We start from the raw sequence: 57,353 nt of genomic DNA, 5'->3' as shown, positions 1-57,353 counted from the left end.
TCGTCCACGACATCGCGGGCCGAGAGCATCCGGCCTACCTTGCCTAGTTCCAGTAGTGCCGCGCCGCGCTTCATGATCTGAAGGTCGGCGGCGACCCGGCGGCGAATCCCCGGGCGTTGTATTTTGACCACCACATCCTCGCCGGAATGCAGTGTCGCGTAATGCACCTGGGCGATCGACGCGGATGCGAACGGCTCAGCGTCAAAGGTGGCGAAGAGCTTCTCGGGTTCAGAGCCGAGTTCGGAGATGATGAGCTCACGGACCTGTGAGGAATCAGCGGGTGGGACGCGGTCGAGCAGCCCACGGAATTCACGAGACAGCGACTCGCCGAATGCACCCGGACTGGACGCGATGATCTGACCGAGCTTGACGTATGTGGGACCCAGATCGGAGAAGGTCTGAGGAAGCTCGGCGATGACCTTCTGCTCGAAGCTGCCCTTCTTGGTGATCTTGCCCAGCACTCGTCCAGCGGTGCGCGCGACCTGCCAGCCTGTGGTGCCCAGCCGCGCGGCCTCGGAGAGCAACGCCACGCGTCCGAGCGGTGCAACCTGACGTCCACGGCCTTCACCTACGCTCCGGCCGGAACGTTCTTGGGCAGTCATGAAATGCAAGTGTGCCGCATCATGCCCGCGCGGCCCTAGTCAGTCCTGCACGCGTTCGGCCGCGAGCGGGAGATGCGCCCTGTCAAAAGTTGTCAACAACTCCGTGGTCACGGGCTCCCACACGGGCTCGGGCAGATCGTGGCCCATGCCTTCGATGAGCGCGAACCGTGAGTTCCGGATGTTCTTGGCCACGACCCGCCCGTTCTGGTACGGCACCAGCGGGTCATTGCGGCCGTGGATCACGACCGCTGGCGCGGTGATGGCGCGGGTGAAGCGCAGCAGGCTCCCGGTGCCCAGAATGGCGTCGAATTGGCGCACGGTGCCCACCTTGTAGTCGCTGCGGGCTCTGTGTTCGAGAATGCGCTGTCGCAGTACCTCGCGGGAGGGCAGGTTGTCGGGCCCGTTGTAGACGATGCCGTTATTCACCTCGAACTCGAGCCACTCCTCGGGGGTCGCGTTCTTACCGGGAGCTTTCATGGCGGTCTTGATCAGTTCCCAGGATGGCAACCGCGAGAACGGGCGGCCGGTCGCCGAGTAGATGATGCCGACGGAGCTGACGCGCTCGGGGTAGGTGCCCGCGAAGACCTGCACGATCATGCCGCCCATCGAGGCACCCGCGATATGCACGGTGTCCAGCTCTAGGTGGTCGATGAGCGTGCGGACGTCCTCGGCCATATCGATCAGGGTGTACGGGACCTCACTGCCCACGCCGAACGCATAGCGGACCACGCGACGCTGTACCGATCCCGGCGCCTTGTGCCCGTCCAGTTTCGTCGACAGCCCGCAATCGCGGTTGTCGAAGCGGATCACGCGATAGCCGCGATCGAGCAGCCGCCGGCAGAACCCGTCCGGCCACATCGGGAGCTGTGCTGCCACTCCCATGACAAGGATGACGGCGGGATCGCGGGGGTTGCCGAGGTCTTCGTAGAAGAGCTCGATATCGCCATTACGTGCAATGCCTGATCGGATCGGGACTTCGGAGGACAGCGGCACCATTCCTGGATACCACGCCGTTTTGGATGATCGCCCTCATCTGCGGTAATCTCACAGAGCTCCACCGAAGACCGTCGGTCACCTCTCGCGAGGTTGAAGGTTCAGGACATGTCCTGACGGCCCACGCAGGAGGACGAGGTTTAGACCTGCGGATCAAAAGTCCGTGGATTTTCACGCCCCGACCTGTCTGCGTCGGGGCGTTCGTCATTTCAGACGCCTTCTCGCCCTCAGACCGTCTTGTCCCAGGTGTAGCGACCGAAACGAGATGAGGAGGCAATACATGGCCAAGACTGAAAAGGTCACTGCCGTTGCCGAGATCACTGAGCAGTTCAAGGATTCAACTGCGACTGTGATCACCGAGTACCGCGGCCTGTCGGTGTCCGCTCTGGCCACCCTGCGTCGCTCCCTCGGAGCTTCCGCCACCTACTCCGTTGCCAAGAACACGCTGGTCAAGCGTGCGGCTTCGGAGGCCGGTGTGGAGGGCCTGGACGAATTGTTCACCGGCCCAACGGCAATCGCGTTCATCAAGGGTGAGCCCGTGGACGCAGCGAAGGCCATCAAGACCTTCGCGAAGGACAACAAGGCACTGATCATCAAGGGCGGCTACATGGATGGCCGCGCCCTGTCAGTTGCCGAGGTTGAGCGCATCGCCGATCTGGAATCGCGCGAGGTGCTGCTGGCCAAGCTGGCTGGCGCTATGAAGGGCAACCTGGCCAAGGCCGCCGGGCTGTTCAACGCCCCGGCGTCCCAGGTTGCACGCCTGGCCGCCGCCCTGCAGGAAAAGAAGGCCAGCGAAGAAGCGGCCTAGGGGCTGCGTAGCGGCCTCCGGAAAACCCCAAACCTGTTGTAAATCAAGGAAGGAACCAACATTATGGCAAAGCTGAGCACCGAGGAACTGATCGATGCTTTCAAGGAGCTGACGCTGCTTGAGCTGTCCGAGTTCGTCAAGACCTTCGAAGAGGTCTTCGAGGTCACCGCTGCCGCTCCGGTCGCCGTCGCGGCCGCCGGTGCCGCTCCGGCCGCTGCCGAGGCTGCCGAGGAGCAGAGCGAGTTCGACGTCATCCTGGAGAGCGCCGGCGACAAGAAGATCGGCGTCATCAAGGTTGTGCGCGAGATCGTCTCCGGCCTGGGCCTGAAGGAAGCCAAGGACCTGGTCGACGCGGCCCCCAAGCCGCTGCTGGAGAAGGTCGCCAAGGAGGCCGCTGACGACGCCAAGGCCAAGCTCGAGGCCGCTGGCGCGACGATCACCGTCAAGTAGTTCGCAGTACTTTCGAACCCCGGCCCCTGGGAGTCTTCGGACTTCCAGGGGCCGGTTTCGTTTTCAGCCCGCACACTCGATTCCGTGATCGTCTATCTGCTCATCGCCGCGGGCTGTTTCCTGCTGATTCTCGTGGTGCTTCGCGCCCGGCGTCGTCGTAGTCCCGGGACGGCCATGCCCACGCCGCGAACGAAAACGCCCACCGACGACGAATTGCGCAAGCAACTGCTGACGCGTCTTGCGCGAGATATGCGAGCTCCCACTGCCACGGCCGTCCGTGCCATGGCGGCCCTGCGGGATGCGACGGTGTCGGCGCCAGCACGGACCGCTGTGCCGGTTCGCCACGAAGATGCCGGCGAATTGTCCTGGGCGCCTCTCTAGGTCGGCCTTGCTCCGCTAGGCCAGCGCGGCGATTCGGGCGGCAGCAGTCGTGGCCGAGCTGCTTACCCGCTCAGGGGTGTCGCCCAGCGCGATAAGCAGGTCCGTGGTCATGGAGGCCAATACCGGACCAACCGCAGTGCCGTTTTCGCCCCAGAAGCCGGCAAGTTCCAGCATGACAAACCCGTGCATGATGGTCCAGAACTTGGCGGCGGTGGCAGCGACCTTGGCGGCATCGTCGGGGGAGCCGTCGATCCGGCCCGCGGCCATGGCGCGTTGCACACTGCGATAGAGCTCCGTGGCGCTGGCGTGCTGGGGTGTCAGGTGCATGGTGTTGAACATGTTGCGGCTGGGGGCGTTGATGCCGTGCGCGCTCGTGACTCCGAACATCAGTCGGTACATGTGCGGATAGTTGATCGCGAACTGCCGGTAGACCATGCCCGTCACCATGAAATCGGCGATGGGGTCGTCGGTGTGGGACACGTCGGCCTGTGCGCCGGCGAACTGGCGCAACCCCTCCTCGGCTACCTCGGCGATGAGCTCGCGCATGCCGCCGAAATAGGTATAGACCGCCATGGTGGAGGTGCCGGCGGCAGCCGCGATCTTGCGCGTCTGCAGGGCATCGGGGCCCTGCTCATTCAGAAGCTGCACGGCCGCGAGGACAAGATCGCCCCGGGGGTTACGGGCGACGGTCCGATCGTTTCGCTGACTGTTTTTCGGCACGGGTGAGCTCATGGTCTTGCCATGTTCGCACAACGGGAGTACGTTCGGCATAACGCCGTAATAACAGCGTTATGCCAGTCAGTCAGCCAGCCCCGGAGGACACGATGACCGCCACGATTCAGCCCACCGCCACGGAGAGTCCGTATCTGACCGGAGTCTGGGAGCCGGTTCAGCAGGAAGTGACAAGTACCGATCTGAAGGTCACCGGCACCATTCCGGACTACCTGGACGGGCGCTACCTGCGCAACGGTCCCAACCCTGCCGCCGAGGTGGACCCCGCGACCTACCACCTGTTCAGTGGGGACGCGATGGTGCACGGCCTGTCACTACGTGATGGGAAGGCGCAGTGGTACCGCAATCGCTGGGTGCGTACCGAGGCAGTGCGCAAGGCGCTCAGTGAGCCGGCGGTCGCCATCGGTACCTCGGCCGGTACATCGCTGATCGGACCTAACACCAATGCGCTCAGTCATGCCGGTCGCACCTTGGCGTTGGTGGAGGGCGGTATCGCCAACTATGAGCTCACCGAGGAGCTGGATACCGTCGGCGCCTGCGATTTCCAGGGGACTCTGCCGGGTGGATACACCGCACACCCGAAGATTGATCCCGATACCGGTGAAATGCACGCCGTCTCATACTCTTTCGCGCGGGGTAATACCGTCCAGTATTCGGTTATCGACACCTCCGGCAGGGCCCGCCGTACGGTCGACATCAAGGTCCACGGTTCTCCGATGATGCACGACTTCACCCTCACCGAGAAGTACGTCGTCTTCTACGATCTGCCCGTCACCCTGGACACCTCGATGATCACCAAATCGGTACCGATGCCTGCCATTTTGCGTAAGCCCGCCCAGCTGGTCATGCAATCCCTGATCGGCAAGATCAAGATCCCTGGTCCGATTGCTGCCAGAGCGAGCCAACTCTCGGGGAAGTCTCCCTCGATTCCCTACTCGTGGAATCCCAAGTACCCGGCCAGAATTGGTGTGATGCCGCGCGAGGGCGATGATGCCTCCCGGAAAGCCCAGGTGCGCTGGTTCGAGATCGAGCCGTGCTACGTCTTCCACCCGCTCAACGGGTACTCCGAGATGCGTGACGGCCAGGAAGTCGTGGTGATCGATTTGGTCCGCTATGACTCGATGTTCTCCGCCGATGTACTCGGCCCCAGCGATGCGCGCGGCCTGCTCGACCGTTGGGTCATCAACCTGGCCAAGGGCACCGTCGCCATGGAACGCCGCGATGATCGCCATCTCGAGTTCCCCCGTATCAACGAGGCGCTCACTGGTAAGAAGCACCGGTACGGATACCTGCCCTGCATCGCCGGGGCTTTCGAGTCCGACGGCAAGGTAGACGGCAGCCTTGTCAAGTTCGATTACCAGACCGGTACCGACAGCCGGACTGCGCTTGATTCACTTGCGGTGGGTGAGATGTCGTTTGTGCCGAACCCTTCGGGAACTGCCGAAGACGACGGTGTGCTCGTCGGGTTCGGTCTCAGCGCCGGGACGTCTGAGGGCAAGTTCGTGGTGCTGGACGCACAAACTCTGGAGCTCGCCGCCACGGTCGATCTCCCGCAGCGAGTTCCGGCAGGTTTTCACGGCAATTGGGCCCCTCGCTAAGACCATGGACGCCCCTCTGCCGGAGTCGTTGCGCTACACGGACGGACGGTACGTCTTCGAGCGGCGGCCGGGGCTGGACACGACGGCGGCGCCGCTGGCGGAGCGCCGTCGGTTCGCCGGAGCACTGCACGCGATACATCGGCCATGGTTCGCCATCCGGGTGCCTCGCGGTGTCGGCGTACTGACCACCATCGGAAGAAGATCCGGGAGTCCGCGCGTCACGTACGTCAAGGCTGTGCGCGACGGGGACAGGGCATATCTGGCGGCGATCACCGGTCGGCACACCCTGTGGGTCAAGAACATTCAGGCCAACCCACAGGTGAGCCTTCGGCTCACCGACGGAACGTACTCGGGGGCCGCCCGGCCGATCGCGCCCGGCGACTCGGTGTACGACGCGGCCCGCGAGCGGTTCTGCGGCGTTGTATATCCCTTCGACTACGTCGAAAACATGTTCCACCGCAAGGGGTTGCCATCTCGACGCAAGATTGTCGAACTGCATCGCGCCTGGTTCGAGGGCGGAACACCACTTGTCGTCGAGCTGGACACACGCGCGTGACGCCGTCGCGAAATCGCCGCTGAAATCGTGTGACCGCGTCACACTCGTGACATGGAGATCACCTCGGCCATCAGCGCTGTCCTCGGGGCATTCGGCCTCTCGGGTGCCGCCGGACTGAATGCCTGGCTGCCGCTGCTCGCGGTGGGCGCCGCCGACCGATTCGGGTGGATCGAGCTCGGCCCGTCGTACGGCTGGCTGTCCTCTGCTCCGGCCCTGATCGTCCTTGCGGTCATCTTCGTGCTCGACCTCATCGGCGACAAGATTCCGGCCCTGGACTCGGTACTGCATGCGGTCGGCACATTTATCGCACCGGCGTCGGGAGCGATTCTGTTCACGGCTGAAACGAGCCTTTCATCGAATCTGCCGCCGGCAGTCGCCGCGATCCTGGGGGCCATCACTGCCGGCAGTGTGCACGCCAGCCGGACGGTCGCACGCCCCTTTGTGACGGGCACCACTGCCGGCCTGGGGAATCCGGTGGTCTCGACCGCCGAGGACGGCACCTCGCTGGTCCTGACAATTCTGGCCTTGGCGGTGCCGCTTCTTGCGTTTGTCGTGGTGCTGGTGCTCATGGCCGCACTGGGGTGGGTGACCTTTCGGGCCGTCCGATGGGCGCGCGGCAGGCGCAAAACCGACTCGGCCAGTCCCTAGGTAGCTCCTGCGATAACGGCTATCGCAGGACGAATGTGGATGGGGCTCATAGAGTGATCAAGACGAGAGAATGAAGGTGACATGAATCTGGCCGTACGGCACGTCTTTATCGCTTGCGCCGCGCTACTGGTGGCGAGGGTGACCATGCTGGACCACGGTCTGGCGGCGGTGTGGGGAGTGGACCGGGGTGATGACGCACTCGGCACGGTCGAGTGGGCGACCGTCGCGGGCGACGTGGTGGCAGTGGTGACATTGCTTGTGTTCGCCCGGTTGGGAAATCACATTCGGCCGACGTCCTTCCTGGCGGCCGGCCTGGTGATCCTGGGCCTGTCGACGGCCGGGTCGTTGATACCGGGATCGGCGACGTTACTTGCCTGGGTGATGCTGGTTTCGGCACTGGGCGCCGGGCTGACCATGGTGGCCTCGATGCTGATCGTCCTGCATTCGACGCCACGGCAAGGCCGCGGTCTGTCCTTGGGATTCTGGGTGGCAATGTACCCGGTGGCGATGTTGGCGGGTCAGGTTCTGGACATCAATTCGCCGCAGAACTGGCGCCCCATCACCTACGGGATCCTTGCGGCAACCGTAGTGGTGCTGGTGGTGGTTCTCACCCAGCCGCACCGCGAGTTCGTCGGCACGTTCGACACCTTCGACCTCGTTGGCGCCCTGCTGTGGCTGGTTGGGGTGTCGGCGCTGGCCTGGCTCCTGATCGACGAATCTTCGCCGGTACGCGCGGTGATCCTCGGGATCGTCGCCCTGGTGTCCTTCGGTGCGCTCTTCGCGCAGACGCGGCGCCGGGGTTCTGCGGCATTGATCGCCGCGGACGTTCTGACCCGTCCGGTCGTGCTGGCGGCACTGCTGGCGATTACCGTGCTCACGTTCCTGGTGCGGTTCGCCGACTTCGACCATGCGGCGATGTGGTGGTCGATCGATCGTGAGCAGGCACCGTCCGACACCCCCGCGTTTGCCCTCTTTGTCTCCGGACTGGTCTTGGCCCCGGTCGCCGGGTATCTCATCGACGCGGGCAAGCGCACGCTCGTCGCGGTGTTGGGCACGGTGTTGCTGATCGCCGGAGTGGTGGCAACGGTCATCGAACTGCGGGCGGCGACGACGGAGGGCGGATTGATACTGGGTTTGCTGCTGTCCGGAGCCGGTATCGCGACGCTGGCCGTCTACCTTTTTTACGCGGTGTTCCACGGAGTCTCGCCGGTACAGCTGACGGTGGTGGGGGGCCTGGCGGTGACCGCTTCTGCGCTGGGTGTGGTCCTCGGTGAGTTCGTTCGGCAGCGCGCAGAGGTGGATCTGCTGACCGGATATGGCCTCACGCATCCGAGTGTCTTCGCCGATGTTGTCGGGTTGATCGTCGTACTCATCGCGCTGCTGGCCGGGGCACTGCTCATCGTGGAGCGCCGACGGCACGGTGCTGCTGACACGGAGCCCTCCGACACGCAGTCGTCGACGCGTTGAAGGGCGAACTCGCGCGAGACCGGCGACGGCGTGTACTAAACGCGTAGTGGCTGGTTATCACAGTTAGCCAGTTGACGGACGGGTCTGCACACAAACGCGATGCAGCTCCTGGGCATGCGCTAAAGTGATCCGAACCACAGCCTGGCCGGGTTGGTGGTGAAGTGTGCGTGTCGCGGAAGGATCGCCTGGTGGGTGCAGAAGTCTCCGTTGAGGGTTTGACCAAGTCCTTTGGTTCACAACGAATCTGGGAGAATGTCACCCTGTCTCTGCCGCCGGGCGAAGTCAGCGTGCTGCTGGGGCCGTCCGGTACCGGTAAGTCCGTCTTCCTGAAGTCGCTGATCGGACTGTTGCGTCCGGAGCAGGGTGCCATCTACGTCGACGGCACCAACATCATGGAGTGCTCCTCCAAGGAGCTGTATGAGATCCGCAAGCTGTTCGGCGTGATGTTCCAGGACGGTGCGCTGTTCGGCTCGATGAACCTGTACGACAACACCGCCTTCCCCTTGCGTGAGCACACCAAGAAGAAGGAATCCGAGATCCGCGACATCGTCATGCAGAAGCTTGACGTCGTGGGTCTTACCGGCCACGAAACCAAGTTTCCCGGCGAGATCTCCGGCGGTATGCGCAAGCGTGCCGGTCTGGCCCGCTCGCTGGTGCTGGACCCGCAGATCATTCTCTGTGACGAGCCGGACTCCGGTCTGGACCCAGTGCGTACCGCCTACCTGAGCCAGCTGCTCATCGACATCAACGCCCAGATCGACGCCACGATCCTGATCGTGACGCACAACATCAACATCGCCCGTACCGTCCCGGACAACATGGGCATGCTGTACCGCCGCCAGCTCGTCATGTTCGGCCCCCGTGAGGTGCTGCTGACCAGTGACGAGCCGGTGATCAGGCAGTTCCTCAACGGTCGCCGTATCGGGCCGATCGGGATGTCCGAGGAAAAGGACGAGGCCACCATGGCCGAGGAGCAGGCGCTCGTCGATGCCGGCCACCACGACGGTGGCGTCGAGGAGATCGAGGGTGTGCCGCCGCAGATCCAGGCCACCCCGGGCATGCCGGAGCGGGCGGCCGTTGGTCGCCGTCAGGCACGGGTGCGTGAGCTCATGCACTCGCTTCCGCCCAACGCGCAGGCCGCTATCCAGGACAGCCTCGCCGGCACTCACCAGTTCCCCGTGCACACCTTCGCGGACGAGCCCGGTACCGCGGCGACCACCACGTTGGCGCCGCCGCAGACCGAGCAGCCCACGCAGACCATCAACACGGTCGACGACGACGCTCCCACGGGCCAGATCCCGCCCGTGCGGGGGTAGTAGCGGGCCTCGGTGAATCCGGGGTTGATATTTGCAAACACGCGTTATCAAATAGGGGTCAGCCCTGTGTGACGTGTGAAAGCGGTGCCGACTATGACAGTCGAAACGAAGGCGACATTCTGTCGTATCTGTGAGCCGCTGTGCGGCATGGTCGCCACGGTCGAGGACGGCAAGCTGCTCTCGCTGCGTCCCGATAAGGAAAACCCGGCATCGTCGGGGTTCGCGTGCCAGAAAGGCATCGCGTTCGCTGATGTGCACAACGATCCCGACCGACTGATCACGCCCATGCGGCGCACGCCTTCCGGGGAGTTCGAACCAGTCGACTGGGACACCGCGATGGCCGATATTGCCGAGCGGGTTCGCGAGATCCATCGGGCACACGGCTCCGGCGCCTTGGGCTGGTATTTCGGCAACCCCGGGGCGTTCAGCTATTCGCATGTGCTGTGGTTGTTGATGCTGTCCGCGGGATTCGGCCCCCGGCTGCATCTGTTCACGGCGGGCTCGCAGGACATCAACAGTCGTTTCGTCGCCAGTCAGCTGCTGTACGGGAACTCCGTGACGATGCCGATACCGGACATTCCACGCACCGACTTCTTGGTGGTGATCGGGGCCAACCCGGTCGTATCCCACGGCTCCGGGGTCACTATCCCGCGGATACGTGAGCACATGAAGGCCGTGGTCAAGCGCGGGGGACGGGTGCTGGTGATCGATCCCCGCCGGACCGAAACCGCGGCGGATTTCGAGTGGCTCGGCATCGCGCCCGACGGTGATGCGTTCCTGCTGTTGTCGCTGCTTCGGGTGATGTTCGATGAGAACCTGGTCGACCGGGCGCTGCTCACCAGACAGGTCAGCGGCATCGGCTGGCTCGAACAGCTGGTCGAGCCGTTCACCCCGGAGTCGACGCAGGAGCACACGGGAATCGATCCGAGCACGGTCTGCCAGTTGGCGCGCGATCTCGTCGCTGCCGACCGTGCCGTGGTGTATGGCAGGGTGGGCACCTGTCTCGGTCAAAATGGAACGCTCACAACGTATTTACTCGATGTAGTGAATTTGGCCGCGGGCAATCTGGCCCATCCGGGTGGTTCCATGTTCGGATCGTTCGGCATGCCGGGTGAGCGGTTCGCCATGAAGGCGGTGGGTGCGCTGCTGGGTTCGGTGTACCGGCGCCGCCGCTCGCGGGTCGGCGGGTTCCCCTCGGTATTGGGATCGGAGCCCGCCGGGATCATGGCCAAGGAAATCACCACTCCGGGACAGGGCCAGATCCGGGCCCTGTTCGTCGGCGCGGGAAACCCGGTGCTCTCGGTACCCAACGGCGATGAGCTGGAGAGGGCGTTCAAGCAGTTGGATCTGATGGTGGGCATCGACCTCTACATCAACGAGACACTGGCGCACTGCGACTACGTGTTGCCGGCAACAACCATGTACGAGCGCGACGATTTTATGATCCCCTTCGCGATGCTGCGGCCCACACCCTTCCGGCAGGTCACCGAGGCGGTGACCGCCCCCGCAGGTCAGGCGCGCCAGGAGTGGCAGATCATCGACGAGCTCACCAGCAGGCTGTGGAATCTCACCCCCGGCCTGCGGCTCCTCGAGGGCATGCGCAGGACACTGGCGGTGTTTGGCTCGCGTCTTCAGCCCCGGCTCTTCGTGGACGCGCTGATCAGGATGTCCGAGGGCGGTGATCGCTTTCGGATTCGTCGTCGTGGCCTGACGTTTGATCGGCTCACCCGAGACTATCCACACGGCAAGGTGCTCTCCGAGCATTTGCCGGAGGTGCCGCTAGCGCACTCGGTCTCATATCTTGATGGGCGGGTTCGCCTGCAGCACAAGGATATCGAGACCGAAGTCATCTCGCTGGGCGAACGTGAACACGATCCGCGGTTCCCGCTGCGCCTGATCGGGATGCGGGAGGCTCGTTCCGAGAACTCCTGGATGCATAACGTCCCGCTGCTCATGCGCGGCGGCCGGCTGCAGCGTGCCGTGATCCACGCATGTGACGCGGATCGACTCGGCATCGCAACCGACGACCTGGTGAGGATCACCTCGGCGCATGGCGAGATCGAGGTGCCCGCTCAGGTGAGTAAGGACATCCTTCCAGGCGTCATCGCCGTCCCGCATGGCTGGGGGCACCGTCGTCGAGCCGGATGGAAGACCGCCAACGCGAACCCCGGCGCCAACGTCAATCTGCTGATGTCCAGCGCGCCGGGAGACCTAGAGGCACTGGCCGGGATGGCACGCCTCAACGGTGTGCCCGTCAGGGTTGAGCGCATGTGACGAGTGCCTGTGGCCGCCGTTTTCCGGCGGCACCTTCGATGCCGTGATCGAGGATCCGGTCAAGCTCGGCTAAGGCGGCAGTCTCTGTATCGAAAGGGCAAAAAAGAAACGCCGAAAATACTGGCGCTATCTCTTGACGGGCGGCGTGCGACGAGTCACTCTGTTTGGCAGCACGGACGTTTGCGAATGCAGTGAGGCCGCCAGCCAGCACTGATCCGCAGAATTGACCGGGCAGTTGAAGGCTGCGCGATAGTACGCTATTGTTAGACGTTGCGCTGGCTGCCTCCTGCCCACCTTCCCTCGCCACGACGGTGTCGGTTCATGTTGTGATCGATCGGGTGTGTGTTTGGTCGTTGCTTGCGCAAAACAACGCAGATGCGCGGCAACACTGGAGGACCGATCTTGGCAGTCTCTCGCCAGACTAAGACCGATAACGCAACTACTAACTCCGTACCTGGGGCGCCTAGCCGACTTTCCTTTGCCAAGCTGCGGGAGCCGCTTGCGGTTCCCGGCCTGCTTGATGTGCAGACGGATTCCTTTGAATGGCTGGTTGGCTCACCCCGGTGGCGTGAGGTTGCGACTGCTCGCGGTGAGGTGAACCCGACCGGCGGCCTTGAGGAGATCCTCACGGAGCTCTCGCCGATCGAGGACTTCTCCGGCTCGATGTCGCTGTCATTCAGCGACCCGCGCTTCGACGAGGTCAAGGCACCCGTCGACGAGTGCAAAGACAAGGACATGACGTACGCAGCCCCGCTGTTCGTCACGGCCGAGTTCATCAACAACAACACCGGCGAGATTAAGAGCCAGACGGTCTTCATGGGTGATTTCCCGATGATGACCGACATGGGCACCTTCATCATCAACGGCACCGAGCGCGTCGTCGTGTCGCAGCTCGTCCGTTCGCCCGGCGTCTACTTCGACGAGAACATCGACAAGTCGACCGAGAAGACCCTGCACAGCGTCAAGGTCATCCCCGGCCGCGGTGCGTGGCTCGAGTTCGATGTCGACAAGCGCGACACCGTGGGTGTCCGCATCGATCGCAAGCGCCGCCAGCCGGTCACCGTGCTGCTGAAGGCACTCGGCTGGACCAACGAGCAGATCGTTGAGCGTTTCGGATTCTCCGAGATCATGATGGGGACCCTGGAGAAGGACAACATCGCCGGTCCCGATGAGGCGCTGCTGGACATCTACCGCAAGCTGCGCCCGGGCGAGCCGCCGACCAAGGAGTCCGCGCAGGCTCTGCTGGAGAACCTGTTCTTCAAGGAGAAGCGCTACGACCTGGCCCGCGTGGGCCGGTACAAGGTGAACAAGAAACTGGGCCTGGGAGGCGTCAACCCGGCTCAGGTGACCACGACCACCCTCACCGAGGAAGATGTCGTCGCCACCATCGAGTACCTGGTGCGCCTGCACGAGGGCCAGACCTCGATGACCGCCCCCGGCGGTGTCGAGGTGCCGGTGGACGTCGATGACATCGACCACTTCGGTAACCGTCGTCTGCGCACCGTCGGCGAGCTGATCCAGAACCAGATCCGGGTCGGCCTGTCCCGCATGGAGCGCGTCGTGCGTGAGCGCATGACCACTCAGGACGTCGAGGCGATCACCCCGCAGACCCTGATCAACATCCGTCCCGTCGTGGCGGCGATCAAGGAGTTCTTCGGAACCAGCCAGCTGTCGCAGTTCATGGATCAGAACAACCCGCTGTCGGGTCTGACCCACAAGCGTCGTCTGTCGGCGCTGGGCCCGGGTGGTCTGACTCGCGACCGCGCCGGCCTTGAGGTCCGCGACGTGCACCCCTCGCACTACGGCCGCATGTGCCCGATCGAGACCCCGGAAGGCCCGAACATCGGCCTGATCGGCTCTCTGTCGGTGTACGCGCGGGTTAACCCGTTCGGCTTCATCGAGACGCCGTATCGAAGGGTGACTGAAGGCGTTGTTACCGATGAGATCCGCTACCTGACCGCCGACGAAGAGGACCGCCACGTCGTGGCGCAGGCCAATTCGCCGACCGACGACAAGGGTCGCTTCACCGAGGAGCGCGTCCTGGTGCGCCGTAAGGGTGGCGAGGTCGAGTTTGTGCCGTCGACCAACGTCGACTACATGGACGTCTCGCCGCGCCAGATGGTGTCGGTGGCGACAGCCATGATCCCGTTCCTCGAGCATGACGACGCCAACCGTGCCCTGATGGGTGCCAACATGCAGCGCCAGGCGGTCCCGCTGGTGCGTAGCGAGGCCCCGCTGGTCGGTACCGGTATGGAGCTGCGTGCTGCCATCGACGCCGGTGACGTTGTTATCGCGGAGAAGGCCGGTGTCATCGAAGAGGTGTCCGCCGACTACGTCACCGTGATGGCAGACGACGGCACCCGGCAGAGCTACCGATTGCGCAAGTTCGCGCGATCGAACCACGGCACCTGCGCCAACCAGCGCCCGATTGTGGACGAAGGTCAGCGGGTCGAGGTCGGTCAGGTCGTCGCGGACGGTCCCTGCACCGAAAACGGTGAAATGGCCCTCGGTAAGAACCTGCTCGTGGCGATCATGCCGTGGGAAGGCCACAACTACGAGGACGCCATCATCCTGTCCAACCGCCTGGTGGAAGAGGATGTGCTCACCTCGATTCACATCGAAGAGCACGAAATCGATGCGCGTGACACCAAGCTGGGCGCCGAGGAGATCACCCGGGATATCCCGAACGTGTCGGACGAAGTCCTCGCGGATCTGGATGAACGCGGCATCGTCCGCATCGGCGCCGAGGTCCGCGACGGCGACATCCTCGTCGGCAAGGTCACCCCGAAGGGCGAGACCGAGCTGACCCCCGAGGAGCGCCTGCTGCGTGCCATCTTCGGCGAGAAGGCCCGCGAGGTTCGCGACACCTCCCTGAAGGTGCCGCACGGTGAGTCCGGGAAGGTCATCGGTATCCGCGTCTTCTCGCGTGATGACGACGACGATCTGCCTGCCGGCGTGAACGAGCTCGTTCGCGTCTACGTCGCGCAGAAGCGCAAGATCTCCGACGGTGACAAGCTTGCCGGACGCCATGGCAACAAGGGCGTCATCGGCAAGATCCTGCCCGTCGAGGACATGCCGTTCCTGCCCGATGGCACTCCGGTCGACGTCATCCTGAACACGCACGGTGTACCGCGTCGTATGAACATCGGCCAGATCCTGGAAACTCACCTGGGGTGGGTGGCCAAGACCGGCTGGGATATCCGGAAGGATGGCAGCGCTGAGATTCCGGCGTGGGCGCAGAACCTCCCCGAGGACCTGCAGTCGGCTCCGGCCGACACCCGCACGGCCACCCCGGTGTTCGACGGTGCCCGCGAGGAGGAGCTGACCGGACTGCTGTCCTCGACGCTGCCCAACCGGGACGGCGAGGTCATGGTGGACGGTGATGGCAAGGCGCGGTTGTTCGATGGCCGTAGCGGCGAGCCATTCCCGTACCCGGTGACCGTCGGCTACATGTACATCCTGAAGCTGCACCACTTGGTCGACGACAAGATTCACGCCCGTTCGACCGGCCCGTACTCGATGATCACCCAGCAGCCGCTTGGTGGTAAGGCGCAGTTCGGTGGTCAGCGATTCGGTGAGATGGAGTGCTGGGCCATGCAGGCCTACGGTGCGGCATACACGCTGCAGGAGCTGTTGACCATCAAGTCCGATGACACTGTCGGTCGTGTGAAGGTCTACGAGGCGATCGTCAAGGGCGAGAACATCCCCGAGCCGGGGATCCCGGAGTCGTTCAAGGTCCTGCTCAAGGAACTCCAGTCGCTGTGCCTGAACGTGGAGGTGCTGTCCAAGGAGGGCACCACCATCGAAATGCGCGACGGCGATGACGAGGACCTGGAGCGCGCTGCCGCGAACCTGGGAATCAACCTGTCCCGCAATGAATCTGCGTCTATCGAAGACTTTGCGTGACTGTGATGTCGCTGTCCTTCTGATCGAACTATCCCGCAAGGGGAAAGGAGTTTACGTGCTCGACGTCAACTTCTTCGATGAACTCCGTATCGGCCTCGCGTCGGCGGATGACATCCGTAATTGGTCCTTTGGCGAAGTCAAGAAGCCAGAGACCATCAACTACCGCACGCTCAAGCCCGAGAAGGACGGCCTGTTCTGCGAGAAGATCTTCGGACCTACTCGCGACTGGGAGTGCTACTGCGGCAAGTACAAGCGCGTGCGCTTCAAGGGCATCATCTGTGAGCGCTGCGGCGTCGAGGTAACTCGCGCCAAGGTGCGCCGTGAGCGGATGGGCCACATCGAACTGGCCGCACCGGTCACGCACATCTGGTACTTCAAGGGTGTTCCGTCGCGTCTCGGATACCTGCTCGACCTGGCGCCGAAGGATCTGGAAAAGATCATCTACTTCGCCGCCTACGTCATCACCGCGGTCGACGACGAGCTGCGCCATAACGAGCTCTCGACACTCGAGGCCGAGATGGAGGTCGAGAAGAAGGCCGTCGCAGATCAGCGTGATGCCGACCTGGAGGCCCGCGCCCAGAAGCTCGAAGCCGACCTGGCCGAGCTCGAGGCTGAGGGTGCCAAGTCCGACGTACGCCGTAAGGTGCGCGACGGTGGCGAGCGCGAGATGCGTCAGTTGCGCGATCGGTCCCAGCGTGAGCTGGACCGGCTCGACGAGATCTGGACCACCTTCACCAAGCTCTCCGTCCAGCAGCTGATCGTCGACGAGCTGCTCTACCGCGAGCTTGTGGACCGCTACGGCGAGTACTTCACCGGTGCTATGGGTGCCGAGGCCGTGCAGAAGCTCATCCAGAACTTCGATCTCGATGCCGAGGCCGAGAACCTGCGCGAGACCATCCGGAGTGGCAAGGGGCAGAAGAAGCTTCGGGCGCTCAAGCGCCTGAAGGTGGTGGCAGCGTTCCAGAACTCCACCAACAACCCCGGTGGCATGGTGCTCGACGCGGTGCCGGTGATCCCACCGGAGCTGCGCCCGATGGTTCAGCTCGACGGCGGCCGCTTCGCGACCTCCGATCTGAACGATCTGTACCGCCGCGTCATCAACCGCAACAACCGCCTCAAGCGACTGATCGATCTGGGTGCGCCCGAGATCATCGTCAACAACGAGAAGCGGATGCTGCAGGAGTCTGTGGACGCACTGTTCGACAACGGTCGTCGTGGACGTCCGGTCACCGGACCGGGTAACCGTCCGCTGAAGTCGCTGTCGGATCTGCTCAAGGGCAAGCAGGGCCGGTTCCGCCAGAACCTGCTCGGTAAGCGCGTCGACTACTCGGGCCGTTCGGTCATCGTGGTCGGCCCGCAGCTCAAGCTGCACCAGTGTGGTCTGCCCAAGCTGATGGCGCTCGAGCTGTTCAAGCCGTTCGTGATGAAGCGCCTGGTCGACCTGAACCACGCGCAGAACATCAAGAGCGCCAAGCGCATGGTGGAGCGTCAGCGCGCCCAGGTGTGGGATGTCCTCGAAGAGGTCATCGCCGAGCACCCGGTGCTGCTGAACCGTGCACCAACACTGCACCGCCTGGGTATCCAGGCCTTCGAGCCGCAGCTGGTGGAAGGCAAGGCAATTCAGCTGCACCCGCTGGTGTGTGAGGCGTTCAACGCCGACTTCGACGGTGACCAGATGGCCGTGCACCTGCCGCTGTCCGCGGAGGCGCAGGCCGAGGCGCGCATCCTGATGCTGTCCTCGAACAACATCCTGTCGCCCGCGTCGGGCCGCCCGCTGGCCATGCCGCGTCTGGACATGGTGACCGGTCTGTACTTCCTGACAACCGAGATCCCCGGCGATACCGGTGCGCACACCCCGGCCGCCAAGGACCAACCGGAGACCGGTGTGTACAGCTCGCCCGCCGAGGCCATCATGGCCCTCGACCGTGGTGCGCTGAGCGTCCGTGCGCCGATCCGGGTGCGGCTGACCCAGCAGCGTCCGCCGGCCGAGGTCGAGGCCGCGTTGTTCGAAAACGGTTGGCGGCCAGGCGATGCCTGGGTTGCCGAGACCACCCTGGGTCGCGTGCTGTTCAACGAGCTGCTGCCCCACGGGTACCCGTTCGTGAACAAGCAGATGCACAAGAAGGTGCAGTCGGCGATTATCAACGACCTCGCCGAGCGGTTCCCGATGATCGTGGTCGCTCAGACCGTCGACAAGCTCAAGGATGCCGGTTTCCACTGGGCCACGCGCTCGGGTGTTACGGTCTCGATGGCCGACGTGCTGGTGCCGCCGCAGAAGGCGGAGATCCTGGACCGCTACGAGAAGGAAGCGGAGCGGATCGAAAAGCAGTACCAGCGTGGTGCTTTGAACCACCAGGAGCGTCGCGACGCACTGGTCAAGATCTGGCAGGAAGCCACCGACGAGGTCGGTAAGGCGCTGGAGGAGCACTACCCGGACGACAACCCGATCACCTTGCTGCCCAAGTCCGGCGCGACCGGCAACATGACCCAGGTGCGAAACCTGGCGGGCATGAAGGGGCTGGTGACAAACCCGAAGGGTGAGTACATCCCGCGGCCGATCAAGTCCTCGTTCCGTGAGGGTCTGACCGTTCTCGAGTACTTCATCAACACGCACGGCGCCCGTAAGGGCCTGGCGGATACCGCGCTTCGCACCGCGGACTCGGGTTACCTGACCCGTCGTCTGGTGGACGTCTCGCAGGACGTCATTGTCCGCGAGCACGACTGCGGTACCGAGCGTGGCATCAACGTGACCATCGCCGAGAAGCTGGACGACGGCACGATGATCCGCGATGCGCACATCGAAACCTCTGCCTACGCACGGACTCTCGCCGCTGACGCGGTGGATGCCGATGGCAACGTGCTGGTGGAGCGTGGACACGATCTGGGCGATCCGGCGATCGAGAAGCTTCTCGCCGCGGGTGTCACCACGGTCAAGGTGCGGTCGGTGCTCACCTGCACCACCGGTACCGGGGTCTGCGCGATGTGCTACGGCCGCTCGATGGCGACCGGCAAGCTCGTCGACATCGGTGAGGCGGCGGGCATCGTGGCCGCACAGTCGATCGGTGAGCCCGGTACCCAGCTGACCATGCGTACCTTCCACCAGGGTGGCGTCGGTGACGACATCACCGGTGGTCTGCCGCGTGTCACCGAGCTGTTCGAGGCGCGAGTTCCCAAGGGCAAGGCGCCCATTGCCGATGTCACGGGCCGGGTGCGCCTGGAAGAGGGCGAGCGCTTCTACAAGATCACCGTCATCCCGGATGACGGTGGCGAGGAAGTTGTCTACGACAAGCTCTCCAAGCGTCAGCGCCTGCGCGTCTTCAAGCACGAGGACGGCTCCGAGCGTCCGCTGGCCGACGGCGACCACGTCGAGGTCGGGCAGCAGCTCATGGAGGGCGCGGCCGATCCGCACGAGGTGCTCCGCGTGATGGGCCCGCGTCAGGTGCAGGTGCACCTGGTCAACGAGGTCCAGGAGGTGTACCGCAGCCAGGGTGTGTCGATCCACGACAAGCACATCGAGGTCATCGTGCGCCAGATGCTGCGTCGCGTGACGATCATCGATTCGGGCGCAACGGAATTCCTGCCCGGCTCGCTCACCGAGCGTGGCGAGTTCGAGACCGCGAACCGTCGCGTCGTGGCCGAGGGCAACGAGCCTGCGGCCGGCCGTCCGGTGCTGATGGGTATCACCAAGGCATCGCTGGCCACCGACTCGTGGCTGTCGGCGGCGTCCTTCCAGGAGACCACTCGCGTCCTGACCGATGCGGCCATCAACTGCCGCAGCGACAGACTGAATGGTCTGAAGGAGAACGTCATCATCGGTAAGTTGATCCCGGCTGGTACAGGTATCAACCGCTACCGCAACATCTCGGTGCAACCGACCGAAGAGGCCCGGGCCGCCGCGTACACGATCCCGTCGTACGAGGATGCCTACTACAGCCCCGACTTCGGTTCCAACACCGGTGCTGCGGTGCCGTTGGACGACTACGGATACAGCGACTACCGCTAAGTCGTAAGCACGAGAAGGGCCCCCGGGTTACACCCCGGGGGCCCTTCAATTTCGCCGCGCGGCGGTCCACGCACGCCGGAATGCGCTCCCGGCCACGACGACGAGAACCACGGGTGCGATGAGCCATTCAAGGAACGCGTCGATCGCGATGATCGGCCCGACTACCGGGCAATGATGACGGAATTGCGCGTAGAAGAAGCCCTGCGCCGCGGTGAGTGCGGCCAGGCTTGTCCAAAAGAGCACCCAGGACCGACTGATCGCGAGGCCTGGGCCGTTCGAATTGCACATGCCGAACGTGGTGATGCCCATCAGGGCAGCCACAATGGTTGCGGTGCCGTAGACGATCCACCAGCGACAAATGTCCAGACCGAGTTGTCCGGCAATGATCATGAACGGAAACACCGCGGTGAATATCGGCAATGCCACGCGTCCGATGAACTGTTGGTTGAGCATGCCAGAAGCCTATGTGCGTAAGAGAAGTCGGTTCAGCGCATAAATACCTAGCTAGGCCACGCAATTCCACGCGCGTTGTGGACGGTGTGTCCGGGTTTCCCGTGCAATAAGCGTCTGCTCACGCAATGATGTTCCGATGACCGTTGCCAATTCCGAGTCCGAGACGCCCGACGCCGGATATTCACGTGGGCTCTCTGCCCGCACGGTGCAGATGATCGCGATCGGAGGTGCCATTGGCACCGGCCTCTTCTATGGCGCCGGTGGTGCGATCGAGAAGGCAGGTCCGGCGCTCATCTTGGCCTACCTGGTCGCGGGTCTGGCCATATTCGTGATCATGCGCGCACTCGGTGAACTACTGGTCTATCGGCCAGTCTCGGGCAGCATCTCCGAGTACGCCGAGGAATTCATGGGACGCTTCGCCGGATTCGCCAACGGCTGGACGTACTGGGCGGTGTGGGCCACAACATGTATGGCAGAGATTACCGTCGCCGGCGTATACATCCAACGGTGGTGGCCCGGAGTCCCGCAGTGGGTCACTGCTTTGGCGGTCCTTCTCATCTTGTTCGGGGCCAACCTGATATCGGTGAAGCTCTTCGGGGAGGCCGAGTTCTGGTTCTCGATGATCAAGGTGACGGCGATCGTCGGCATGATCATCATCGGTGTCGGTGTACTACTTCCTATTGCGGGCCTCGGCCCGGAATCGGGCCCCACCGTCGCCAATCTCTGGAACGACGGCGGTTTCTTTCCGACCGGATTCAGCCAGGCCCTACTGAGCCTGCAGATCGTGGTGTTCGCCTATGTCGGCGTTGAGCTCGTCGGTGTCACCGCGGGGGAGGCCGAGAACCCGAAAGTTACGCTGCGCAAGGCGATTAACACGTTGCCGTTCCGCATCGGGTTGTTCTACGTGGGCGCGCTGATTGTCATTCTGTCGATTCAGGGTTGGCGGAATTACCACAAGGGCGAGAGTCCCTTCGTCGCGGTGTTCGAGTACCTCAACATTCCGCAGGCGGCGAACATCGTGAACTTCATCTTGCTGACTGCCGCACTTTCCTCCTGCAATTCGGGCATCTATTCGACCGGCCGGATGGTGCGCAGCCTGGCGCAGCGCGGCGATGCCCCCGTCGGTCTGCAGTCGTTGAGCTCACGTCACGTCCCGATGTTGGCCATCTGCTTCTCGGCACTCGCCATGGGGATCGGTGTGTTCGTCAACTGGCTGTCGCCGGACAAGGCATTCGCCTACATCACGTCGGTGTCCACTATCGGCATCATTTTCGTGTGGGGTTCAATCTTGGTGTCCCACATGATCTACCGGAAGCGGGTCGCTGCCGGGGAGTTGCCTGCCTCGGATTACAAGCTACCCGGCGCGCCGGTGACGAATCTGTTGGCGCTGGCCTTCCTGGCTCTCGTAGTGGTGCTTCTGTTCTTCACCGAGGACGGCCGTACCGCGATCTTCGTGGGCCTGGTGTGGTTCGCGATTGTGGTGCTTGGTTACTTTGTGCACCACGGCGAACCTGCGCGGCACGAAAGGCAAGACGCCTAGGCGCGGTCGGTATCGAGCTTGACCTCCACGGTCACTCGGTCCCCGGGCCCCTTGCCCAACTGTTCCTGAATGTCCTTGCGCACCCCGAGGAGGTGCTTGCCGCCGTACGGCGCCAGGGATCCCGTGTACGTGACCGAGCCGTCGAACACGGCCCGCACCGGCACGCGGGCCTTGACTCCGAAGGTGTCGATCACGGAGAACGGGAACTCAACGAATGCGCCGGGGCCCTCTGGTTTCTCAATTGTCGCTTCGAAGGTGATGGCGCCGGGGTTGCGATATTCCACCATGGGGTGAGCGTAAAGGACGCCCGCACCGGCAGCAGTGGTACGGGCGCCGATCGCTCATGAGCGGACGAGGTCGTCGATCTGGTTGATCGCCGACGAAGCCCCTTCGATAACGCCCATGTCCAGCACCTTCTGCAGCCCCTCGGCGGTCTCGAACGTGCTGACGTAGCTTGCCAGGGTGCGGCCGTCCTTCTCGGCGAAGCTGTAGACATTTTCTGCAACTGGCATGTCGTCGACCGGGTTCAGATTCTCGTCGGAGAACCCGTCCTTGAATGCGAAGCTGTTTGGCTCGTCGACTGCCGTGATCTCCCACCAACCGCCGAAGCGCTCGCCTTCGGGCCCGGTCATGTAGTAGCTCGTCCGCCCACCCGGCTTGAGCTCGTGGTCCACGAACGTCGCCGGGTAAGTTGGTGGTCCCCAGATCTTTTCGAGCTGGCGAGGGTCTGCATAGATCTGCCAGATCCGCCCGATCGGTGCCTCGAATTCGGCGTTGATGGTGATGGTTCGGGTGTCGATGTCATGAGTTACGTCGGTAACAGGCATGATTCAGTCCTTCCGTGGTGGTTTGAGCGTCGGTGTGTCGAATGCAATGAGTTCATCGATGCGGGCGATCCTGCCGCGCCAGAACTGCTCCAGTTCGGTGAGCATGGCGCCCACCGAGCGAACCGCGTCCACATCGCCGCTGGCCAGCTGCTCGCGACCGTTACGCCGTTTTGTCAGCAGTCCGGCCCTTTCCAGCACGACGACGTGCTTTTGCACTGCGGCGAAACTCATGTCGTAGTTCGCCGCAAGCATTGAGACCGAGTGCTCACCGGCCAGCACTCGCCGCAGGATGTCGCGCCGGGTGCGGTCGGAGAGGGCATGGAACATGGCGTCGGCCCTGTCCTCATCCGTGGCGGTCACGCACTCCAATGTACAACCATTTGGTTGTATGTCAACGCCGGGCAACCGTCGGAATGACGAGGATTGTCACCCAAATGGACTACTCACGTCGTATCTACTGGTGGCGACGGTGTCGATATTGGTATGAGCACCAAAGGCTTTCACGCTCTCCAACATGGCCATCGCGCGTTGGCCCAGCTGCTGTTGATCCAGGGCGCCGTACCAGGCCAACGGGTCGGTGAGGGCCGAGGCGGGAAACTGTTCGAGGACGACGGCCGAGATGGCGGGAGCGTCATCGGTAACGGCGCGGACCACCAGGTTCTGCTCGTAGCCGATGCTCGATTGCAGGTCGAGCGCGTTCTGGGTGTGCACGCCCTGCCACTGCTGTCGCCACGCCACGAAGGGCATGTCGGCGGGCCTGCGCAGCAGCGCGATGTTAGTGAAACCCGTTGACCGTGTGCCGGGTTCGGACTCGGGAGGGGGCAGCGGCACCGACTCCGTGACGAGATATCCGTGCACATGGTCCGAGACGGCGGCGAGAATCGTCTCGATCTCCCGTATCGCGGGGCCATGCGACTGCTGAACCCACACGCTGACTGTGGCGGCCAATGGCGGGTCCAGGGTCATCAGGCGCAGCCTGGCGGTACGCACTGCGGCGTCATGCACGCACACGGTCAGACCGTGCACACCTGCTGCCCGGATCTTGTCGACGACGGCCGTGCGCAGCTGCGCGGACCACTCGTCTGTGGCGGCATCGGACGGTTGGCGCAGCACGAAGACGACCTTCTCCACGCTCTCTTTGTAGCGCAGGTGCGGCTTACCGAAGGCCATGTGAACAGATCTTGTGCGGTTGTCGCGTAAATGTAACACTGAATGTATGGCCGATACGCATGTCGTCACCAATCAGGTCCCTCCGCTGCACGACTACAATGCCGCGACCAGTCCGGTGCTGATGGAAGCCCTCGTCCGCGAAGGCGGCCAGTGGGGCGTCGACGAGGTTGTCGAGGTCGGCGCGCTCAACGGCACCGAGCGCATGCAACGCGCCGGGGAGCTGGCGAACCGGCACCGTCCCGTGCTGCACACCCACGACCGCTGGGGGCATCGCGTTGACGAAATCGAGTTCGACCCGGCCTATCACGGGCTCATGCGCGAGGCTGTTGCTCACGGGCTGCATGGTGCGCCGTGGGCCGATGAGCGCCCGGGCGCCCATGTCGTCCGCGCCGCGAAGACCGGCGTGTGGACCGCCGATCCCGGCCACATGTGTCCCATTTCGATGACCTACGCGGTGATACCGGCACTGCGTGCCAACCCCGAGCTGGCCGCGATTTACGAGCCACTGCTGTCCAGCCGTGTGTATGACCCGGTGCTTGCGGTGCCGGCCACCAAGGCGGGGCTGACGGCGGGTATGTCGATGACGGAGAAGCAGGGCGGCTCGGATGTGCGCGCGGGCACCACCACCGCCACGCCGAACGCAGATGGCAGCTACACGTTGGTGGGGCACAAGTGGTTCACCTCGGCGCCGATGTGCGATGTGTTTCTGGTACTCGCGCAAACGCCTGGCGGCCTGTCGTGCTTCTTCTTGCCGCGCGTACTGCCGGACGGCACCCGTAACCGGATGCGGCTGCAGCGTTTGAAGGACAAGCTCGGTAACCATTCCAACGCGTCCTCGGAGGTCGAGTACGACGAGGCCACGGCATGGCTGGTCGGCGAGGAGGGAAAGGGCGTCAAGACCATCATCGAGATGGTGAACATGACGCGGCTGGACTGCACGCTCGGATCGGCCACCAGCATGCGGACGGGCGTGGCGCTGGCCATGCATCATGCTCAGCACCGCAAGGCCTTCGGCGATTACCTCATCGATCAGCCGCTCATGCGCAATGTGCTCGCGGACCTCGCGATCGAGGCGGAGGCCGCCACCATGGTGGCGATGCGGATGGCGGGTGCCACGGATCGTGCCACTCGTGGAGACGAAACCGAATCCTTGCTGCGTCGTATCGGGCTGGCCGCCAGCAAGTATTGGGTGTGCAAGCGTGCCACTCCGCATGCGGGCGAAGCCATGGAGTGTCTGGGTGGCAACGGGTACGTCGAGGATTCGGGTCTGCCACGTCTCTACCGTGAGGCGCCCCTGATGGGGATCTGGGAGGGGTCGGGGAACGTCAGCGCCTTGGACACGCTGCGCGCCATGGCCACCAAGCCCGAGTGTGTCGAGGTGCTGTTCAAGGAGCTTGCTCTTGCCCAGGGGCAGGACGAGCGTCTGGACCGCCATGTCAACGGATTGCATTCGCAGCTCAGTGATCTGGACTCGGTCACCTACCGTGCCCGCAAGGTCGCCGAGGACATCTGCCTCGCCTTGCAAGGAGCGCTGCTGGTCCGTCACGGGCATCCCGCGGTCGCACAGGCATTCCTGGCCACTCGATTGGCCGGAGATTGGGGTGGCGCATTCGGCACGCTACCCACGGGACTGGACCTGTCGCCGATTCTGGAGCGGGCGACCGTCAAGTCGGGTAGCTAACGGCTATGGACACCTTGAAGACGATGACCTATGAGGTCACCGATCGCATCGCGCGCATCACCTTCAACCGGCCTGAGCAAGGCAACGCCATCATCGCGGAGACTCCGCTGGAGCTCGCAGCCCTCGTGGAGCGTGCCGACCTGGATCCGCAGGTTCACGTCATCCTGGTATCGGGCCGGGGCGATGGATTCTGCGGAGGCTTCGACCTCAGTGCCTACGCCGAGGCGAACGACGAAGGCTCGGCGCAGTATTCGGGTACGGCACTGGACGGACAGGTACAACTGCGCAACCACCTGCCGAACATCAACTGGGACCCCATGCTCGACTATCAGATGATGAGCCGGTTCACCCGTGGCTTCTCGTCGTTGCTGCATGCCAACAAGCCAACCGTGGTGAAGGCGCATGGGTATTGCGTGGCCGGTGGCACCGACATCGCCCTGCATGCCGACCAGTTGATCGTTGCTGCTGATGCCAAGATCGGATACCCGCCAACTCGGGTGTGGGGTGTGCCGGCCACCGGGCTGTGGGCGCACAAGCTTGGCGATCAGCGCGCGAAACGTCTTCTGCTGACGGGAGATTGCCTCTCGGGTAAACAAGCCTACGAGTGGGGACTAGCGGTCGAGGCGCCGGAGCCCGATGACCTGGACGAGCGCACCGAGCGGCTGGTGGCGCGCATCGCGGCGATGCCGCTGAACCAGTTGATGATGGTCAAGCTCGCGTGCAACTCGGTGCTCATCAATCAAGGAATCGCCAACAGCGCCATGGTGGGAACCGTCTTCGACGGTATCTCCCGACATACTGCGGAGGCCCACAAGTTCACGGCCGATGCCATTCAGAACGGCTACCGGCAGGCGGTCCGGCATCGCGATGAGCCCTACGGCGATTACGGTCGCAGGCCCACCGATCTGTAGCGATGGCTGACTCTCTTCGCGCAAGCGGCTCATCGATGGACAACCCGGTCGATCATCACCCGATGACCGCTCGCTCGGTCATCCTGAGCCTGCTACTGGGCGCACACCCCGCCGAGCTGTCGGTGCGGGAAATTCGGGCCCTGACTACGTTGTTCGGAATCAGCGACACCACGGTACGGGTGGCGCTCACCCGGATGGTCTCCGCGGGAGATCTTGCCAGAACCGAATCGGGATACCGGCTTGCCCAGCGTCTGCAGGCCCGTCAGCTTCGACAGGACGAGGCCTGTGATCCACATCGACGTTCCTGGGACGGCAATTGGGCGCAGCTGGTGATCACGAGCGTGGGTCGCGACGCGCGCGACCGCAATGATCTGCGAACTGCATTGCGGCAAAGGCGTTTCGGGGAACTGCGTGAGGGCGTGTGGCTGCGTCCGGACAATCTGGAGTTCGACCTGCCGCCGTCGGTCGCCGACCATGTCTGGGTCCTGCGTACCCGAACCGGGGATCCCGAGGCCCTGGCCGCCCAGCTGTGGGACCTGCCGGGGTGGTCTCTGTATGCGACGGCCCTGCTGCAGTGGTGGGATCAGGCCGAGGCGATTCCGGCGCGATTTGTGTTGGCCGCCGCGATGGTGCGGCATCTGCTGGCCGACCCCGTGCTGCCGGACGAGTTATTGCCCAAGGATTGGCCTGCCGACGAAATACGTTCCCGCTACCGGGAATTCAAGGATGAATTGGTGAAACTGCGCGACAACGCTGAGATGGAGGAGGCCTCCTTGTGATCGAGCCGAAGAGTGAGAACCCTGTTCGTGTCGAGAAGACAGGTCCGGTGACGACGGTCATTCTCAACCGGCCTCATGCCCGGAACGCCGTCGACGGCCCGACCGCCGCGGCGCTGCTTGCAGCCTTCACCGAATTCGAGGCGGACCCCGAGGCGTCCGTAGCGGTGCTGTGGGGCGACAACGGAACATTCTGTGCGGGAGCGGATCTCAAGGCTATGGGATCTGGCCGGGGAAATGAACTACACCCGCATGGCCCCGGCCCGATGGGCCCATCGCGGCTGCGGCTGTCGAAACCGGTGATCGCGGCGATATCGGGGCATGCGGTGGCGGGGGGTATCGAGCTCGCGTTGTGGTGCGATCTTCGGGTGGTCGAGGAGGACGCGGTACTGGGTGTGTTCTGCCGGCGCTGGGGTGTGCCGCTCATCGACGGCGGGACGATCAGGTTGCCACGGTTGATCGGGCACTCGCGCGCCATGGACCTCGTCCTCACCGGACGTCCCGTCGCGGCGCGTGAGGCGCTGGATATCGGGCTCGCGAATCGGGTGGTTCCTCGCGGGCAGGCTCGTGCGGCAGCGGAGACTCTTGCCGCGGAGATCGCCGCATTCCCGCAACAATGCGTGCGGGCAGACCGCGATTCAGCCATCGCGCAGTGGGGGATGGCCGAGGAAGCGGCGTTGGACAACGAATTTGGCAGCATCGAGCGGGTTGCGGCCGAAGCGCTGGAGGGTGCGGGCCGGTTCGCCGCGGGTGCGGGTCGCCACGGCGCCGGTGTCTGATACACCGGCTTCGGTGGTGCCGACACACTCGGGACATAGGGGAGACCTGCGGGATGCGGACGTACTGTGGACACCGTGAGTGTGCGGATTGTTCCGGTATCGGCCCTGGTGGTTGTCGCCGTGGTGCTGGCCGGATGCTCGCCCCGGTCCTCTTCCGGTGGTGACGACGACGGTAGCGGATCGCCCGACGTGCAGGTGACCACGGTGCCCGAGGTGAACAACGGGCCCGGCAAGGGTTTCAAACTCGGCGACTGCGGCGGCATGACTGACGCGGAAGTCACTGCGGCGGTGGGCAATCCTGCGCTCAAGCGTGATGTGGACAGCCTGCTGGGCTGCCGGTGGTCCACCGGCCCGGGAAGTGGAGACACATCGCTGTCGCTGTACTGGTACCGGGGCAGCTCGGCGCAGAAAGAGGCATCAGTCGCGCGAAACCTCGGGCATACGGTCGAGACGGTCACCACCAAGTCCTATCCCGGTTATCGCGTCAGCAATGTCGGGCTGTGTGAGCTGTCCGCGGGATCGGGGCCGGACTTCCTGCATTGGTCCCTGCAATCGGGGAACGTCAAGAACGACCCGTGCAAGGCCGTCGAGACCCTGATGGACTCGCTGCTCGGCAAGGTAGGCAAGCAATGAAAAGGATTGTCGGTGCGCTTGCCGCTGCGGCGCTACTTCTCGTAGGAACGACCGGGTGTGCGCGCACCGTCGATGGCGCTGCTGTCGTTCCGGGCGAGACGCTGCACTCCAGCGAGCGGGGCGAGAACGACAAGCTGGACCCGTACGGCTTCGCCAACGGCCAGTGTGGTCCGCTCGATGAGAAGACGATTGTCGAGACCGTCAAGGCCGCTCAGATCTACCAGAATTTCTTTGGGGCGCTGTGCTATTGGGTCGCTGCCGATGATGCGGGAAACCTCATCGATCTCCTGTACGCGTACTACGAGGGTGGTGATGTCGACCGCGATCGCAAGTCAGCAGACGGGATGGGTCAGAAGACCGCTGACATTACGATCAACGGCCGCAAGGGATTCACCAGCACCGGACCCGGCGGCTCGGGATGTGGGGTGACCGTTCCGGCGGGGACGGGTTCCTTGACCTGGTGGGTTCAGTACCGCAAGGGCGGTGACAGCTGCGCCGCGGCCCGTCAGCTGGTCGAACACATCGTGCAGACGGTGCTCTAAAAGGGCTCTTGGGAACGGTTAGGAAGCCTTCGCGATCGTGTTGTTGCTGCCGTAGTTGTTGACTTTGGGCTCGCCTGCCTTGTAAGTGAGCTTGTTGCCATAGCCGGTGACCGTCACCTCGGTCTTCAGCTCATCGAAGGCAATGGTGTTCGAGAAGCCCGACACGGTGACCTTCTCGCAGGCACCGGTGACGGTGAGTGTGTTGTTGGCGCCCGTGATGTTCAGGCGCTTGCCCTCTTGGCACGCGGCGGTCGTGGTCTGGCCGAAGTATCCGATCACGGTCTCGTCCCCGACGTCGACCTTGGCGGAGGTCGGCGTGGAGGAGCTGGGTGGGGCCGACGTCGACGGGGGAGTCCAGGTGCCGGGTGTTGGGTTGCTCGAACCGGGCTTGATGACGCCGCATCCCGCAAGTCCGACGGTGGTGACGGCGAGGGCAAGGACTGTCGCGGGGGCGACACGGTTGCGGGGCATGGTGTCGATTATCCCGAGATTTGGGGTGGCGGGAGGGGATCAGCCGGGAACGCGGTCGATGAAATTCATCATGCCCAACTCGCGGCCGCGATCGATGACCGCCGGCTCGCCGGACTTATAGAGCACCTTCTGGTTAAAGCCGTACACCGTGATGTCGTTGACGACGTTGTCGGCGATGATCGTGTTGGACGAGCCCTGTACTGAGATCGCATAGCAGCTGCCGAGAGCGGTGATGACGTTCTGCGATCCGTTCACAAAGACCGTGGAGTCGCCGCAATCGATGGTGGTCACGAGCCCGTACTGGGTGATGTGGGTGTCGCCGTTCTTCGCCAGGCGAATGTTGTCCGCGAGGCTCGAGCGGGCCGTGGGTGAGCTCATCAGTGTGACGATCGCGCCGGTCACCAGGACGGCGACCAGCAGTCGCTGCCCAGCGGAAACTAGAACGTGTGTCATTTCAGCGTCCAGATCACTCGATGAGAATAAGCCACGGCGCGCCACGACAGGATCGATAGGCGGACAAACGCAAAGGTGGTGGTGGGGAGAGATAGGGTCATATCAGGCCATCTGCGTAGGAGGCCGCACCAGATAGCACCGAACTAGAACGACTCACCCCCGAAGGCGGCCAGACGTGACGACCGAGCCCGCAACCGCGCACCGCAGAAATCCTGCGCGGGCAACGCGGCTCAACCGCGACACCGTTGTCAACGCCGCACTGTCGTTTCTCGACCGGGCCGGCTGGGACGCGCTGACCATCAACGCGTTGGCCGTCGAGTTGGGTACGAAGGGGCCATCGCTCTACAACCATGTGGATAGCCTCGATGATCTGCGCCACGAGGTGCGCGACCGCGTGCTGGTCGAGATTGTCGGCATGCTGCACACCGTGAGCTCGGGCCGTACCAGCGAGGACGCAATCCTGGCCATGGCCGGCGCGTACCGCAGCTACGCGCACCACCATCCGGGCAGATATGCCGCCCTGACCCGGATGCCGTTTTTGGACGACGTGAACCGTCCGACTATCGACGCACGCGAATTGGCCAAACCCGCGACCGAGGCCATCGGTGTCTACGGGCTTGACGAGGACACGGCCTTTCATGCGGGCGTTGAGATGTGGGCCGCGATGCACGGGTTCGTCATGCTGGAGATGACGGGCTTCATGGCGGGCATCGAGATGGATCCCGACATCGCATTTACGGAGATGGTGCACCGCTTTGCGTCGGGTCTGGCCGAGCGGCGATGAGCGCTCGGCGCGAAGAGCAGACCGCACCGATGAGCGCTCGGCGCGAAGAGCGGGCCGCTCAGTCCGGCATGTTGCCCGCGCAGTGGTGAGTCGCCGATGACCTGCGCTTTGTCGCTGGTAGGCGAGTTTGTCTCACCGTGATCAGCCCTGGTATGGTAGGGCGCTGTGCCTGGCCAATGGCCACCGCTGAGGTACTCGGTGGGGGTCAGATAGGGCGCCAGGTCAATTCGCATGCCCAGAGGGTGAAGGAGTTTTCTTCGCGTCCGCGGTGTGTGCGACACGCCCGGCCTCGGGATACCGATATGGGCGAGAACTGCAGGACAACAGGGCCTTTTGACGGGCTCGCGACGCTAGAGCCCACGTACGTAGTTAGACGTAGCTAGAGAGAAACAGAAAGCCGGTACATGCCAACCATCAACCAGCTGGTCCGTAAGGGTCGCCGGGACAAGATCGCTAAGGTGAAGACTGCGGCCCTGAAGGGCAGCCCGCAACGCCGTGGCGTCTGCACCCGCGTCTACACCACCACCCCGAAGAAGCCGAACTCGGCGCTGCGGAAGGTGGCCCGTGTGCGGCTGACCAGCGCGGTGGAGGTCACTGCCTACATCCCGGGTGAGGGTCACAACCTGCAGGAGCACTCGATGGTGCTCGTGCGCGGTGGTCGTGTGAAGGACCTCCCCGGTGTGCGCTACAAGATCATCCGCGGCTCGCTGGACACCCAGGGAGTCAAGAACCGCAAGCAGGCTCGCAGCCGCTACGGCGCCAAGAAGGAGAAGAGCTAATGCCACGCAAGGGACCCGCGCCGTCGCGCCCCCTGGTCAACGACCCGGTTTACAGCTCGCAGCTGGTGACCCAGCTGGTCAACAAGGTGCTGCTCGATGGCAAGAAGTCCATCGCCGAGCGCATCGTGTACGGCGCACTGGAGCAGGCCCGCGACAAGACTGGCACCGATCCGGTCGTCACCCTCAAGCGCGCCATGGACAACGTCAAGCCTGCCCTTGAGGTGCGCAGCCGCCGTGTCGGTGGCGCCACTTACCAGGTGCCGGTCGAGGTCCGTCCCGATCGCTCCACCACCCTGGCCCTGCGCTGGTTGGTGAGCTTCTCGCGGGCACGTCGCGAAAAGACCATGATTGAGCGTCTGGCGAACGAGATCCTGGATGCCAGCAATGGTCTGGGTGCTTCGGTGAAGCGTCGCGAGGATGTTCACAAGATGGCCGAGGCCAACCGGGCGTTCGCGCACTACCGCTGGTGATCTGACGGGCCTCACTTCACGGCGAGGCCCGCCCAGTTCGTCCATCCCCCATCCGAAGCGAAAGAGCGGAAACTTCTGTGGCACAGGAAGTGCTGACCGACCTGAACAAGGTCCGCAACTTCGGCATCATGGCGCACATCGATGCCGGCAAGACCACCACGACCGAGCGCATCCTCTTCTACACCGGTATCACGTACAAGATCGGTGAGGTCCACGACGGCGCAGCCACCATGGACTGGATGGAGCAGGAGCAGGAGCGCGGCATCACCATCACGTCCGCCGCGACGACCGCGTACTGGAAAGAAAACCAGCTCAACATCATTGACACCCCGGGACACGTCGACTTCACCGTTGAGGTGGAGCGCAACCTGCGTGTGCTCGACGGTGCCGTGGCGGTGTTCGATGGCAAAGAGGGCGTGGAGCCGCAGTCCGAGCAGGTGTGGCGTCAGGCCGACCGCTACGACGTGCCGCGTATCTGTTTCGTCAACAAGATGGACAAGCTGGGCGCCGACTTCTACTACACGGTGAAGACCATCGAGGACCGCCTCGGTGCGCGTGCGCTGCCCATTCAGCTGCCGATCGGTGCCGAGAACGACTTCGAGGGCATCATCGACCTGGTCGAGATGAACGCCAAGGTGTGGCGTGGCGAGACCAAGCTCGGCGAGCAGTACGAGGTTGTCGAGATTCCGGCCGAGCTGGCCGAGAAGGCCGACGAGTACCGCGCGAAGCTCCTCGAAGCCGTCGCTGAAACCGATGAGGTGCTGCTGGAGAAGTACTTTGGCGGCGAAGAGCTGACCATCGACGAGATCAAGGGTGCGATCCGCAAGCTGGTGATCAGTTCCGAGGCTTACCCGGTGCTGTGCGGCAGTGCGTTCAAGAACAAGGGCGTGCAGCCCATGCTCGACGCCGTCATCGACTACCTGCCGTCGCCGCTGGATGTCGAGTCGGTCACCGGCCACGTCCCCGGCAAGGAGGACGAGCTGATTCAGCGCAGGCCGTCTACCGACGAGCCGTTCAGCGCGCTGGCATTCAAGGTCGCCACCCACCCGTTCTTCGGCAAGCTGATCTACATCCGCGTGTACTCGGGCAAGGTCGATTCCGGCACCCAGGTGGTCAACTCCACCAAGGGCAAGAAGGAGCGTCTGGGCAAGCTGTTCCAGATGCACTCCAACAAGGAGAACCCGGTGGACTCGGCGAGTGCCGGCCACATCTACGCCGCGATCGGTCTCAAGGACACCACCACCGGTGACACTCTCTGCGACCCGAGCAACCAGATCGTGCTGGAGTCCATGACCTTCCCGGATCCGGTGATCCAGGTGGCCATCGAGCCCAAGACCAAGAGCGATCAGGAAAAGCTGGGCACCGCGATCCAGAAGCTCGCCGAGGAAGACCCGACCTTCAAGGTCAAGCAGGACGACGAGACCGGCCAGACCATCATCGGTGGCATGGGCGAGCTGCACCTGGACATCCTGGTGGACCGCATGCGCCGCGAATTCAAGGTCGAGGCGAATGTCGGGAAGCCACAGGTGGCCTACCGCGAGACCATCCGCCGCGCGGTGGAGAAGGTCGAGTTCACCCACAAGAAGCAGACGGGTGGCTCGGGCCAGTTCGCGAAGGTGATCATCTCCGTCGAACCGCTGGTGGATGCCGAGGACGGCGCCACCTACGAGTTCGCGAACAAGGTCACCGGTGGTCGCGTTCCGCGCGAGTACATCCCGTCGGTGGATGCCGGTGCGCAGGACGCGATGCAGTACGGCATCCTGGCCGGCTATCCGCTGGTGAACGTCAAGGTGACGCTGCTCGACGGCGCGTACCACGACGTTGACTCGTCGGAAATGGCCTTCAAGATCGCGGGTTCCCAGGCATTCAAAAAGGCTGCCGGACAAGCACAGCCGGTCATCCTGGAGCCCATCATGGCTGTCGAGGTCACCACACCCGAGGACTACATGGGTGACGTGATCGGCGACCTGAACTCCCGCCGTGGCCAGATCCAGGCTATGGAGGAGCGCAGCGGTGCACGTGTCGTCAAGGCACAGGTTCCGCTGTCGGAGATGTTCGGCTACGTCGGCGACCTACGGTCGAAGACCCAGGGCCGGGCTAACTACTCCATGGTGTTCGACTCGTACGCTGAAGTTCCGGCCAACGTGTCGAAGGAGATCATCGCGAAGGCGACTGGGGAGTAGCGAAAGCTCACAACCCATTCGGACTTGCGCGAGTGAGTCCGCTAGGCAAAATGAAAACCCTTGTCTCTGAGAAAGTCTCAGAGACAACAGAAAGTCCAGGAGGACACAACAGTGGCGAAGGCGAAGTTCGAGCGGACGAAGCCGCACGTCAACATCGGGACCATCGGTCACGTTGACCACGGCAAGACCACTCTCACTGCGGCAATCACCAAGGTGCTGCACGACAAGTACCCCACTCTGAACGAAGCATCTGCCTTCGACCAGATCGACAATGCTCCCGAAGAGAAGGCTCGTGGTATCACGATCAACATCTCTCACGTGGAGTACCAGACCGAGAAGCGTCACTACGCGCACGTCGACGCCCCCGGCCACGCCGACTACATCAAGAACATGATCACCGGTGCCGCCCAGATGGACGGTGCGATCCTGGTAGTCGCCGCGACCGACGGCCCGATGCCGCAGACGCGTGAGCACGTGCTGCTCGCCCGTCAGGTGGGTGTGCCTTACATCCTCGTCGCGCTGAACAAGTCCGACATGGTGGACGACGAGGAGCTCCTTGAGCTCGTCGAGCTGGAGGTCCGGGAGCTGCTGAGCAGCCAGGACTTCGACGGTGACAACGCTCCCGTGGTTCGCGTCTCGGCGCTCAAGGCGCTCGAGGGCGACGCCGAGTGGGCCAAGACCGTTGGCGATCTGATGGACGCTGTTGACGAGTCGATCCCGGACCCGGTTCGCGAGACCGACAAGCCGTTCCTGATGCCCGTTGAGGACGTGTTCACCATCACCGGTCGTGGCACCGTGGTGACCGGCCGCGTCGAGCGTGGCGTGATCAACGTGAACGAGGACGTCGAGATCGTCGGCATCAAGGACACCGTCACCAAGACGACCGTCACCGGTGTCGAGATGTTCCGCAAGCTGCTCGATCAGGGCCAGGCCGGCGACAACGTTGGTCTGCTGGTTCGCGGTGTGAAGCGTGAGGATGTCGAGCGTGGCCAGGTTGTGGTCAAGCCCGGCACCACCACCCCGCACACCGAGTTCGACGGCAGCGTCTACATCCTGTCCAAGGACGAGGGCGGCCGTCACACGCCGTTCTTCAACAACTACCGCCCGCAGTTCTACTTCCGTACCACGGACGTGACCGGTGTGGTGACACTGCCCGAGGGCACCGAGATGGTTATGCCCGGTGACAACACCGACATCTCCGTCAAGCTGATCCAGCCGGTGGCCATGGACGAGGGTCTGCGTTTCGCGATTCGTGAAGGTGGCCGTACCGTCGGCGCCGGCCGCGTGACCAAGATCCACAAGTGATCTAAAAGACGCCAAGAAAACGGCGCTCACCCTTCGGGGTGGGCGCCGTTTTCGTTGTGGCGGGAGCATCGAGTCTGCGACTCACGACGTTTTCCGGCCACTTTCCGTCGTGAGATGCAGACTCGGCGGCACTGATCAGCGGGCGAATGCGTGTCCGGAGGTGTTGTTGTCGTGCATCGTGTATGTCGAGGCCACCTTGGCGCGTTTCTCGATCAACTCGGACAAAAGATTGTTCACCGCACTGGGATTGGGGTTGAAGGCGTCCAGCCGGTGGCGCACCAGGCCGATACCGGGCAGCCGATCGAGAACCGCGGACGCGCTGGCGTTGACCGTGGCCGCCCTGCCGAACAGCCAGCCCGAGAGACGATGGTTGACGCCTTCGAAGGTTGTGCCCTGGAAGAATTCGTCCATCGCCGCCGGTCCCATCAGCATGGAGCCGGGTCCGGCGAGCACCTCGGCGAAGAGGCGCCGGACGGGTCCGGTGCGCGCGCCCGACATGCCCGTGGCCAGTGCTTCGATCAGCTCGACGCGCCAGCGTGACGCATCACCGGAGCGGGCCAGCAGGTAGTCGAGATTGCGCATGGCATCGATACCGGTCCGCGGCAACAGGTCTTCGGTGACGCCGAACATCAGCGCCCAGCGCAGCAAGTAGTGCCACACATCGTCGATTTCCCGGAGCGTGCAAGATCTTCCGAGGCGGTAGTCGACGAGGAGTGCCCCGAGCATGGCCTCGATGAATCCACACATGGAGGCGTTGGAAATGGGAGCACCGTACTGGGCGAAATTGTCTTCGCCCCACGCACTCCGCAGACCCCGTCGGGCCAGTGAGTGCACCAATCGAACGCGCATGGTCAGCTTGATTTGTTCGGAGCCGGGCGCTAATCCGTCACGGTCGAAGATCATCGAGAAGAACCGATTCGTCTCAGCCAGCCGCTGGGCGCTCTGATAACGGAACCGGCCAGTGGCTCCGGTGGCTGCCGACACATCCGAGTTCATGACGGTGTCGAACACCGCGAAGGTGGCCATGACCGCGGTGGTCGCGGTCGTCACCTGGCGTGCCCGCAGTCGACCCCGTTCCGCCTTGGCCGGATCCCACCACTGCGGCACGCGGTAGGCATCGGCGAACAGTATCCGTAGCGCCTCGGGGGGATCGTCCAGGCTGTCGATGCCGTGCTCGACGGCCTGTTCGAACAATGCCCGGGCCTGAGCGGACCCGAGCTCGTGAAACAGCTCCACGACGGCGTCCATCGGCTCGTCGCCCTGCCACATGTGATCGTCGAACAGGCGAGTGGCTGGCGTGGGAGTTACCTCGTCCTCAACATCGAACCAAGGGTCGAACAAGTAATGCCGGCAGTGTCGCCAGATCCAGCCGAATTCATTCTTGCCCTGGGGAATCGGACGTAGCTCCATTCCCGGGCGGAAGTAGTAGTCGAACGGGTGCGGACCGTCTGACGGTGGTGCGTCGACCACGGTGAGCTCAGGCATCCGGCGCCTCCTGGAGTGTTGACGTCGACATCATTGACAACGTGCATTGTCAATATTAGGCCGCCCGGCGGCGGCTTACAAGTACTGACATTGCGACCTAGCGGGCGAAGGCATGCCCAGAAGTGTTGGTGTCGTGCATCGTGTACGTCGAGCTGACCTTGTTGAGCTTCTCGAGAATGCCGAACGCCGGATTCAGCACCGCGCTGGGGTTTGGCAGCAGGGTCCCGTAGACAATCCTGCGTGCCACCTGTGTGCCGGGTACTCGATCGCGGATCGCCGCCACGCGCGCGCTCACCGACATCGCGGCCTGCAGGGCCCGTCCGGGGAGCTGTCGGGGTAGCCGTTCATAGCTTGTGCCACGGACGAATTCATCCATTGCCTCGGGCCCCATGAGGACCCAGCCCGGCGCTCCTATGCCTGCCACGAACATCAGGTCGCTGAGTAACTTGCGCAGACGCGGCAGGGGTAGTGGGGCAATGACTGCCGAGGGCAGCGCCGAGAGGACTTCGACGAGTTCGACGCGCCAGCGTGAGGCATCACCGGAGCGCGCCAGCAGGTAGTCGAGATTGTGCATGGCGTCGGTCCCGGTTTTGGGACACAGTTCCTCGTTGATACCGAAAAGCAGTGCCCATCGCGTCATGTAGTGCCACGCGTCATCCAGCTCGGCGAGGGTGCAGGGCCGGCCGAACCGATGCTCAATGAGCATCTGCCCGAGTGATTCGGCTTCGATGAATCCGCACATCGATGAGTTGGAGATGGGCGCGCCAAAGTCGGAGAAGTTCTCCGCTCCCCACGCTGCGCGAAGCCCCTTGCGGGCCAACGAATGCACGAGGCGCACGCGCAGGGTCATCTGTATCTGTGGCGATCCGGGACGCATGGCATCACGGTCGCGCAGTGCAGCGAAAAAGCGCGCCGTCTCCAGGAGTCGTTGCTGGCCTTGGTCGCGGAACCGGCCGGAGGCGCCGGTGGTGGCCGACACGTCAGAGTTCATGACGGTGTCGAAGACTCCGAACGACGCCATCAGGAGCACGGTGGGTGCCGCCATCTGGTTCAAGCGGACTCTTCCCCGCTCCGCCTTGGCCGGGTCCCACCATTCCGGAACCCGATACGCATCCTCCAAGAGTGCACGCAGCTCATCGGGTGGGTCGTCCAGGGAATCGATGCCTTCGGTGATGGCCTGCTCGAACAACGGGCGGGCCCGCTGGGAGCCCATCCGGTCGAACATAGCCACCACGGCATCCATCAGCTCGTCGCCCTGCCACATGTGGTCATCGAACAGGCGAGTCAGCGGCGTCGGGGTGACTTCGTCTTCGACATCGAACCAGTTGTCGAACAATGTGTGTCGGCAGTAGCGCCAGATCCAACCGAAATCGTTCTTGCCCGCGGGAATTGGGCGTAGGTCCATACCTGGCCGGCGGTAGTAGTCGTACGGGTGGGGATCACGCGCTGACGAGTGATCGGTGGCGGTGAGCTTGGGCATGCGTATGCCTCCTGTCGGGCGATGCCGGCATCGTTGACAACATCTATTGCCAATATTAGGGGCTGGATAGATCCCGCACAAGATGCCGCACGGGTGGTGGATGATGAACGCCATGAACGTGGTCGCGCGCTTTCTGAAGACCCTGGCCTTCTCGCTGCTCTGCGGGATCGTCGGGCCGATATTCATCGTGATGTATTACGTGATCGACGAACCTGCGACGAGTTGGATGCTGTATAGCGGTGTCGGTATCACCATCGGGATCGTGGTGTTGGCATTCGTGTTGACACTGATATTCACCAGGACCGACGAGGCGCGCAAGTTATTGGAGGCCAACGGTATTCTCGCGCTTGCCGATGTGGTGGCGGCCGATGAGACCGGGATGCGGGTTAATGATCAGCCGGTGATCAAGCTGACGCTGCAGATACACGGCGACGGGATCAGTCCGTTCCGTGCCGAGACAAGAACGCGCGTGTCGGTGCTGCAGGTACCGGCCCTCTCGCGGGGCAAGCTCGTCGTGCTCGTCGCGCCAGGCACCGAGCAGTTTCAGATCGACTGGCAGCGCAGTGCTTTGCTCAACGGTCAGGTACCGGCCAAGTTCACCAGCTCGTCGCAGGGCCGCGAGTATGACCTCACCGGGCAGTCCGGCCCGCTCTTCGAGATCATGAAGGTTCTCAAGGCCAATGGAATCGGCACCGACGGCGTGGTGGACATCCGCTCGAATCCGGTTGTCCGACAACAGATCGATGCAATCCTGGCCAAGACGGAGGGAGCCGAGCAGGCACCCTCTGCCCACCCCACATCCACTGCTTCGGTGGCCGACCGACTTGCCGAGCTCGATCGGCTGAAGCTCGCATCCCTGGTATCCGAGACCGAGTACAACACCAAACGTGCGGAGATCCTCAGCGACCTCTAGGCGTGCTTCTTTCCCGCCCGCTGAGCGGTCCTCAATCTGGAACACGTTCTAGAACGGCTGCTAGCCTGGTGTCGATTGCAAAGGAGCAGACATGGCGGATCAGCCGGCCCATCAGACCTTGTCCGGAAAAGTGGCCTTCGTAACCGGTGCGGCTCGTGGCCAGGGACGCCAGCACGCCGTGCGGCTGGCCCAGGCCGGCGCGGACATTGTCGCGATCGACGTCTGTGCCCCCGTGTCGGAGTACGCGGGGTATGACGCCGCCACTCCCGAAGACCTCAAGGAGACCGCGCGGCTGGTCGAGGCCGCCGGGCGCAAGATCATCGCCGAGCAGGCAGATGTCCGCAACGGTGCAGCGCTGCAGAGCGTGGTTGAGGAGGCTGTCGCCCAGTTCGGGCACATCGACATCCTGATCGCCAATGCGGGAGTACTCAGCTGGGGCCGGTTGTGGGAGATGCCCGACCGGCAGTGGGAAGACATCATCGACACCAATCTCACCGGCACCTGGAAGACCGTGAAAGCTGTTGTACCGACAATGATTGCCGCCGGCAACGGTGGTTCGATCGTGATCGTGAGCTCGGTGTCCGGGCTCAAGGGCACCCCGGGTAACGGCGCCTACGTTGCCTCGAAATTCGGCCTGACGGGGCTCACCAAGTCGTTGACGATCGAACTTGCCGAATACGGGATCCGGGTCAACTCGATCCATCCGTATGGAGTGACCACGCCGATGATCACCGGTGACGCCATGATGAAGCTGCTGGCCGAGCACCCCAACTACCTGCCGAGTATTGCGCCAATGCCCTTGTCGCCCACCAAGATGCTCGAGCCTGACGAGATCTCCGATGTGGTGCTGTGGCTGGCGGGGGATGCGTCGGGCACATTGGCCGGCGCGCAGGTGCCGGTGGACAAGGGGCACCTGACGTATTAGCCCGGCATCACCACGACGGGCACCGGGCTGTGCCTGACGATCTTGGTTGCGCGGGATCCGAGGAAGACGCGGGCGACGGTGCTGTGCGGGCGACTGCCGAGAACCAGTAGCTCGCCGTCGAGCCATTCGGCGTTGTCCAGCGCGTCATCCCAGCTGTCGCCGGTGACGACCTTCAGCTCCACATCGGCTTCGAGAATCCCCTCGTGGCGCAGCGCGGCCAGAGCATCCTCGGACTGGGTGACCCAGCTGGCGAGGACCGCGTCCTCGGCCTCGGGGCCAACACCGGCGGTCAGCATCGTGCGTCCGCGCACCGCGAAGGTGACCACACGCAATGGCGCGTGCAGGCGCCGGGTCAGTCGAACCGCCTGTTGCACAACATCAACCGCGTCCTCGGTGCCGGGGTACCCGCAGGTGACCCGGCTGACCGTGCCGGCCTTCGAGCCGCGATAGCCGCGGGGGCTGATGGCCAGCGGGACGGGGGAGGAGTGCAACAGCCGGTCACCGGTTGAGCCCAGCACCACCTGTCCGAGACTTCCTTCCGAGGCGGAGCCAACGACGAGCACGTCCGCATCGGATGCCTCGACGGCTTCCAACAGCCCGCCGGACACCGACCGATGCGCCACGTTGTGGAACGTGACATCTATTCCAGCGCTGATCTTTTCGAGATATGCGGCGGCTTCGGACTTCGAATCTTCGGATAGCTTCTGTGCCCATTGGGCGTACTCGGCGTCGATCTTGGCTTTCGACAGAGTGGTCCAGGGCTTGGGCACCACCGTGGTGACAGTCAGCGAGGTTTCCAGGACGCGGGCAGATTCGACAGCCAGGTGCAGGGCGCCCTTGCCGCCCTTGCCCGAGAGATATCCGACGACGACGGTCATATCTGACGCTCTTCCCGCAAGCTGGGGGTACGACCCACTCGTGGGCGCCTCATCGCACCGGCTCCTCAATCAATTCGGCTGGTTCGCTGGGAAGGTCGTTCAGCGCGCTGTGATGCCGGCCCCACACCAGGTAGAACGCCAGCACCACGACAACCCAGGATCCGAATGCGATCCAGGTGATCCAGGGCAGGCTGAACAGAATGTAGCCGCAGGCGATGACCGACAGGACCGGTGTCACCGGGTAGCCGGGGACACGAAAGGCGCGCGGTAGCTCGGGCTCTCGCACCCGCAGAATGATGACGCCGATCGATACCACGATGAATGCCGTGAGCGTGCCGATCGACACCATGTTCGCGAGGCTGTTCAAGGGCACAAAGGCGGCCATGAGGCCCACGACGATTGCCACGATGATCGTGTTATTCACCGGCGTCAGCGTGCGGGGGTTGACTTGGGCGAAGACCGATGGCAGCAGACCGTCGCGGCCGATGGCGAACAGAATGCGGGTCTGGCCATACATCGACACCAGGGTGATCGAGAAGATGGAAATAACCGCGCCCAACGCGAGGAACGTACTGGCAGAGGTGCTTCCGGTGACCTTATCCAGAATCAGGGCCAGGCCCGCGGACTGTCCCTCGAACTCCCTCCACGGCTGTGCACCCAGCGCGGCAAGGGCAACCACGAGGTAGAAGGCGGTGACAATCAGGAGCGCGGCGATGAGCGCGCGAGGCATGGTCCGTTGCGGGTCCTTCACTTCCTCGCCCGCGGTGGACACGGTGTCCAAGCCGACATAGGTGAAGAAGATCGTCCCCGCCGCGGCGCCGATGCCGCTGACACCGAACGGTGCGAAGTCGGAGAAGTTGCCCGCCTGGAACGCGGTAAACGCGATGATCGCGAACACGGTCAGCACGGCGAGTTTGAGCAGCACCATGACCGTGTTCACCAGTGCGGACTCACTTGTCCCGCGGATGAGAAGGATTGCGCACATGACGATTAGGACCACCGCGGGCAGGTTGAGCCAGGCATGCGGCATCCCGGGGTCGGCGTTATCCCACGGGGCGGCGCTGATCGCATGCGGCAGATGGGTTCCGAAGACGTTGACTAAAAGCTTGTCGAGATACTGGCTCCAGCCCACCGCTACCGCGGCCGCTGACACGCCGTACTCCAGCAGCAGGCAGGCGGCCACCACCATCGCTGCCAGCTCGCCCAAGGTGGTGTACGCGTAGGAGAACGAAGAGCCCGATACCGGTACCGCGGAGGCCAATTCGGCGTAACAGAGCGCGGCGAGTCCCGCGGCGAGTCCCGCGACCAGGAACGAGACCATTACCGCGGGGCCCGCCTTGGGCACGGATTCGGCCAAGATGAAGAAGATGCCGGTGCCTACCGTGGCGCCGACGCCAATCATGGTGAGCTGGAACATCCCCATCGACTGCCTCAGATGCCCGCCGGCGCCGTGCGCGGTGGGCGCCCCGGACGTGGGACGGCGCCGCAGCAGCTGTTGGGCAAGGCTGGGTGACGAGGGTGCCATAGTGCCTCCTGTGGCCGGACGAAACCTACCGGCTTTTGGCCAGCGCATCAACGAACTGGTCTATTGCCCAATCGATTTCGTCCTCGGTGATGACAAGGGGTGGTGCAAACCGGAGAGTCGCGCCATGCGTGTCCTTCACTAAGACGCCACACTCTGCCATGCGCAGACTGATTTGTCTTCCGGTTGCCAGATTCGGATCGACGTCGACCCCGGCCCACAACCCCAGTGAACGCACCTCGGTGACGCCGTGGCCGATCAGCGCGTCGAGACGCCTTCGCAGGTGCCCGCCTAGGACGGTTGCCCGGCGCTGGAACTCACCGCGCTCCAGGATTGCCACGACGGTAGAACCGATGGCCGTGGCCAACGGATTTCCGCCGAAGGTGGAGCCGTGCTCGCCGGGATGGAGCACGCCGAGCACATCGGTATCGGCAACCACAGCGGAGACCGGGACCACGCCACCGCCGAGCGCCTTGCCCAGCAGGTACACGTCCGGGACCACGTTCCAGTGGTCGCACGCAAACATCGTGCCGGTGCGCGCCAGCCCGGCCTGGATCTCGTCGGCGATGAACAGGACATTGTTCTCGGTGCACATTGCACGAACCGCTGGCAGATAGTCGTCGGGCGGGATGACGATGCCGGCCTCGCCCTGAATGGGTTCGAGGAGGACCGCGACGGTGTTGTCGTCGATCGCCCGCGCCAGGGCGGCGATATCGCCGAACGGGACGACGCGGAACCCGGGGGTGAACGGGCCGAACCCGCCGCGCGCCGTCTGGTCGGAGGAAAAGCTCACGATGCTGATGGTTCGACCGTGGAAATTGTTGTGTGCCACCACGATATTGGCCTGTCCCGCGGACACTCCCTTGACATCGGCGCCCCACTTGCGGGCGACTTTGATGCCGCTCTCCACGGCCTCGGCGCCGGTATTCATCGGCAGCACCATGCCCTTGCCGCACAGGCGGGCGAGATCGCGGCAGAACCTGCCGAGACGATCGGAATGAAACGCTCGGCTTACCAGGGTCACCATGTCGAGCTGTGCGTGCGCCGTCGCGAGGATCTCGGGGTTCCCGTGGCCGAAGTTCACCGCCGAGTAGGCAGCCAGGCAGTCCAGATATCGCTTGCCGTCCACGTCTTCGATCCAGGCGCCCTCGGCGCGGTGAGCGACAACCGGTAACGGCGCATAGTTGTGTGCACCGTACTGTTCGGCCAGCTCGATGTACTCGGAACTCTTGTATGAATGGGGTGTCATACCGGGCGCCTGTTCCGGCAGTGCGTGACGTTCTTCGCCCACGTGGCCCATCGCGGTCACGAGTGCAGCTCCAGTGTGCAGCATTTCACCGATCCGCCGCCCTTGAGCAGTTCGGAAAGGTCGATGCCGACCGGTTCGAATCCGGCGTCACGGAGCTGTTCGGCGAATCCGGTCGCCGCCGCCGGCAGCATGACGTGGCGACCATCGGAGACCGCATTCATCCCGAGCACGTAGGCGTCGTCGGAAGTCGCGATGATCGCGTTGGGGTACATGAACCGCAGCTTGGCCTGCGAGGCCTCGCTGAACGCCTGCGGGTAGTACGCCACGGTTTGCGGATCCAGCACTGCCAGCGCGGTGTCCAGGTGATAGAACCGTGGATCGACGAGTTCGAGCGTCACGGTAGGAATATCGAGCATCCGTGAGACCTCGACGTGCGACCTGATATCGGTCCGAAAACCCGTGCCTGCCAACATAATATCGCCAGCCAGGAGGAAGTCGCCCTGTCCCTCGTTGGTGTAGCGAGAATGCATGGGGCGCAGTCCATGTACACGCATCCATTCGGCATGTGCGGCGGATTCACCCGCGCGCTCGGCGTGCGTGAATCGTGCGACAACAGCTTTGCCCCGTAACACGATTCCGCCATTGGCCGCGTAGACCATGTCCGGCAAGCCTGCGACGGCGGGCAAGATGTCCACTGTGTGGCCGAGGCGTTCGTAGGTGGCGCGCAACGCATCCCATTGAGCGAGCGCCAGTGCCGGGTCGACGGGATTGGATACGTCCATCCAGGGGTTGATCGCGTATTCGACGGTGTAATAGGTCGGCGCCACCATCACGTAGTGACGCGTCGTCGGTGTTCTGTCTGATTGCTGGGTCGGGGAGCCGGCCGGGTGTCCACCCTCGTGCACAACGGTCATGTGGTGAGCGTATGAGAGGCGATTATCGCAATCAATCTCCATACGTTGTCTAGTCAAGTGCGGTCTATTGCGTCTACATCGCTAATTTGGCATTCTATTGCGTGAACGGGTTGGATCGCCTGAGGAGGATGGTGGATGGCCGAGCTCGATGCCACCGATGAGCGGATCGTGACGCTGTTGATGCGTAATGCTCGAGCGACGTTCGCCGAGATCGGCGAGGAGGTGAACCTGTCGGCCCCCGCCGTCAAGCGTCGTGTCGATCGCCTGGTCGCGACGGGGGTGATCAAGGGCTTCACCACCGTGGTGGATCGCGCTGCGGTCGGATGGAACACCGAGGCCTACGTTCAGGTCTACTGCCAGGGCACCATCACCCCGGAAGCCCTGCGGCGGGCGTGGATCGATATTCCCGAGGTGGTGAGCGCCGCGACGGTGACCGGAACCTCCGACGCGATGTTGCGTGTGCTGGCTCGCGATATTCAGCATCTCGAGCGCGCGCTGGAGCGCATCCGCGCCAGTGGGGACATCGACCGCACCGAGAGCATCGTGGTGCTCTCCAACCTGGTGGACCGAGCGCAGGTCCAGGGGTAGGAGGCGCGGGCGATAGGCCTGACACCGCGCATGTCCAGTCGTGTATGAAGTAGACCGTGAGTGATGCGACTGGGAGCGACGCAGAGCATGGTGTCCTGATCATCGGTGGTGGACTGGGCGCGGTGCGAACCGCCGAGCAGCTGCGCCGCGCGGAGTTCACCGGGCCGATCACCATTGTGAGTAGCGAGGCTCATCTGCCCTACGATCGCCCGCCGCTGTCCAAGGATGTGCTGCGTGACGCGGAGAAGACGATCGACGCGGTCGTGCTCAAGCCGCGAGAGTTCTATGACGAGAAGCAGATTGAGCTGCGACTCGGCGCGAGGGTAGTGGCATTGGACCCCGCCGGCCGCACGGTCGCTCTGGATGACGGAAGCACGGTGCAGTACGGGGAGGTCATCATCGCGACCGGCCTCGTTCCCCGGCGCATTCCTGCTTTCCCCGAGTTGGACGGCATTCACGTCCTGCGGACCGCCGACGATAGCTTCGCGTTACGGGGAGATGCCGCGAAGGCGCGGCGCGCGGTGATTGTCGGAGCCGGATTCATCGGATGTGAGGTTGCGTCCACATTGCGGGCCAACGGGGTTGAGGTGGTTCTCGTGGAGCCGCAACCGGCCCCTCTGCTGGCTGCGATCGGTCAGCAGCTCGGTGACTTGGTCGCCCGGCTGCACCGCAACGAGGGCGTGGATGTTCGAGTGGGCCTCGGAGTGGACGCCGTGGAGGGCGAGGAGCGAGTCCGGTCCGTCACGCTGTCGGACGGCACGCGGCTGGACGCCGATCTCGTCGTACTGGGGATCGGGAGCCGGCCCGCCACAGACTGGCTGGACGGGTCCGGTGTCGAGGTGGACAACGGGGTGGTGTGCGATACCGTCGGTCGCACCGGTACCCCGCATGTCTGGGCGCTGGGTGATGTCGCCGCGTGGGCCGACGCCACCGGGCGTCCCAGCCGTGTGGAGCACTGGAGCAATGTCGCCGAGCAGGTTCGCGCGCTCGTACCGGCGTTGCTTGGCCAGGAGCCCGCAGCTAATACCGCTGCGGTGCCGTACTTTTGGAGCGATCAGTACGACGTGAAGATTCAGTCGCTCGGTCATCTGGGGAGCTCGGACACCGTGCATCTCATCTCTGATGACGGTCGCAAGTTCCTGGCCTACCTGGAGCGCGATGGTGTGCTGACCGGCGTCGTCGGCTGCGGGATGGCTGGTCCGGTGATGAAGATGCGGGCCAAGATTGCGGCGGGTACGCCCATCGCCGAGGTACTGGAGTAGCGAGATTTAGCCGAGGGCTCGCAGCCCCGCCTCGGCGGCGTCGAAGCCCTTGCCGAGTAGTGCGGTAAGGATCGACGCTTCGTCGGTGAGCCATTGTTCGTAGGCGGCGAGCGCCACGCCTAGCAGTGTCCAGCCGACGGTCTGCGGCAAGAGAGCAGTGGGATCTGCCCCGCTGCGTTTGGCCACGAACTGTGCGATGACATCGCGCCAGCCGGTGTACATCAGCATCGAATATGCCTGTAGCGCCGGGACCTCCAGAATCAGCCTCATCCGCATGCGGTGCCGCGGCGTTTCGTCGACCGGAAAGTCGTTGAATGTCAACAGCGCCTGGCGCAGCGCGGTGCTGATGTCCACCGTGTCCGGAGTTTCATCCAGCAGCGCACGCATCACCTCCAGGTGAGAATCGAAGTCGCCCCAGACGATTGCGTTCTTGGAGCTGTAGTACCGAAAGACCGTGCGCCGGGCGATGCCTGCCGCCGCGGCGATGTCGTCGACGCTGACCTCGTCGAAGCTGCGCTGCGTGAACAGAGCCATGGCAACCGCGGTGATCTCGTCCCGGGTTGTGGAAGGGCGTCGTCCTACGCGCGCCGGCTGCGCATTCATACCGAGAACTCCGCCATTTCCTGACACCCTCTTCCCTTTCTGCACTCGATGCCATTATTATCGTGATCGTTGCCACAGTCCAGACTCACAAGGGAGTGAACAGATGGCCGAGCCCACCACTGTCGCCGGACAGACCACCGACACCGAACTGGTGCAGGAATCGCTGGTCGAAGAGGTATCGATCGACGGGATGTGCGGCGTCTACTGAGACGCCCGGTCTCGATGAGCGCCATGATTGACGAGGCGCCCGCCGGTTTCGATTGGACCCGGCCCTGGCAGTTGCACCCCCAGGTGTCGTTGCGTCCGGAGCCGTTCGGGGCGCTGCTCTACCACTTCGGCACCCGCAAGCTGTCCTTCCTGAAGAACCGCACTCTGCTGCAGATCGTGCAATCCCTTACCGAACACAGCAGCGCCGAGAATGCTTGGCGGGCCGCTGGTGTCGAGGACGATCAGATTGCCGTTTACCAGCAGGCCCTGGCGGTACTGGCGGATTCAAAGATGATCGTGACCCGAGAGGACGCCCGATGAGTGCTCCCGCAGTACCCCGCCTGAATGTCGCCGGCGTTGCGGCTCCGAGGCTGGATGTCGCCGGCGTTGCGGCTCCGAGGCTGGATGTCGCCGGCGTTGCGGCTCCGAGACTCGTGGATCAGTTCGAGCAGGGGCTGGATGCCCCCATCTGCCTCACTTGGGAGCTGACCTACGCCTGCAATCTGTCCTGTGTGCATTGCCTCTCGTCATCGGGCAAGCGCGATCCGCGTGAGCTGTCCACTGAGCAGTGCAAGGACATCATCGACGAGCTCGAACGCATGCAGGTGTTCTACGTGAACATCGGCGGCGGCGAACCCACTGTGCGATCAGACTTTTGGGAGCTCGTGGATTACGCGACCGAGCATCACGTAGGGGTCAAGTTCTCGACCAACGGCGTGCGCATCACCGAGGAGGTGGCGGCACGACTGGCCGCCAGCGACTACGTCGATGTACAGATCTCGCTGGACGGCGCGACCGCCGACGTCAACGATGCGGTGCGCGGTGCGGGCTCGTTCGCCATGGCGGTGCGGGCGCTGGAGAACCTGGCCGCCGCCGGATTCAAGGACGCCAAGATCTCGGTGGTGGTTACCCGCCACAATGTGGACCAGCTCGACGATTTCGCCGATCTGGCCGCAAAATACGGTGCAACACTGCGGATTACACGGCTGCGTCCCTCCGGCCGCGGCGCCGACGTATGGGATGAGCTCCACCCCACCCCGGCGCAGCAGCGTCAGCTGTACGACTGGCTGGTGCTCAACGGCGAGCGGGTTCTGACGGGAGATTCCTTCTTTCACCTGTCGGCCTACGGTGACGGGTCCGGGGGTTTGCCGGGTCTGAACATGTGCGGTGCTGGACGGGTGGTGTGCCTGATCGATCCAGTGGGCGATGTCTATGCTTGCCCGTTTGCCATCCATGACCGGTTCCGTGCCGGTAATGTGGTGTCCGACGGTGGGTTTGACGAGGTGTGGAAGCACTCGCAGCTGTTCACCGAGTTGCGTGAGCCGCAGTCCGCGGGTGCCTGCGGCAGTTGCGGGCATTACGACAGTTGCCGGGGCGGCTGCATGGCGGCCAAGTTCTTCACCGGGTTGCCGATGGACGGACCCGACCCGGAGTGCGTGCAGGGCTATGGCGAGGCGGCCCTGGCCGCCGATCGCGTGGTGCCCAAACCCAGTGGCGACCACTCGCATTCGAAGGGCAAGCGCGGACCGTCCGGGGGCCCCGTCGCCCTGACCCTGACGCGCCGGCCGCCCTCGCGCGCATGCGATGAGAACCCCATTTCCAACGTACGAGCAGGACGGTAGATGGCCCGCAACACATGGTTCGAGACGGTCGCGATTGCCCAGCAGCGGGCCAAGAAGCGACTGCCGAGGTCCGTCTACAGCTCGCTAATCTCGGCCAGCGAAAAGGGGCTGACCGTCAGTGACAATGTCGAGGCGTTCGCAGAGCTCGGATTCGAGCCTCACGTCGTCGGCATTCAGCCGGACCGTGAACTGTCGACAACTGTTCTAGGGCAAGAAATCTCGTTGCCGGTGATGATCTCTCCGACCGGGGTTCAGGCCGTTGATCCCGACGGTGAGGTGGCGGTGGCCCGGGCCGCCGCCGCGCGTGGAACCGCCATGGGATTGTCCTCCTTCGCGAGCAAGCCCATCGAGGATGTGGTGGCCGCGAATCCGAAGACGCACTTCCAGATTTACTGGCTAGGCGGGCGTGACGATGTGGCTCAGCGCATTCAGCGTGCGAAAGATGCTGGTGCAGTGGGCCTTATCGCCACTCTTGACTGGAGCTTTTCGCACGGCCGTGATTGGGGTAGCCCTTCCATACCCGAGAAGATGAACCTGCGGTCGATGATCCGGCTGGCGCCGGAAGTGGTCACCAGGCCCGGCTGGCTGTGGTCGTTCGGGAAGAAGATGAACATTCCGGATTTGCGGGTGCCCAACCAGGCAGCCCGCGGCGAGGCCGGACCGCCCTTCTTCGATGCCTACGGGCAGTGGATGGGAACTCCGGCGCCGACATGGGACGACGTTCAATGGATGCGTGAGCAATGGGACGGTCCATTCATGCTCAAGGGTGTCATGCGCATTGATGATGCTAAAAGGGCTGTAGATTGCGGAGTTTCGGCGATTTCGGTGTCGAATCACGGCGGGAACAATCTCGATGGAACGCCCGCCTCGATCCGTGCGTTGCCGGGCATCGCACAGGCCGTCGGGGGTGATGTCGAGGTGCTGCTGGATGGCGGCATCCGGCGGGGCAGCGATGTCGTCAAGGCATTGGCACTTGGAGCGCGTGCGGTGATGATCGGACGGGCGTATCTCTGGGGCCTGGCGGCTTCGGGTCAGGCCGGCGTCGAAAATGTCCTGGACATCATGCGCGGCGGCATCGATTCGGCACTGATGGGGCTTGGCAAGAAGTCTGTGCACGAACTGTCCCCAGATGATCTTCTCGTTCCGGAGGGATTTGCCCGCGGCCTCGGACGGCACTAGTTCAGCGCATCGGGAATTGAACACGGTGTCGGCAGAGTCGATGTGGCGGCAGGGGCTGGCGTGACAATCGGTGCGAAATAGCGCCCAGCACCTAAGCCGACGGCCAGCAAGGATGTAAAGACCTCAATTGGGTGCGCCAACTTTGGATGCATTTGGCGTGAATTCGGCCTACCATCGGCGGGTGGCTGTACCGACTGTCTTGAGCACCGCCATCTCTCCGGAGCTCGCAGACGAGGCCATCACGCTGTTCACCCCACTCGGCTCAACCGAGCAACACGGGCCGCACTTGCCGTTGGATACCGACACCCGGATTGCCGATGCTGTGGCTACCGCTGCGGCGGAGATGCTGGCCTCCGATGCGGGCGCCGGCCGGATCGCTCTCGCCCCTGCCCTCGCGTACGGATCCAGCGGAGAACATCAATCCTTCGCTGGAACGATCTCGATCGGTACCGCGGCGCTGACCCAGGTCCTCGTGGAGTACGGCAGGTCGGCCACGCAGTGGTGCCGACGCATCGTCTTCGTGAACGGTCACGGCGGCAATATCGAGGCGACAGTCTCCGCGGTGCGGCTCCTGCGGTCGGAGGGCCGCGATATCGCGTGGTGGGCGTGCGCGGTCGAAGGCGGTGACGCTCACGCTGGACATGCGGAAACATCTCTGCTGCTACATATTTCACCGGATGCAGTGCGCCGCGAGGAAGTGCTCGCCGGAAACTCGGCACCGCTGCACGAGCTGATGGCGCCCATGCGTGCGGGCGGCGTGGCGGCGGTGAGCGCGATCGGTGTGCTCGGGGATCCGACGACTGCCAGCAGCCAGGACGGCGCGCGGATGCTTGCGACGATGACCCGACGATGCGCCCACGCGGTGCGCCGTTGGTTACCTGATGCCGACGGGCGGCTGGTATGACGACGAGCGACGACGCGGTGCAGGGCATGTCCGCATCACACGGACGGCTACCCGACGGATTCGCGGTTCAGGTGGATCGACGGGTTCGCGTGCTCGACGAGGGGTCGGCGCTGCTGGGTGGGTCGCCGACTCGGCTCCTGCGACTGGCGCCTGCCGCGCGGACGCTGCTTTCCGGCGGACGGCTTGAGGTACGCGATGCGACGAGCGCTCAGCTCGCCCGGACGCTGCTGGATGCGACCGTCGCCCACCCGCGTCCCACGAGTGGCCCGGGCTATCGGGACGTGACTGTCGTTATTCCATGCCGTAACAATGGTTTTGGATTACGTAGACTGCTGCGGGCACTGCGCGGAATGCGCGTGATCGTTATCGACGACGGTTCCACCATTCCGATCGTGGAGTGCGAGCTGGAGGGTATGCATTGTGACGTGCGGGTGGTGCGGCACACCGACAGTCAGGGTCCGGCGGCGGCCCGCAATACCGGGCTGAAGCTGGCGACCACGGACTTCGTCGCGTTCCTTGATTCGGATGTGGTGCCCAGGCGCGGTTGGCTGGAGGGACTGCTGGGGCACTTCAGCGATCCCGCGGTGGCTCTGGTTGCTCCGCGGATTGTTGGATTAGTGTTGAGCGACAATGCGATTGCTCGGTATGAAGCAGTCAGGTCCTCGTTGGATCTCGGCCTTCGTGAGGCGCCGGTCGTGCCATATGGCCCGGTGTCGTATGTGCCCAGCGCGGCCATCGTGGTTCGGCGGGCCGCGATCGACGAGATCGGCGGATTCGACGAGTCGCTGCAGTGCGGTGAGGATGTGGATCTGTGCTGGCGGCTGATCGAGGCGGGGTCACGGCTTCGGTACGAACCCGTGTCCCACGTGGCCCATGATCACAGGTTGACCCTCCGAGAATGGTTTGCGCGCAAGACATTCTATGGAAGAAGTGCGGCACCGCTGTCGACGCGTCATCCCGATAAGGTGGCGCCGATGGTCATCTCACGGTGGACGCTGCTGGTGTGGATTCTCGTAGCAGTGGGTTCAGGGATGGGCTATCTGGCCGCGGCGGGCATGGCCGCACTGGCGGCGGGCCGCGTGGCGCGGACGCTGCGGGGGGTGGATACCCCACCACGGGACGTCGTCCGGGTCGCTGCCCAAGGTGTGGGTGGTGCGGCGTTGCAGATTGCGTCCGCGCTGTGCCGTCATTACTGGCCGTTGGCGCTGGTGGCCGCTGCGCTGTCGCGGCGCAGCCGCCAGGTGCTCGTGGTGGCCGCGATTGTCGACGGCGTGGTGGATTGGATGAAGCGCAACGACAACTCGGCCTCTCCCGATGATCGCATTGGTCTGCTGGAGTACGTACTGCTGAAGCGTCTCGACGACATCGCCTATGGGATTGGCCTGTGGTCGGGGATTGTGCAGGAGCGCGATCTCGGTGCGCTCCGACCGGAACTACGGCCCTGAGTAGGCCGATCCATGCGGATGCGCTCATCGTGGGTGCAGGAAGCGCGGGATCGATTCTGGCAGGGCGCCTTTCCGAGGATCCGTCGTTCCGGGTGGTGCTTGTCGAGGCGGGCCCAGCGGCCTCCGCGGATGAGGACGGCGTACGTGACGGGTATCGTCTTCCGATTGGTCCCGACAGCCGGATAGCCACCTACTACTGGGCGACTCTGACGTCCACGGGTGACCAGGCCGAGTTGGTGCGTGGATCGGTGGTGGGGGGCTCCGGCGCGATCAATGGCGGCTACTTCGTGCGTGGCCGGCCCGCGGATTTCGACGGATGGTCGGTGCCGGGCTGGGCCTGGGTGGATGTTCGCGATCATTTCCGCGCGCTGGAGACAGACCGTGACTTCCGGGACGATCCGTTGCATGGCTCGTCAGGGCCTATACCGATCGGGCGAAAGCACGAACAGAGTAGCGCTGGAAGAGAACTGGCGGAGTTCGCACTCAAGGGCGGATATCCGATGGTGGCAGACCTGAATGGTAAGGCCGGCGTCGGGGTGGGGTTGGTACCGCTCAACATCGACAGTGGGATGCGGGTTGGGCCCGCGCGCGCATATCTGGAGGGGGCGGGCTGGCGCCCCAATCTCGCGGTGTACTCCGGTACCCGTGTGCTGCGGGTGCTCTGCGGCACCGGGCGCGCCACCGGGGTGCAGGTGGCGGTCGGGAATTCGGTGCGGACGCTGACTGCCGACCGAATCATATTGAGTGCGGGGGCGATTGAGACCGCGAAGCTGCTGTTGCTCTCCGGGATCGGGCCGGCAGATGACCTGCGCGCGGTGGGCGTCGAGCCCGTTGTCGACCTGCCCGGTGTCGGTACCCGCGTGATGGACCACGCGGAGTGGGTATTGGACACGGGCGACCAGGGGCAGCAGGGCTATCCCGTCCTGGATACCGTATTGCACACTGATCGTCAGATGGGCATCGAGATACGGCCCTATACAACCGGATTCGCGGCGATGGCCGGGACGTCGGTGAACGGTGCGGATGCCCGGCAGATCGGCGTCGCGTTGATGACACCGCGGTGTCGCGGTCGGCTTGAACTGCGCTCGACCGATCCCGCAGTGCCGGTGTACATCGACTTGCGGTACGACAGTGAGACCAAGGACATGGATCGCTTGCGCGATGGAGTGCGTCTGGTGTCCGAACTGTACGGACGGCGATTCGGCGGGCCGCGGTGGTCCACGTCGCAGCATTTATGCGCAACGGCCCCGATGGGCAATGACGAGGACAAGCATGCGGTCGTTGACAAGTACTGTCGCGTCAGGGGAGTCGATGGGTTGTTCGTCATCGACGGGTCGATCATGCCCACTATTCCCAGCCGGGGACCGGCCGCAACGATCGCGATGATCGGACATCGTGCGGCCCAGTTTGTTGCGTGGTCGTAACAGGAGGGCGAATCTTGGCGTCTACTGCACGCGCGCACGCCATCGGCCGCACAATTGGACGATGTCAACTCCCGATGACGCCGTCAGTTCACCTGCGGAAGCACCGTTTGATCATGCGGGTGTGCAATCACACCGTGAAGGTGCCGACTACCTCGCGCGGCGGCAGCTGAGATCGGGCACCGCGGGCTGGGTGCTGCTGGCGGGGCTCGGCGTGAGTTATGTGATTTCCGGAGACTACGCGGGCTGGAACACCGGTTTGAGCAAAGGCGGCTTCGGCGGGATGGCCATTGCAGCAGTGGTTATCGCCGCGATGTACCTGTCGATGGTACTCAGCATGGCGGAGATGTCGTCGGCATTGCCCACGGCAGGAGGCGGATACACTTTCGCACGGCGCGCGATGGGCCCGTGGGGCGGATTCGCCACGGGGACCGCGATTCTCATTGAGTATGCGATAGCGCCGGCCGCGATTGCCACCTTTATCGGAAGCTACGTCGAATCACTGCACCTGTTCGGCCTCAAGGATGGATGGTGGATCTATCTGGCGGTGTACGCGATCTTCATCGGCATCCACCTCAGCGGTGCGGGCGAGGCGCTCCGGACGATGTTCATCATCACGGGGATCGCGCTTGTCGGCCTCGTCACCTTCGCAATTGGAGCCGTCGGCCGATTCGACGCAAACAACCTCACCAACATTCCCGTCGATGAAACGGCCACGGGTGCATCGGCATTCCTGCCCTACGGATATCTGGGAATCTGGGCGGCGGTGCCGTTCGCGATCTGGTTGTTCCTAGCGATCGAGGGCGTGCCACTGGCCGCCGAGGAAGCCCGCGATCCCGCAAAGAACATTCCGCGCGGCATCGTGATGGCCATGCTGGTGCTTGTCGTCACCGGTACGGCCGTGCTGATCCTGGTGCCCGGGGCGGGCGGTGCCGAAGCGATGGGGCAGTCCGGGAATCCCTTGGTCGAGGCGCTGGGAAACACCACGGTGGCCAAGGCGGTCAATTACATCGGGCTGGCCGGACTCATCGCCAGCTTCTTTTCCATCGTATATGCCTACAGTCGGCAGACCTTCGCGTTGTCCCGGGCAGGCTACCTACCGACCGGGTTGTCGGTCACCAATGGCCGTAAGGCTCCTGTGCTGGCGCTGATCGTGCCGGGAATCATCGGATTCCTGTTGTCGCTCAGCGGTAAAGGTGCGATGTTGCTTAATATGGCGGTGTTCGGCGCGGCGCTGAGCTATGTGCTGATGATGGTGAGCCATATTGTGCTGCGCGTTCGCGAGCCGGATATGCAGCGGCCGTATCGCACCCCGGGGGGCATCGTCACCAGCGGGTTTGCCCTCCTGATCGCCTGCGCCGCGGTGGTGGCGACGTTCATCGTCGATACCACCGCGGCTTTTGCCACGTTCGGCGTATTCATCCTGTTTATGGCGTATTTTGGGTTGTATAGCCGTCACCGTTTGGTCGCAAACTCCCCGGACGAGGAGTTCGCGGCGCTTGCAGAGGCCGAGAACGAACTGAAATAGGCATATTATGAGCACCTTTCGCCACATCGCCGGACCGGTCACGTACCGGTTCGGGTCGCTCGCCGAAGTTCTCGCGAAGGCTTCGCCGCCGCGGTCCGGTGATGAGCTCGCGGGCTGTGCGGCACAATCGGACGCCGAGCGGGCTGCCGCACGCTGGGCACTCGCCGAGGTACCGCTAGCGGACTTCCTGTCCGAGGAGATCGTCCCGTACGACACCGATGAGGTCACCCGGCTGATCATTGACAGCCACGACGCGGAGGCCTTCGCGGTCATCTCGCATCTCACCGTCGGCGATTTTCGCGACTGGCTGCTGGAGACCATCACCAAACGCCATGGGGCGCAGTCACTCAAGGATATTTCGCCGGGGCTGACACCAGAGATGGTAGCGGCCGTCAGCAAGCTGATGCGCAATCAGGACCTCATCGCCGTCGGTGCCGCGGTGCGCAACCGTAGCGCTTTTCGTACGACTATCGGACTACCGGGCACGTTGGCGACCCGACTACAGCCCAACCATCCCACCGACGACGCGCGAGGTATCGCCGCTGCCACCCTCGACGGACTGCTACTGGGTTGCGGCGACGCCGTCATCGGAATCAACCCGGCGACCGATTCCCCGCATGCCGCGGCCGACCTGCTGCGTCTCATCGACGACATCCGGTTGAGATTCGACATCCCCACACAGTCGTGCGTGCTCGCGCACGTCACCACCACGATGGAGCTCATTGAGCGAAATCTGCCGGTGGACTTGGTGTTCCAGTCGATCGCCGGCACCGAAGGTGCCAACGAGAGCTTCGGGGTCAACTTGGCGCTGCTGCGTGAGGCGAACGAGGCCGGACGTTCTTTGGCGCGAGGAACCGTGGGCAACAACGTCATGTACCTGGAGACTGGCCAGGGATCGGCGCTCTCGGCCGGGGCGCATCTCGGGGTGGGCGGAGTCCCGGTAGACCAGCAAACACTGGAGGCCCGGGCCTACGCGGTGGCGCGTGAGGTGGAGCCACTCCTGGTCAACACAGTCGTGGGATTCATTGGGCCGGAATATCTTTACGACGGCAAGCAGATCATCAGGGCTGGCCTGGAAGACCACTTCTGCGGCAAGCTCCTGGGGCTCCCGATGGGGGTGGATGTCTGTTACACCAATCACGCCGAAGCCGATTCGGATGACATGGACGTCCTGCTTACTGTGCTCACGGCGGCGGGAGTCGCGTTTGTCATCGCGGTGCCCGGGGCGGATGACGTCATGCTCGGGTACCAGAGCCTGTCCTTCCATGATGCGCTGTTCGCGCGCCGCGCCTTCGGCCTGCGGCCGGCCCCGGAGTTCAACGACTGGCTTGAGCGCATGGGCATGCTGGAGCGCGACGGGGGGCTGCGTGAAATCGCGGTCAACGACTCGCCGTTGCGGGCACTGTTATGAGTGACGTTGCGAACAACGGAGCGGCGGAAGATATCTGGGATACGTTACGTCGCTCCACGCAGTCACGAATCGGTTTGGGGCGCAGCGGGGATGCGTTGCCCACCGCTCGAGTGCTGGAGTTCGGGACCGCGCACGCCGCCGCCCGCGACGCCGTGCATACGCCGCTGGACGCTTCCGCGCTGGCCGGCCGTATCGACGGTCTCGGATTGGGTACGCCGCTGCTGGTGACCAGCCGCGCAGGCGATCGATCCGAATACTTGCGCCGCCCGGACCTGGGGCGGGCGCCGGCCGATGGCGCGCTGGATGTGCTGTCGGATTCCGCCGCC

General features: G+C 63.8%; 54 protein-coding genes (2 of these 54 cut by a window edge). 37 read left to right on the top strand and 17 right to left on the bottom strand.

Features of this window, described 5'->3' with window-relative positions; all coding sequences use genetic code 11:
* Together AC5Y5C_RS13320 and AC5Y5C_RS13315 are read right to left on the bottom strand one after the other, a co-directional pair.
* Window positions 1-530 carry the beginning of an ABC1 kinase family protein gene (locus tag AC5Y5C_RS13320; RefSeq protein ID WP_499973212.1) on the bottom strand. Its footprint begins 775 nt before the window's first position, so only the first 530 of its 1,305 coding nucleotides appear in the window; it begins with the start codon at window positions 528-530; its stop codon lies off the left edge, out of view.
* Between the two features lie 111 nt (window positions 531-641).
* Window positions 642-1,598 carry an alpha/beta fold hydrolase gene (locus tag AC5Y5C_RS13315; protein ID WP_499972746.1) on the bottom strand — a complete coding sequence of 319 codons (957 nt, stop codon included), beginning with the start codon at window positions 1,596-1,598 and terminating at the stop codon, window positions 642-644.
* 277 nt (window positions 1,599-1,875) lie between these two features.
* On the opposite strand from AC5Y5C_RS13315, the gene rplJ reads away from it, so the two are divergent.
* From rplJ to AC5Y5C_RS13300, 3 genes are all read left to right on the top strand, one after another.
* On the top strand, window positions 1,876-2,403 hold the full coding sequence (gene rplJ / locus AC5Y5C_RS13310) for a 50S ribosomal protein L10 (protein WP_030096639.1): 528 nt from the start codon (window positions 1,876-1,878) through the stop codon (window positions 2,401-2,403).
* Between the two features lie 63 nt (window positions 2,404-2,466).
* Window positions 2,467-2,853: a 50S ribosomal protein L7/L12 gene (rplL, locus tag AC5Y5C_RS13305; protein ID WP_499972743.1), complete on the top strand. Its 387-nt coding sequence runs from the start codon at window positions 2,467-2,469 to the stop codon at window positions 2,851-2,853.
* An 84-nt stretch (window positions 2,854-2,937) separates the two neighbouring features.
* Window positions 2,938-3,234: a hypothetical protein gene (locus AC5Y5C_RS13300; protein WP_499972741.1), complete on the top strand. Its 297-nt coding sequence runs from the start codon at window positions 2,938-2,940 to the stop codon at window positions 3,232-3,234.
* 15 nt (window positions 3,235-3,249) lie between these two features.
* Here AC5Y5C_RS13300 and AC5Y5C_RS13295 read toward each other — a convergent pair whose 3' ends face one another.
* Window positions 3,250-4,005 (bottom strand): TetR/AcrR family transcriptional regulator, encoded by a 756-nt coding sequence (locus tag AC5Y5C_RS13295; RefSeq protein WP_499972738.1) that lies wholly within the window; start codon window positions 4,003-4,005, stop codon window positions 3,250-3,252.
* A gap of 53 nt (window positions 4,006-4,058) precedes the next feature.
* Here AC5Y5C_RS13295 and AC5Y5C_RS13290 point away from each other — a divergent pair, with 53 nt between their 5' ends.
* The 8 genes from AC5Y5C_RS13290 (at window position 4,059) to AC5Y5C_RS13255 (ending at window position 19,734) form a co-directional block, all read left to right on the top strand.
* On the top strand, window positions 4,059-5,564 hold the full coding sequence (locus AC5Y5C_RS13290; RefSeq protein WP_499972735.1) for a carotenoid oxygenase family protein: 1,506 nt from the start codon (window positions 4,059-4,061) through the stop codon (window positions 5,562-5,564).
* A gap of 4 nt (window positions 5,565-5,568) precedes the next feature.
* Window positions 5,569-6,120, top strand: coding sequence for a nitroreductase family deazaflavin-dependent oxidoreductase (locus AC5Y5C_RS13285; RefSeq protein WP_499972731.1), 552 nt, complete (start codon window positions 5,569-5,571; stop codon window positions 6,118-6,120).
* 51 nt (window positions 6,121-6,171) lie between these two features.
* Window positions 6,172-6,768 (top strand): DUF4126 domain-containing protein, encoded by a 597-nt coding sequence (locus AC5Y5C_RS13280; protein ID WP_499972726.1) that lies wholly within the window; start codon window positions 6,172-6,174, stop codon window positions 6,766-6,768.
* Between the two features lie 81 nt (window positions 6,769-6,849).
* Window positions 6,850-8,235 (top strand): MFS transporter, encoded by a 1,386-nt coding sequence (locus AC5Y5C_RS13275; RefSeq protein WP_499972724.1) that lies wholly within the window; start codon window positions 6,850-6,852, stop codon window positions 8,233-8,235.
* Window positions 8,236-8,423: 188 nt separating this feature from the next.
* On the top strand, window positions 8,424-9,551 hold the full coding sequence (locus tag AC5Y5C_RS13270) for an ABC transporter ATP-binding protein (RefSeq protein ID WP_499972721.1): 1,128 nt from the start codon (window positions 8,424-8,426) through the stop codon (window positions 9,549-9,551).
* Window positions 9,552-9,644: 93 nt separating this feature from the next.
* Window positions 9,645-11,825: a molybdopterin-containing oxidoreductase family protein gene (locus tag AC5Y5C_RS13265; RefSeq protein WP_499972719.1), complete on the top strand. Its 2,181-nt coding sequence runs from the start codon at window positions 9,645-9,647 to the stop codon at window positions 11,823-11,825.
* 402 nt (window positions 11,826-12,227) lie between these two features.
* On the top strand, window positions 12,228-15,731 hold the full coding sequence (gene rpoB / locus AC5Y5C_RS13260; protein WP_499972715.1) for a DNA-directed RNA polymerase subunit beta: 3,504 nt from the start codon (window positions 12,228-12,230) through the stop codon (window positions 15,729-15,731).
* Window positions 15,732-15,786: 55 nt separating this feature from the next.
* On the top strand, window positions 15,787-19,734 hold the full coding sequence (locus tag AC5Y5C_RS13255; RefSeq protein ID WP_499972713.1) for a DNA-directed RNA polymerase subunit beta': 3,948 nt from the start codon (window positions 15,787-15,789) through the stop codon (window positions 19,732-19,734).
* A gap of 45 nt (window positions 19,735-19,779) precedes the next feature.
* Here AC5Y5C_RS13255 and AC5Y5C_RS13250 read toward each other — a convergent pair whose 3' ends face one another.
* Window positions 19,780-20,187 carry a hypothetical protein gene (locus tag AC5Y5C_RS13250; protein ID WP_499972711.1) on the bottom strand — a complete coding sequence of 136 codons (408 nt, stop codon included), beginning with the start codon at window positions 20,185-20,187 and terminating at the stop codon, window positions 19,780-19,782.
* A gap of 136 nt (window positions 20,188-20,323) precedes the next feature.
* Between AC5Y5C_RS13250 and AC5Y5C_RS13245 the strand changes: the two genes are divergently transcribed.
* On the top strand, window positions 20,324-21,727 hold the full coding sequence (locus AC5Y5C_RS13245; protein WP_499972709.1) for an amino acid permease: 1,404 nt from the start codon (window positions 20,324-20,326) through the stop codon (window positions 21,725-21,727).
* Here the strand turns inward: AC5Y5C_RS13245 and AC5Y5C_RS13240 are convergent.
* The 4 genes from AC5Y5C_RS13240 to AC5Y5C_RS13225 form a co-directional block, all read right to left on the bottom strand.
* Window positions 21,724-22,014 (bottom strand): DUF1905 domain-containing protein, encoded by a 291-nt coding sequence (locus AC5Y5C_RS13240; protein WP_499972707.1) that lies wholly within the window; start codon window positions 22,012-22,014, stop codon window positions 21,724-21,726. The genes AC5Y5C_RS13245 and AC5Y5C_RS13240 overlap by 4 nt on opposite strands.
* A gap of 54 nt (window positions 22,015-22,068) precedes the next feature.
* Window positions 22,069-22,554 (bottom strand): SRPBCC family protein, encoded by a 486-nt coding sequence (locus AC5Y5C_RS13235; RefSeq protein WP_499972705.1) that lies wholly within the window; start codon window positions 22,552-22,554, stop codon window positions 22,069-22,071.
* A 3-nt stretch (window positions 22,555-22,557) separates the two neighbouring features.
* Window positions 22,558-22,914: an ArsR/SmtB family transcription factor gene (locus AC5Y5C_RS13230; protein WP_499972704.1), complete on the bottom strand. Its 357-nt coding sequence runs from the start codon at window positions 22,912-22,914 to the stop codon at window positions 22,558-22,560.
* Window positions 22,915-22,980: 66 nt separating this feature from the next.
* Window positions 22,981-23,685 carry a hypothetical protein gene (locus AC5Y5C_RS13225; protein ID WP_499973209.1) on the bottom strand — a complete coding sequence of 235 codons (705 nt, stop codon included), beginning with the start codon at window positions 23,683-23,685 and terminating at the stop codon, window positions 22,981-22,983.
* A gap of 85 nt (window positions 23,686-23,770) precedes the next feature.
* Between AC5Y5C_RS13225 and AC5Y5C_RS13220 the strand changes: the two genes are divergently transcribed.
* The 6 genes from AC5Y5C_RS13220 (at window position 23,771) to AC5Y5C_RS13195 (ending at window position 29,046) form a co-directional block, all read left to right on the top strand.
* Window positions 23,771-25,405, top strand: coding sequence for an acyl-CoA dehydrogenase family protein (locus AC5Y5C_RS13220; protein WP_499972702.1), 1,635 nt, complete (start codon window positions 23,771-23,773; stop codon window positions 25,403-25,405).
* A 5-nt stretch (window positions 25,406-25,410) separates the two neighbouring features.
* Entirely contained in the window at window positions 25,411-26,316 is a 906-nt protein-coding gene (locus AC5Y5C_RS13215; protein WP_499972700.1) for a crotonase/enoyl-CoA hydratase family protein, read from the top strand.
* 35 nt (window positions 26,317-26,351) lie between these two features.
* Window positions 26,352-27,095, top strand: a complete 744-nt coding sequence (locus AC5Y5C_RS13210) for a PaaX family transcriptional regulator C-terminal domain-containing protein (RefSeq protein WP_499973207.1) — start codon at window positions 26,352-26,354, stop codon at window positions 27,093-27,095.
* On the top strand, window positions 27,095-27,871 hold the full coding sequence (locus tag AC5Y5C_RS13205) for a crotonase/enoyl-CoA hydratase family protein (RefSeq protein ID WP_499973204.1): 777 nt from the start codon (window positions 27,095-27,097) through the stop codon (window positions 27,869-27,871). Before AC5Y5C_RS13210 ends, AC5Y5C_RS13205 begins: the two co-directional genes overlap by 1 nt.
* 66 nt (window positions 27,872-27,937) lie before the next feature.
* On the top strand, window positions 27,938-28,504 hold the full coding sequence (locus tag AC5Y5C_RS13200; protein ID WP_499972697.1) for a DUF3558 family protein: 567 nt from the start codon (window positions 27,938-27,940) through the stop codon (window positions 28,502-28,504).
* Window positions 28,501-29,046 carry a DUF3558 domain-containing protein gene (locus AC5Y5C_RS13195; protein ID WP_499972694.1) on the top strand — a complete coding sequence of 182 codons (546 nt, stop codon included), beginning with the start codon at window positions 28,501-28,503 and terminating at the stop codon, window positions 29,044-29,046. The genes AC5Y5C_RS13200 and AC5Y5C_RS13195 overlap by 4 nt, the downstream gene beginning before the upstream one ends.
* 18 nt (window positions 29,047-29,064) lie before the next feature.
* On the opposite strand, the gene AC5Y5C_RS13190 is transcribed toward AC5Y5C_RS13195, so the two are convergent.
* Both AC5Y5C_RS13190 and AC5Y5C_RS13185 read right to left on the bottom strand, forming a co-directional pair.
* Window positions 29,065-29,517: a DUF3060 domain-containing protein gene (locus tag AC5Y5C_RS13190; RefSeq protein ID WP_499972692.1), complete on the bottom strand. Its 453-nt coding sequence runs from the start codon at window positions 29,515-29,517 to the stop codon at window positions 29,065-29,067.
* A gap of 39 nt (window positions 29,518-29,556) precedes the next feature.
* Complete coding sequence (locus AC5Y5C_RS13185) at window positions 29,557-29,937, bottom strand: DUF3060 domain-containing protein (protein ID WP_499973202.1); 381 nt, start codon at window positions 29,935-29,937, stop codon at window positions 29,557-29,559.
* Window positions 29,938-30,145: 208 nt separating this feature from the next.
* Here AC5Y5C_RS13185 and AC5Y5C_RS13180 point away from each other — a divergent pair, with 208 nt between their 5' ends.
* The 5 genes from AC5Y5C_RS13180 (at window position 30,146) to tuf (ending at window position 35,491) form a co-directional block, all read left to right on the top strand.
* Window positions 30,146-30,754, top strand: coding sequence for a TetR/AcrR family transcriptional regulator (locus AC5Y5C_RS13180; protein WP_499972690.1), 609 nt, complete (start codon window positions 30,146-30,148; stop codon window positions 30,752-30,754).
* A gap of 404 nt (window positions 30,755-31,158) precedes the next feature.
* On the top strand, window positions 31,159-31,533 hold the full coding sequence (rpsL, locus tag AC5Y5C_RS13175; RefSeq protein ID WP_003929602.1) for a 30S ribosomal protein S12: 375 nt from the start codon (window positions 31,159-31,161) through the stop codon (window positions 31,531-31,533).
* Entirely contained in the window at window positions 31,533-32,003 is a 471-nt protein-coding gene (gene rpsG, locus AC5Y5C_RS13170) for a 30S ribosomal protein S7 (RefSeq protein WP_070938491.1), read from the top strand. The genes rpsL and rpsG overlap by 1 nt, the downstream gene beginning before the upstream one ends.
* A gap of 77 nt (window positions 32,004-32,080) precedes the next feature.
* Complete coding sequence (gene fusA / locus AC5Y5C_RS13165; protein ID WP_499972687.1) at window positions 32,081-34,186, top strand: elongation factor G; 2,106 nt, start codon at window positions 32,081-32,083, stop codon at window positions 34,184-34,186.
* Window positions 34,187-34,297: 111 nt separating this feature from the next.
* On the top strand, window positions 34,298-35,491 hold the full coding sequence (gene tuf / locus AC5Y5C_RS13160; protein WP_078288431.1) for an elongation factor Tu: 1,194 nt from the start codon (window positions 34,298-34,300) through the stop codon (window positions 35,489-35,491).
* A gap of 135 nt (window positions 35,492-35,626) precedes the next feature.
* Here the strand turns inward: tuf and AC5Y5C_RS13155 are convergent, their stop codons facing one another.
* Together AC5Y5C_RS13155 and AC5Y5C_RS13150 are read right to left on the bottom strand one after the other, a co-directional pair.
* Entirely contained in the window at window positions 35,627-36,976 is a 1,350-nt protein-coding gene (locus AC5Y5C_RS13155) for an oxygenase MpaB family protein (protein WP_499972684.1), read from the bottom strand.
* 97 nt (window positions 36,977-37,073) lie between these two features.
* Window positions 37,074-38,456: an oxygenase MpaB family protein gene (locus AC5Y5C_RS13150; protein WP_499972682.1), complete on the bottom strand. Its 1,383-nt coding sequence runs from the start codon at window positions 38,454-38,456 to the stop codon at window positions 37,074-37,076.
* Between the two features lie 112 nt (window positions 38,457-38,568).
* On the opposite strand from AC5Y5C_RS13150, the gene AC5Y5C_RS13145 reads away from it, so the two are divergent.
* Both AC5Y5C_RS13145 and AC5Y5C_RS13140 read left to right on the top strand, forming a co-directional pair.
* Window positions 38,569-39,369 carry a hypothetical protein gene (locus tag AC5Y5C_RS13145; RefSeq protein WP_499972681.1) on the top strand — a complete coding sequence of 267 codons (801 nt, stop codon included), beginning with the start codon at window positions 38,569-38,571 and terminating at the stop codon, window positions 39,367-39,369.
* Window positions 39,370-39,460: 91 nt separating this feature from the next.
* The gene (locus AC5Y5C_RS13140; protein WP_499972679.1) at window positions 39,461-40,294 is read left to right on the top strand and encodes a mycofactocin-coupled SDR family oxidoreductase; all 834 of its coding nucleotides are present in this window, start codon (window positions 39,461-39,463) and stop codon (window positions 40,292-40,294) included.
* Here the strand turns inward: AC5Y5C_RS13140 and AC5Y5C_RS13135 are convergent.
* Genes AC5Y5C_RS13135 through ddaH form a run of 4 tightly spaced genes read right to left on the bottom strand, consistent with a single transcriptional unit; the run spans window position 40,291 to window position 44,857 of the window.
* Window positions 40,291-41,172 (bottom strand): universal stress protein, encoded by an 882-nt coding sequence (locus tag AC5Y5C_RS13135; protein ID WP_499972677.1) that lies wholly within the window; start codon window positions 41,170-41,172, stop codon window positions 40,291-40,293. The two genes, AC5Y5C_RS13140 and AC5Y5C_RS13135, sit on opposite strands and share 4 nt — an antisense overlap.
* Window positions 41,173-41,221: 49 nt before the next feature.
* Complete coding sequence (locus tag AC5Y5C_RS13130; protein WP_499972676.1) at window positions 41,222-42,697, bottom strand: APC family permease; 1,476 nt, start codon at window positions 42,695-42,697, stop codon at window positions 41,222-41,224.
* A 25-nt stretch (window positions 42,698-42,722) separates the two neighbouring features.
* Window positions 42,723-43,943, bottom strand: coding sequence for an ornithine--oxo-acid transaminase (rocD, locus tag AC5Y5C_RS13125; protein WP_499972674.1), 1,221 nt, complete (start codon window positions 43,941-43,943; stop codon window positions 42,723-42,725).
* Between the two features lie 56 nt (window positions 43,944-43,999).
* Window positions 44,000-44,857 (bottom strand): dimethylargininase, encoded by an 858-nt coding sequence (ddaH, locus tag AC5Y5C_RS13120; protein ID WP_499972673.1) that lies wholly within the window; start codon window positions 44,855-44,857, stop codon window positions 44,000-44,002.
* A 135-nt stretch (window positions 44,858-44,992) separates the two neighbouring features.
* Between ddaH and AC5Y5C_RS13115 the strand changes: the two genes are divergently transcribed.
* Together AC5Y5C_RS13115 and AC5Y5C_RS13110 are read left to right on the top strand one after the other, a co-directional pair.
* Complete coding sequence (locus AC5Y5C_RS13115) at window positions 44,993-45,445, top strand: Rv2324 family transcriptional regulator (protein ID WP_030096676.1); 453 nt, start codon at window positions 44,993-44,995, stop codon at window positions 45,443-45,445.
* A 56-nt stretch (window positions 45,446-45,501) separates the two neighbouring features.
* Window positions 45,502-46,707 (top strand): NAD(P)/FAD-dependent oxidoreductase, encoded by a 1,206-nt coding sequence (locus AC5Y5C_RS13110; RefSeq protein ID WP_499972671.1) that lies wholly within the window; start codon window positions 45,502-45,504, stop codon window positions 46,705-46,707.
* A gap of 6 nt (window positions 46,708-46,713) precedes the next feature.
* Here AC5Y5C_RS13110 and mftR read toward each other — a convergent pair whose 3' ends face one another.
* Window positions 46,714-47,310, bottom strand: a complete 597-nt coding sequence (gene mftR / locus AC5Y5C_RS13105) for a mycofactocin system transcriptional regulator MftR (protein ID WP_499972670.1) — start codon at window positions 47,308-47,310, stop codon at window positions 46,714-46,716.
* A 103-nt stretch (window positions 47,311-47,413) separates the two neighbouring features.
* Here mftR and mftA point away from each other — a divergent pair, with 103 nt between their 5' ends.
* The 10 genes from mftA to eutC form a co-directional block, all read left to right on the top strand.
* A complete protein-coding gene (gene mftA, locus AC5Y5C_RS13100; RefSeq protein ID WP_030096679.1) occupies window positions 47,414-47,518 on the top strand; it encodes a mycofactocin precursor MftA in 105 nt (34 codons plus the stop codon).
* A 14-nt stretch (window positions 47,519-47,532) separates the two neighbouring features.
* On the top strand, window positions 47,533-47,838 hold the full coding sequence (gene mftB, locus AC5Y5C_RS13095) for a mycofactocin biosynthesis chaperone MftB (RefSeq protein ID WP_499972668.1): 306 nt from the start codon (window positions 47,533-47,535) through the stop codon (window positions 47,836-47,838).
* Window positions 47,835-49,139: a mycofactocin radical SAM maturase gene (gene mftC, locus AC5Y5C_RS13090; protein WP_499972666.1), complete on the top strand. Its 1,305-nt coding sequence runs from the start codon at window positions 47,835-47,837 to the stop codon at window positions 49,137-49,139. The genes mftB and mftC overlap by 4 nt, the downstream gene beginning before the upstream one ends.
* Window positions 49,140-50,318 carry a pre-mycofactocin synthase MftD gene (gene mftD / locus AC5Y5C_RS13085; RefSeq protein ID WP_134081794.1) on the top strand — a complete coding sequence of 393 codons (1,179 nt, stop codon included), beginning with the start codon at window positions 49,140-49,142 and terminating at the stop codon, window positions 50,316-50,318.
* Between the two features lie 157 nt (window positions 50,319-50,475).
* A complete protein-coding gene (gene mftE, locus AC5Y5C_RS13080; RefSeq protein ID WP_499972662.1) occupies window positions 50,476-51,222 on the top strand; it encodes a mycofactocin biosynthesis peptidyl-dipeptidase MftE in 747 nt (248 codons plus the stop codon).
* A complete protein-coding gene (gene mftF / locus AC5Y5C_RS13075; protein WP_499972658.1) occupies window positions 51,219-52,667 on the top strand; it encodes a mycofactocin biosynthesis glycosyltransferase MftF in 1,449 nt (482 codons plus the stop codon). Before mftE ends, mftF begins: the two co-directional genes overlap by 4 nt.
* Before the next feature lie 8 nt (window positions 52,668-52,675).
* Window positions 52,676-54,091 (top strand): mycofactocin dehydrogenase MftG, encoded by a 1,416-nt coding sequence (gene mftG / locus AC5Y5C_RS13070; RefSeq protein WP_499973201.1) that lies wholly within the window; start codon window positions 52,676-52,678, stop codon window positions 54,089-54,091.
* 61 nt (window positions 54,092-54,152) lie between these two features.
* Entirely contained in the window at window positions 54,153-55,616 is a 1,464-nt protein-coding gene (eat, locus tag AC5Y5C_RS13065; protein ID WP_499972654.1) for an ethanolamine permease, read from the top strand.
* Between the two features lie 7 nt (window positions 55,617-55,623).
* Window positions 55,624-57,027, top strand: a complete 1,404-nt coding sequence (locus tag AC5Y5C_RS13060) for an ethanolamine ammonia-lyase subunit EutB (protein WP_499972652.1) — start codon at window positions 55,624-55,626, stop codon at window positions 57,025-57,027.
* A protein-coding gene (gene eutC / locus AC5Y5C_RS13055) for an ethanolamine ammonia-lyase subunit EutC (protein WP_499972651.1) crosses the window boundary here: on the top strand, window positions 57,024-57,353 show its 5' portion. It continues 456 nt past the right edge of the window; the window shows 330 of its 786 coding nt (coding positions 1-330); its start codon is at window positions 57,024-57,026; its stop codon lies beyond the right edge, outside the window. Before AC5Y5C_RS13060 ends, eutC begins: the two co-directional genes overlap by 4 nt.

The sequence above is a fragment of the Mycobacterium sp. NGS15 genome (assembly GCF_059813245.1).
Note: the sequence above shows the minus strand (reverse complement) of the source record. Positions and strands in the feature narration are given on the sequence as shown.

Excerpts from the sequence above, each read along its gene's own strand:
- AC5Y5C_RS13315 (WP_499972746.1), bottom strand. The coding sequence starts at position 1,598 with ATGGTGCCGCTGTCCTCCGAAGTCCCGATCCGATCAGGCATTGCACGT.
- rplJ (WP_030096639.1), top strand. The coding sequence starts at position 1,876 with ATGGCCAAGACTGAAAAGGTCACTGCCGTTGCCGAGATCACTGAGCAG.
- rplL (WP_499972743.1), top strand. The coding sequence starts at position 2,467 with ATGGCAAAGCTGAGCACCGAGGAACTGATCGATGCTTTCAAGGAGCTG.
- AC5Y5C_RS13295 (WP_499972738.1), bottom strand. The coding sequence starts at position 4,005 with ATGCCGAACGTACTCCCGTTGTGCGAACATGGCAAGACCATGAGCTCA.
- AC5Y5C_RS13290 (WP_499972735.1), top strand. The coding sequence starts at position 4,059 with ATGACCGCCACGATTCAGCCCACCGCCACGGAGAGTCCGTATCTGACC.
- AC5Y5C_RS13285 (WP_499972731.1), top strand. The coding sequence starts at position 5,569 with ATGGACGCCCCTCTGCCGGAGTCGTTGCGCTACACGGACGGACGGTAC.
- AC5Y5C_RS13280 (WP_499972726.1), top strand. The coding sequence starts at position 6,172 with ATGGAGATCACCTCGGCCATCAGCGCTGTCCTCGGGGCATTCGGCCTC.
- AC5Y5C_RS13275 (WP_499972724.1), top strand. The coding sequence starts at position 6,850 with ATGAATCTGGCCGTACGGCACGTCTTTATCGCTTGCGCCGCGCTACTG.
- AC5Y5C_RS13265 (WP_499972719.1), top strand. The coding sequence starts at position 9,645 with ATGACAGTCGAAACGAAGGCGACATTCTGTCGTATCTGTGAGCCGCTG.
- AC5Y5C_RS13250 (WP_499972711.1), bottom strand. The coding sequence starts at position 20,187 with ATGCTCAACCAACAGTTCATCGGACGCGTGGCATTGCCGATATTCACC.
- AC5Y5C_RS13245 (WP_499972709.1), top strand. The coding sequence starts at position 20,324 with ATGACCGTTGCCAATTCCGAGTCCGAGACGCCCGACGCCGGATATTCA.
- AC5Y5C_RS13240 (WP_499972707.1), bottom strand. The coding sequence starts at position 22,014 with ATGGTGGAATATCGCAACCCCGGCGCCATCACCTTCGAAGCGACAATT.
- AC5Y5C_RS13235 (WP_499972705.1), bottom strand. The coding sequence starts at position 22,554 with ATGCCTGTTACCGACGTAACTCATGACATCGACACCCGAACCATCACC.
- AC5Y5C_RS13220 (WP_499972702.1), top strand. The coding sequence starts at position 23,771 with ATGGCCGATACGCATGTCGTCACCAATCAGGTCCCTCCGCTGCACGAC.
- AC5Y5C_RS13215 (WP_499972700.1), top strand. The coding sequence starts at position 25,411 with ATGGACACCTTGAAGACGATGACCTATGAGGTCACCGATCGCATCGCG.
- AC5Y5C_RS13210 (WP_499973207.1), top strand. The coding sequence starts at position 26,352 with ATGGACAACCCGGTCGATCATCACCCGATGACCGCTCGCTCGGTCATC.
- AC5Y5C_RS13195 (WP_499972694.1), top strand. The coding sequence starts at position 28,501 with ATGAAAAGGATTGTCGGTGCGCTTGCCGCTGCGGCGCTACTTCTCGTA.
- AC5Y5C_RS13190 (WP_499972692.1), bottom strand. The coding sequence starts at position 29,517 with ATGCCCCGCAACCGTGTCGCCCCCGCGACAGTCCTTGCCCTCGCCGTC.
- rpsL (WP_003929602.1), top strand. The coding sequence starts at position 31,159 with ATGCCAACCATCAACCAGCTGGTCCGTAAGGGTCGCCGGGACAAGATC.
- rpsG (WP_070938491.1), top strand. The coding sequence starts at position 31,533 with ATGCCACGCAAGGGACCCGCGCCGTCGCGCCCCCTGGTCAACGACCCG.
- AC5Y5C_RS13155 (WP_499972684.1), bottom strand. The coding sequence starts at position 36,976 with ATGCCTGAGCTCACCGTGGTCGACGCACCACCGTCAGACGGTCCGCAC.
- AC5Y5C_RS13150 (WP_499972682.1), bottom strand. The coding sequence starts at position 38,456 with ATGCCCAAGCTCACCGCCACCGATCACTCGTCAGCGCGTGATCCCCAC.
- AC5Y5C_RS13145 (WP_499972681.1), top strand. The coding sequence starts at position 38,569 with ATGAACGTGGTCGCGCGCTTTCTGAAGACCCTGGCCTTCTCGCTGCTC.
- AC5Y5C_RS13140 (WP_499972679.1), top strand. The coding sequence starts at position 39,461 with ATGGCGGATCAGCCGGCCCATCAGACCTTGTCCGGAAAAGTGGCCTTC.
- AC5Y5C_RS13135 (WP_499972677.1), bottom strand. The coding sequence starts at position 41,172 with ATGACCGTCGTCGTCGGATATCTCTCGGGCAAGGGCGGCAAGGGCGCC.
- AC5Y5C_RS13130 (WP_499972676.1), bottom strand. The coding sequence starts at position 42,697 with ATGGCACCCTCGTCACCCAGCCTTGCCCAACAGCTGCTGCGGCGCCGT.
- rocD (WP_499972674.1), bottom strand. The coding sequence starts at position 43,943 with ATGACACCCCATTCATACAAGAGTTCCGAGTACATCGAGCTGGCCGAA.
- ddaH (WP_499972673.1), bottom strand. The coding sequence starts at position 44,857 with ATGACCGTTGTGCACGAGGGTGGACACCCGGCCGGCTCCCCGACCCAG.
- AC5Y5C_RS13115 (WP_030096676.1), top strand. The coding sequence starts at position 44,993 with ATGGCCGAGCTCGATGCCACCGATGAGCGGATCGTGACGCTGTTGATG.
- mftR (WP_499972670.1), bottom strand. The coding sequence starts at position 47,310 with ATGAATGCGCAGCCGGCGCGCGTAGGACGACGCCCTTCCACAACCCGG.
- mftA (WP_030096679.1), top strand. The coding sequence starts at position 47,414 with ATGGCCGAGCCCACCACTGTCGCCGGACAGACCACCGACACCGAACTG.
- mftB (WP_499972668.1), top strand. The coding sequence starts at position 47,533 with ATGAGCGCCATGATTGACGAGGCGCCCGCCGGTTTCGATTGGACCCGG.
- mftC (WP_499972666.1), top strand. The coding sequence starts at position 47,835 with ATGAGTGCTCCCGCAGTACCCCGCCTGAATGTCGCCGGCGTTGCGGCT.
- mftD (WP_134081794.1), top strand. The coding sequence starts at position 49,140 with ATGGCCCGCAACACATGGTTCGAGACGGTCGCGATTGCCCAGCAGCGG.
- mftF (WP_499972658.1), top strand. The coding sequence starts at position 51,219 with ATGACGACGAGCGACGACGCGGTGCAGGGCATGTCCGCATCACACGGA.
- eat (WP_499972654.1), top strand. The coding sequence starts at position 54,153 with ATGTCAACTCCCGATGACGCCGTCAGTTCACCTGCGGAAGCACCGTTT.
- AC5Y5C_RS13060 (WP_499972652.1), top strand. The coding sequence starts at position 55,624 with ATGAGCACCTTTCGCCACATCGCCGGACCGGTCACGTACCGGTTCGGG.